The sequence below is a fragment of the Marinobacter lutaoensis genome, assembly GCF_001981305.1.
Lineage (GTDB): Bacteria > Pseudomonadota > Gammaproteobacteria > Pseudomonadales > Oleiphilaceae > Marinobacter > Marinobacter lutaoensis.
Genome location: NZ_MSCW01000006.1, coordinates 228,753 through 285,994 on the forward strand (window position 1 = coordinate 228,753; position 57,242 = coordinate 285,994).

Annotated in this window: 50 protein-coding genes and 1 tRNA gene (2 of these 51 cut by a window edge); 35 read left to right on the forward strand and 16 right to left on the reverse strand. The window is 64.5% G+C overall.

Features of this window, described 5'->3' with window-relative positions; translation table 11 throughout:
• The 3 genes in view from dapC to map are tightly spaced (each overlapping or abutting the next) and all read right to left on the reverse strand, a layout consistent with a single transcriptional unit that may run on beyond the window.
• On the reverse strand, positions 1–989 hold the 5' portion of the coding sequence (dapC, locus tag BTO32_RS09250; RefSeq protein ID WP_076724349.1) for a succinyldiaminopimelate transaminase. The gene continues 217 nt to the left of window position 1, outside the view; 989 of the gene's 1,206 nt are visible here — the first part of the coding sequence; it begins with the start codon at positions 987–989; its stop codon lies beyond the left edge, outside the window.
• Entirely contained in the window at positions 986–3,631 is a 2,646-nt protein-coding gene (locus BTO32_RS09255; RefSeq protein ID WP_076724350.1) for a [protein-PII] uridylyltransferase, read from the reverse strand. Before BTO32_RS09255 ends, dapC begins: the two co-directional genes overlap by 4 nt.
• The gene (gene map, locus BTO32_RS09260) at positions 3,632–4,402 is read right to left on the reverse strand and encodes a type I methionyl aminopeptidase (protein ID WP_076724351.1); all 771 of its coding nucleotides are present in this window, start codon (positions 4,400–4,402) and stop codon (positions 3,632–3,634) included. It lies immediately after the preceding gene.
• A gap of 251 nt (positions 4,403–4,653) precedes the next feature.
• Between map and rpsB the strand changes: the two genes are divergently transcribed.
• The 17 genes from rpsB (at position 4,654) to BTO32_RS09345 (ending at position 20,089) form a co-directional block, all read left to right on the forward strand.
• Positions 4,654–5,406 (forward strand): 30S ribosomal protein S2, encoded by a 753-nt coding sequence (rpsB, locus tag BTO32_RS09265; RefSeq protein ID WP_076724352.1) that lies wholly within the window; start codon positions 4,654–4,656, stop codon positions 5,404–5,406.
• A 91-nt stretch (positions 5,407–5,497) separates the two neighbouring features.
• Positions 5,498–6,367, forward strand: coding sequence for a translation elongation factor Ts (gene tsf / locus BTO32_RS09270; RefSeq protein WP_076724353.1), 870 nt, complete (start codon positions 5,498–5,500; stop codon positions 6,365–6,367).
• A gap of 178 nt (positions 6,368–6,545) precedes the next feature.
• Positions 6,546–7,274, forward strand: a complete 729-nt coding sequence (pyrH, locus tag BTO32_RS09275) for a UMP kinase (RefSeq protein ID WP_076724354.1) — start codon at positions 6,546–6,548, stop codon at positions 7,272–7,274.
• 27 nt (positions 7,275–7,301) lie between these two features.
• Entirely contained in the window at positions 7,302–7,859 is a 558-nt protein-coding gene (gene frr, locus BTO32_RS09280) for a ribosome recycling factor (RefSeq protein WP_076724355.1), read from the forward strand.
• Positions 7,860–7,922: 63 nt separating this feature from the next.
• The gene (uppS, locus tag BTO32_RS09285) at positions 7,923–8,693 is read left to right on the forward strand and encodes a polyprenyl diphosphate synthase (protein WP_076724356.1); all 771 of its coding nucleotides are present in this window, start codon (positions 7,923–7,925) and stop codon (positions 8,691–8,693) included.
• 20 nt (positions 8,694–8,713) lie between these two features.
• A complete protein-coding gene (locus BTO32_RS09290; protein WP_076724357.1) occupies positions 8,714–9,553 on the forward strand; it encodes a phosphatidate cytidylyltransferase in 840 nt (279 codons plus the stop codon).
• Between the two features lie 2 nt (positions 9,554–9,555).
• Positions 9,556–10,740, forward strand: a complete 1,185-nt coding sequence (ispC, locus tag BTO32_RS09295) for a 1-deoxy-D-xylulose-5-phosphate reductoisomerase (protein WP_076724358.1) — start codon at positions 9,556–9,558, stop codon at positions 10,738–10,740.
• Positions 10,741–10,791: 51 nt separating this feature from the next.
• Positions 10,792–12,141 (forward strand): RIP metalloprotease RseP, encoded by a 1,350-nt coding sequence (gene rseP, locus BTO32_RS09300; protein ID WP_076724359.1) that lies wholly within the window; start codon positions 10,792–10,794, stop codon positions 12,139–12,141.
• Between the two features lie 42 nt (positions 12,142–12,183).
• Positions 12,184–14,502, forward strand: coding sequence for an outer membrane protein assembly factor BamA (gene bamA, locus BTO32_RS09305; RefSeq protein WP_076724360.1), 2,319 nt, complete (start codon positions 12,184–12,186; stop codon positions 14,500–14,502).
• Between the two features lie 49 nt (positions 14,503–14,551).
• Positions 14,552–15,049, forward strand: coding sequence for an OmpH/Skp family outer membrane protein (locus tag BTO32_RS09310; RefSeq protein WP_076724361.1), 498 nt, complete (start codon positions 14,552–14,554; stop codon positions 15,047–15,049).
• Positions 15,050–15,095: 46 nt separating this feature from the next.
• Positions 15,096–16,121 carry a UDP-3-O-(3-hydroxymyristoyl)glucosamine N-acyltransferase gene (gene lpxD / locus BTO32_RS09315; RefSeq protein WP_076724362.1) on the forward strand — a complete coding sequence of 342 codons (1,026 nt, stop codon included), beginning with the start codon at positions 15,096–15,098 and terminating at the stop codon, positions 16,119–16,121.
• Positions 16,122–16,131: 10 nt separating this feature from the next.
• Positions 16,132–16,569, forward strand: coding sequence for a 3-hydroxyacyl-ACP dehydratase FabZ (fabZ, locus tag BTO32_RS09320; RefSeq protein ID WP_076724363.1), 438 nt, complete (start codon positions 16,132–16,134; stop codon positions 16,567–16,569).
• The gene (gene lpxA / locus BTO32_RS09325) at positions 16,569–17,360 is read left to right on the forward strand and encodes an acyl-ACP--UDP-N-acetylglucosamine O-acyltransferase (RefSeq protein WP_076724364.1); all 792 of its coding nucleotides are present in this window, start codon (positions 16,569–16,571) and stop codon (positions 17,358–17,360) included. The genes fabZ and lpxA overlap by 1 nt, the downstream gene beginning before the upstream one ends.
• Before the next feature lie 37 nt (positions 17,361–17,397).
• On the forward strand, positions 17,398–18,558 hold the full coding sequence (gene lpxB, locus BTO32_RS09330; protein ID WP_076724365.1) for a lipid-A-disaccharide synthase: 1,161 nt from the start codon (positions 17,398–17,400) through the stop codon (positions 18,556–18,558).
• Complete coding sequence (rnhB, locus tag BTO32_RS09335; RefSeq protein ID WP_076724366.1) at positions 18,558–19,229, forward strand: ribonuclease HII; 672 nt, start codon at positions 18,558–18,560, stop codon at positions 19,227–19,229. The genes lpxB and rnhB overlap by 1 nt, the downstream gene beginning before the upstream one ends.
• 79 nt (positions 19,230–19,308) lie before the next feature.
• A tRNA-Met gene (locus BTO32_RS09340) sits at positions 19,309–19,385 on the forward strand.
• 422 nt (positions 19,386–19,807) lie between these two features.
• On the forward strand, positions 19,808–20,089 hold the full coding sequence (locus tag BTO32_RS09345) for a fibronectin type III domain-containing protein (RefSeq protein ID WP_245820311.1): 282 nt from the start codon (positions 19,808–19,810) through the stop codon (positions 20,087–20,089).
• A 34-nt stretch (positions 20,090–20,123) separates the two neighbouring features.
• On the opposite strand, the gene BTO32_RS09350 is transcribed toward BTO32_RS09345, so the two are convergent.
• The 4 genes from BTO32_RS09350 to BTO32_RS09365 form a co-directional block, all read right to left on the reverse strand.
• Positions 20,124–22,694 (reverse strand): CHASE2 domain-containing protein, encoded by a 2,571-nt coding sequence (locus BTO32_RS09350; RefSeq protein ID WP_076724367.1) that lies wholly within the window; start codon positions 22,692–22,694, stop codon positions 20,124–20,126.
• A gap of 33 nt (positions 22,695–22,727) precedes the next feature.
• Positions 22,728–24,350, reverse strand: a complete 1,623-nt coding sequence (locus tag BTO32_RS09355; RefSeq protein ID WP_076724368.1) for a FecR family protein — start codon at positions 24,348–24,350, stop codon at positions 22,728–22,730.
• Positions 24,343–25,071 (reverse strand): response regulator transcription factor, encoded by a 729-nt coding sequence (locus BTO32_RS09360; protein ID WP_076724369.1) that lies wholly within the window; start codon positions 25,069–25,071, stop codon positions 24,343–24,345. The genes BTO32_RS09355 and BTO32_RS09360 overlap by 8 nt, the downstream gene beginning before the upstream one ends.
• A gap of 113 nt (positions 25,072–25,184) precedes the next feature.
• A complete protein-coding gene (locus tag BTO32_RS09365) occupies positions 25,185–27,353 on the reverse strand; it encodes a DNA topoisomerase III (protein ID WP_076724370.1) in 2,169 nt (722 codons plus the stop codon).
• Between the two features lie 124 nt (positions 27,354–27,477).
• Here BTO32_RS09365 and BTO32_RS09370 point away from each other — a divergent pair, with 124 nt between their 5' ends.
• On the forward strand, positions 27,478–27,831 hold the full coding sequence (locus BTO32_RS09370) for a BolA family protein (RefSeq protein ID WP_076724371.1): 354 nt from the start codon (positions 27,478–27,480) through the stop codon (positions 27,829–27,831).
• Positions 27,828–28,451 carry an L-threonylcarbamoyladenylate synthase gene (locus BTO32_RS09375; RefSeq protein ID WP_076724372.1) on the forward strand — a complete coding sequence of 208 codons (624 nt, stop codon included), beginning with the start codon at positions 27,828–27,830 and terminating at the stop codon, positions 28,449–28,451. The genes BTO32_RS09370 and BTO32_RS09375 overlap by 4 nt, the downstream gene beginning before the upstream one ends.
• 5 nt (positions 28,452–28,456) lie before the next feature.
• On the opposite strand, the gene BTO32_RS09380 is transcribed toward BTO32_RS09375, so the two are convergent.
• Positions 28,457–29,128: a hypothetical protein gene (locus BTO32_RS09380; RefSeq protein ID WP_076724373.1), complete on the reverse strand. Its 672-nt coding sequence runs from the start codon at positions 29,126–29,128 to the stop codon at positions 28,457–28,459.
• 219 nt (positions 29,129–29,347) lie between these two features.
• Here BTO32_RS09380 and BTO32_RS09385 point away from each other — a divergent pair, with 219 nt between their 5' ends.
• Complete coding sequence (locus tag BTO32_RS09385; RefSeq protein ID WP_076724374.1) at positions 29,348–30,967, forward strand: methyl-accepting chemotaxis protein; 1,620 nt, start codon at positions 29,348–29,350, stop codon at positions 30,965–30,967.
• A gap of 14 nt (positions 30,968–30,981) precedes the next feature.
• Here the strand turns inward: BTO32_RS09385 and BTO32_RS09390 are convergent, their stop codons facing one another.
• Positions 30,982–31,629, reverse strand: a complete 648-nt coding sequence (locus tag BTO32_RS09390) for an MBL fold metallo-hydrolase (RefSeq protein ID WP_076724375.1) — start codon at positions 31,627–31,629, stop codon at positions 30,982–30,984.
• A gap of 112 nt (positions 31,630–31,741) precedes the next feature.
• Between BTO32_RS09390 and BTO32_RS09395 the strand changes: the two genes are divergently transcribed.
• The 8 genes from BTO32_RS09395 (at position 31,742) to BTO32_RS09425 (ending at position 41,210) form a co-directional block, all read left to right on the forward strand.
• Positions 31,742–32,542: a Wadjet anti-phage system protein JetD domain-containing protein gene (locus tag BTO32_RS09395; RefSeq protein ID WP_076724376.1), complete on the forward strand. Its 801-nt coding sequence runs from the start codon at positions 31,742–31,744 to the stop codon at positions 32,540–32,542.
• Positions 32,517–35,459 carry a coiled-coil domain-containing protein gene (locus BTO32_RS18200; RefSeq protein WP_076724377.1) on the forward strand — a complete coding sequence of 981 codons (2,943 nt, stop codon included), beginning with the start codon at positions 32,517–32,519 and terminating at the stop codon, positions 35,457–35,459. Before BTO32_RS09395 ends, BTO32_RS18200 begins: the two co-directional genes overlap by 26 nt.
• Positions 35,452–36,531: a hypothetical protein gene (locus BTO32_RS09405; protein WP_245820312.1), complete on the forward strand. Its 1,080-nt coding sequence runs from the start codon at positions 35,452–35,454 to the stop codon at positions 36,529–36,531. The genes BTO32_RS18200 and BTO32_RS09405 overlap by 8 nt, the downstream gene beginning before the upstream one ends.
• On the forward strand, positions 36,532–36,876 hold the full coding sequence (locus BTO32_RS18080; protein WP_245820313.1) for a hypothetical protein: 345 nt from the start codon (positions 36,532–36,534) through the stop codon (positions 36,874–36,876).
• The gene (locus tag BTO32_RS09410; RefSeq protein WP_076724378.1) at positions 36,869–37,483 is read left to right on the forward strand and encodes a condensin complex protein MksE; all 615 of its coding nucleotides are present in this window, start codon (positions 36,869–36,871) and stop codon (positions 37,481–37,483) included. The genes BTO32_RS18080 and BTO32_RS09410 overlap by 8 nt, the downstream gene beginning before the upstream one ends.
• A gap of 209 nt (positions 37,484–37,692) precedes the next feature.
• Positions 37,693–38,760, forward strand: a complete 1,068-nt coding sequence (locus BTO32_RS09415; RefSeq protein WP_076724379.1) for a BMP family ABC transporter substrate-binding protein — start codon at positions 37,693–37,695, stop codon at positions 38,758–38,760.
• A gap of 432 nt (positions 38,761–39,192) precedes the next feature.
• Positions 39,193–40,215 (forward strand): isopenicillin N synthase family dioxygenase, encoded by a 1,023-nt coding sequence (locus BTO32_RS09420; RefSeq protein WP_076724380.1) that lies wholly within the window; start codon positions 39,193–39,195, stop codon positions 40,213–40,215.
• A gap of 317 nt (positions 40,216–40,532) precedes the next feature.
• Complete coding sequence (locus tag BTO32_RS09425; RefSeq protein WP_076724381.1) at positions 40,533–41,210, forward strand: ion transporter; 678 nt, start codon at positions 40,533–40,535, stop codon at positions 41,208–41,210.
• A gap of 163 nt (positions 41,211–41,373) precedes the next feature.
• On the opposite strand, the gene BTO32_RS09430 is transcribed toward BTO32_RS09425, so the two are convergent.
• Genes BTO32_RS09430 through xdhA form a run of 7 tightly spaced genes read right to left on the reverse strand, consistent with a single transcriptional unit; the run spans position 41,374 to position 50,539 of the window.
• The gene (locus tag BTO32_RS09430) at positions 41,374–42,384 is read right to left on the reverse strand and encodes an adenosine deaminase (RefSeq protein ID WP_076724382.1); all 1,011 of its coding nucleotides are present in this window, start codon (positions 42,382–42,384) and stop codon (positions 41,374–41,376) included.
• Positions 42,385–42,410: 26 nt separating this feature from the next.
• Complete coding sequence (locus BTO32_RS09435; RefSeq protein ID WP_076724383.1) at positions 42,411–43,607, reverse strand: urate hydroxylase PuuD; 1,197 nt, start codon at positions 43,605–43,607, stop codon at positions 42,411–42,413.
• Positions 43,608–43,611: 4 nt separating this feature from the next.
• On the reverse strand, positions 43,612–45,021 hold the full coding sequence (gene guaD / locus BTO32_RS09440) for a guanine deaminase (RefSeq protein WP_076724384.1): 1,410 nt from the start codon (positions 45,019–45,021) through the stop codon (positions 43,612–43,614).
• Positions 45,021–45,869 carry a 2-oxo-4-hydroxy-4-carboxy-5-ureidoimidazoline decarboxylase gene (gene uraD, locus BTO32_RS09445; RefSeq protein WP_084206824.1) on the reverse strand — a complete coding sequence of 283 codons (849 nt, stop codon included), beginning with the start codon at positions 45,867–45,869 and terminating at the stop codon, positions 45,021–45,023. Before uraD ends, guaD begins: the two co-directional genes overlap by 1 nt.
• Positions 45,866–46,726: a xanthine dehydrogenase accessory protein XdhC gene (gene xdhC, locus BTO32_RS09450; RefSeq protein WP_076724386.1), complete on the reverse strand. Its 861-nt coding sequence runs from the start codon at positions 46,724–46,726 to the stop codon at positions 45,866–45,868. Before xdhC ends, uraD begins: the two co-directional genes overlap by 4 nt.
• Positions 46,726–49,077, reverse strand: a complete 2,352-nt coding sequence (xdhB, locus tag BTO32_RS09455) for a xanthine dehydrogenase molybdopterin binding subunit (protein ID WP_076724387.1) — start codon at positions 49,075–49,077, stop codon at positions 46,726–46,728. Before xdhB ends, xdhC begins: the two co-directional genes overlap by 1 nt.
• The gene (gene xdhA / locus BTO32_RS09460) at positions 49,070–50,539 is read right to left on the reverse strand and encodes a xanthine dehydrogenase small subunit (RefSeq protein WP_076724421.1); all 1,470 of its coding nucleotides are present in this window, start codon (positions 50,537–50,539) and stop codon (positions 49,070–49,072) included. Before xdhA ends, xdhB begins: the two co-directional genes overlap by 8 nt.
• Positions 50,540–50,769: 230 nt before the next feature.
• Between xdhA and BTO32_RS09465 the strand changes: the two genes are divergently transcribed.
• The 7 genes from BTO32_RS09465 to alc form a co-directional block, all read left to right on the forward strand.
• Positions 50,770–52,302 (forward strand): ABC transporter ATP-binding protein, encoded by a 1,533-nt coding sequence (locus BTO32_RS09465; RefSeq protein WP_076724388.1) that lies wholly within the window; start codon positions 50,770–50,772, stop codon positions 52,300–52,302.
• Positions 52,289–53,389, forward strand: coding sequence for an ABC transporter permease (locus BTO32_RS09470; RefSeq protein WP_076724389.1), 1,101 nt, complete (start codon positions 52,289–52,291; stop codon positions 53,387–53,389). The genes BTO32_RS09465 and BTO32_RS09470 overlap by 14 nt, the downstream gene beginning before the upstream one ends.
• A gap of 1 nt (position 53,390) precedes the next feature.
• Positions 53,391–54,311: an ABC transporter permease gene (locus BTO32_RS09475; protein WP_076724390.1), complete on the forward strand. Its 921-nt coding sequence runs from the start codon at positions 53,391–53,393 to the stop codon at positions 54,309–54,311.
• Positions 54,312–54,374: 63 nt separating this feature from the next.
• Positions 54,375–55,148: an outer membrane protein OmpK gene (locus BTO32_RS09480; RefSeq protein WP_076724391.1), complete on the forward strand. Its 774-nt coding sequence runs from the start codon at positions 54,375–54,377 to the stop codon at positions 55,146–55,148.
• Positions 55,149–55,215: 67 nt separating this feature from the next.
• Positions 55,216–55,908: a TetR/AcrR family transcriptional regulator gene (locus BTO32_RS09485; RefSeq protein WP_076724392.1), complete on the forward strand. Its 693-nt coding sequence runs from the start codon at positions 55,216–55,218 to the stop codon at positions 55,906–55,908.
• Entirely contained in the window at positions 55,905–56,855 is a 951-nt protein-coding gene (gene puuE / locus BTO32_RS09490) for an allantoinase PuuE (RefSeq protein ID WP_076724393.1), read from the forward strand. Before BTO32_RS09485 ends, puuE begins: the two co-directional genes overlap by 4 nt.
• Positions 56,852–57,242: the 5' end (the start) of an allantoicase gene (alc, locus tag BTO32_RS09495; RefSeq protein WP_076724394.1), read on the forward strand. Its footprint extends 632 nt past the window's final position; only the first 391 of its 1,023 coding nucleotides appear in the window; its start codon is at positions 56,852–56,854; its stop codon lies off the right edge, out of view. The genes puuE and alc overlap by 4 nt, the downstream gene beginning before the upstream one ends.

The window sequence follows — 57,242 nt, forward strand, 5'->3', positions numbered from 1 at the left end:
TAGAAGCCGGCGTCCGGAATGTCGACGGGCATGACTTCGCGCAGAATCGGCACTACGGCCTCGAACTTGGCGCGGTAGGCCGCTCGGTTTTCCCGGACATGCTGTTCGTCCCGCCAAGCGGCGATGCTGGCCAGCTGGTTGTGCAGCGGCATGGCGCAGCCATGGTAGGTGCGGTACTTCAGATAGCGCTGGATGAGGTCGGCGTCGCCGGCCACGAAGCCGGAGCGCAGGCCGGGCAGGTTGCTGCGCTTGGACAGGCTGTGGAAGACGATGCAGCGGCGGAAGTCGTCTCGGCCCAGGGCAGCACAGGTCTGCAGCAGTCCCTCGGGCGGCCGGTGCTCGTCCGGATAGAGCTCGGAGTAGCACTCATCGGAGGCAATGATGAAATCGTACCGGTCCGCCAGGTCGATCACCTGCGCCAGGATTTCCCGGGGAATGACCGCGCCGCTGGGGTTGCCGGGGGAACACAGGAACAGCAGCTGACAGTCCCGCCAGATTCGCTCCGGTACCGAGTCGAAATCCGGAATGAACCCCCGGTCGGCCCGGCAGGCAAGGTAGACCGGCGTGGCACCGGCCAACAGCGCGGCGCCTTCGTAGATCTGGTAAAAGGGGTTCGGGCTGACCACGGTGGCCCCTGGGGCGCTGCCGTCCACCACCGCCTGCACCAGGGAGAAGATGGCCTCCCGGGTGCCGTTGACCGGGATCACGTGCCTGGCCGGATCGAGGCTGCCGGGAGCGAGCAGGAAGCGGCGGCTGGCCCAGTCGGCCATGGCTTCCCGCAAGGCGTCGGTACCCCGGGTGGTGGGGTAATTGGACAGCATCGCCAGATGGTCCGCGATGACCTGCTTGACGAAGGCCGGCGCCGGATGCTGGGGTTCGCCGATGCCCAGAGAGATCGGTGTCAGGTGATCGGGAGCCTGGATGTTGGCCTTGAGCCTGGCGAGTTTTTCAAAGGGGTAGGGGTGCAATCGGTCAAGATTGGGATTCATTGAGTCTCGTCCAGCATTTTGCAAAGGTCCTGTTGCAGGGCCAGGCACTTGGCCGCGTCACTCAGCGGCTCGCCGTGCTCGTCGGTGATGAAAAAGACGTCCTCCACCCGCTCGCCGAGGGTGGCGATCTTGGCGTTGGTCAGCCGCACCCGGTGTTCCAGCAGCACCTGCCCAATCCGGGCCAGCAGACCGGGCCGGTCCGGGGTGATCACTTCCATGACCGTGCGCTGGTTGCCGGTGTCGTTGGAGAAGGTGACTTCGGTGGGAAAGGCGAAGTGCTTGAGCTGCCGGGGTGTGCGTCGGTGGATGATGCTCGGGTAGTCCTCGGGGTCGTCCAGTTCCTCGATCAGTCGCTGGCGGACCCGTTCCTTGCGGGCAGGGTCCACGCCAAGGGGCTGGCCCTTCTCGTCCAGGACGACATAGGAACTGATGGAGTAGGGCCCGTCGCCGGAGCTGATGCGGGCATCCACGATGTTCAGGTTGAGCTGTTCCAGCACCGCGGTGGTGGCGGCGAACAGGGCGACCCGGTCCTTCATGTAAATAATGATCTGCGAGTAGCCGTCGGTGGGGCCGCCCCGGGTGTCGCGGATCAGCACCAGCGGGTCGGGGTTGTCGCCATGGCGAATGATGGCCGCCGTCTGCCAGGCAATGTCGACGGTGGAGTCCTGCAGAAAATAGTCCTCGTCCACAGTGTCCCAGACCCGGTCGATCTGTTCGTCCGTCATGTTCTGGGCGTGGAGGATCTCCCGGGCCTCGGACTGGGTGGCCCGGACCCACTCCAGCCGGTCAATCGGGGTCTCGGTGCCCCGGCGCAGCGCCCGCTTGGTCTCGATGTACAGTTGCCGCAGCAGGGAGGCGCGCCAGGTGTTCCAGAGCTTGGGGTTGGTGGCGCTGATGTCGCACACGGTCAGGATGTACAGGTAATCCAGGTGCGCCTGGCTGGGGATGGCCCGGGCGAAGGTGTGGATGATGTCCGGGTCCGATATGTCCTTGCGCTGGGCGGTCATGGACATCAGCAGGTGGTTTTCCACCAGCCAGGACACCAGCTGGGTATCCCGTTCGCTCAGGTGGTGACGGCGGCAAAAGGCTTCGGCGTCGATGGCTCCCAGTTCGGAATGGTCGCCGCCACGGCCCTTGGCGATATCGTGGTACAGGCCGGCGATGTAAAGGGTTTCCAGCTTGGGCAGGCGGTGGATCAGCCGCGAAGCCAGCGGGTACTCGGCCCGGTTCTCGCCGGTGTTCAGGCGGACCATGTTCTGGATCACCCGCATGGTGTGGGCGTCCACGGTATAGATGTGGAACAGATCGTGCTGCATCTGGCCGATGATCTGACCGAATTCCGGCAGGTACCGGCCCAGCACGTTGTACTTTTTCATGGCCGACAGGGTGCGGTCCAAGGCGTGCGGGGTGCGCAGCAGTTCCATGAACAGGGTGGTGACGGCCAGGTCGGAACGGAAAGCATCGTCGATCAGGTGCCGGTGCGCCCGCAGCGACCGGATGGTGGTGGCCCGGATGCCCTTGATCTCTGGATGCTGGGCCATCAGTACGAAGATTTCCATGATGGCGTAGGGGGCGTAGGCGAAGACCTGGTTGTTGACCGCCTCGATGTAGCGGTTGCGTATCTGGAACCGTTTGTTGAGCGGCTGGATCTCGTCCTCGCCGCCGGCTCCAAGAATGGCCTCGTCGTAATACTGCAGGATTACGTCGGTCAGCTCGGCCAGCGCCAGCACGGTGCGGTAGTAGGACTGCATCATCAGTTCCACGCCGAGACGCTTACCCTCGTCACGGTACCCCAACATTTCCGCGAGCGCCCGCTGGTGGTCGAACAGCAGACGATTTTCGTTGCGATCGGCGATCAGCTGCAGGCCGTAGCGGAGTTGCCACAGGAACGTCTCGCCCTGATACAGAATCTCGTGTTCTTCCTCGGTCAGGATGCTGAAGCGTGTCAGGTCGGCAATGGTCTGCAGGCCGAAGTGGCGTTTGGTGATCCAGCCGATGGTCTGGATGTCCCGCAGGGCGCCGGGTGCACCCTTGAGGTTGGGTTCCAGGTTGTACTCGGTATCGCCGTACTTCTCGTGGCGGGCTTGCTGCTCCCGGCGCTTGGCGAGAAAGTAATCCTGGTCGGTACTGACCTCGTCGGAGTAAACCTGCCGGCTCAGCTCCTGTCGCAGCGCATCCGGGCCGGCGATGGTTCGGGTCTCCAGCAGGTTGGTCAGGATGGTGACATCTTCCCGGGCGGCCTGCGTGCACTCCTCAAGACTGCGGACGCTGTGGCCGATGTCCAGCTTCAGATCCCAGAGCAGGGTGATGAAGGCTCCAAGGTCCTCGTGCCATTCCTCGCGGATGCCGGCCCGGGTCAGGATCAGCAGGTCGATGTCGGAGTGCGGGTGCAGCTCACCCCGGCCGTACCCGCCCACCGCAATCAGGGCGATGTCCTCGGAGCCGGAAAACGCATAGCGGTTCCAGATCAGACGCAGCACCGTGTCCACGGTGGAGGCCCTGGCGTGCACCAGAGCCCGGACATCCACGCCCTGGCGGAAGGCCTCGGCGTCGGCGCGGTAACGCGCCTTCAGCAGTTCCCGGGCCGCCGGCACCGGGGAAGGATCATGGCTGATGCGGGTTTCCAGCTCGCGAAGATCCACTTAGAACGACTCTTCGGACCGTTTCGTCAGCACCTCGTAGCCGTCGGCGGTCACGAGGATGGTGTGTTCCCACTGGGCGGACAGCTTGTGATCCTTGGTGACCACCGTCCAGCCGTCGGGCAGGAGCTTGGTGTGGTACTTGCCCTGGTTGATCATCGGCTCAATGGTGAAGGTCATGCCTTCTTTCAGCTCCATGCCGGTGCCCGGTTTGCCGTAGTGCATGACTTGGGGTTCCTCGTGGAATCCCTTGCCGATGCCATGGCCGCAGTAGTCCCGGACCACGGAGTAGTGGTGTTTCTCGGCATGTTTCTGGATGACGTGGCCGATGTCGCCCAGACGGGTGCCGGGTTTGACCAGCTCGATGCCCTTATACAGGCACTCCTGGGTGATGCGGACCAGGCGTTCGGTGCCTGGCTTGGGCTTGCCGACGATCCACATCTTGCTGGTGTCACCGTGATAGCCGTCCTTGATGATGGTGACGTCGATGTTCAGGATATCGCCATCCTTCAGGATTTTCTTTTCCGAGGGAATGCCGTGGCAGATGACGTGGTTGACCGAGGTGCAGATGGATTTCGGGAAGCCCTTGTAATTCAGGGGCGCGGGAATCGCCTGCTGCACGTTGACAATGTAGTCGTGGCAGAGGCGGTTCAGCTCCTCGGTGGAAACGCCGGGCTTGACGTGCTCGTCGATCATTTCCAGGACTTCCGCGGCCAGCCGGCCGGCCACCCGCATCTTTTCGATTTCTTCCGGTGTCTTGATCAGTGCCTGCATCGGGATTCCTGATTGGTTGGGGTCAAACGGGCATTTTAAGGGGGCGGGCAGTCCGGTACAAGGAATGGTCGGCGCAAAATAAATGGCGTCGAGGTTTGCTTTGTGGTATAAACGCGCCCGCCGAGAAACAAACCGGCAAATTCACACACGTGTCGGCACGTTGTCCCAGGGTGCCCGTTTCGCCATGGCGGAACCGGGTTGGGGCAATCGGACGCGTGGAGGACTAACCCGAAGCTGAAAGGTAAAGACTCATGGCTCAGGTAAATATGCGTGACCTGCTCAAGGCAGGTGCTCACTTTGGTCACCAGACCCGTTACTGGAACCCGAAAATGGCCAAGTACATTTTCGGCGCCCGCAACAAGATCCATATCATCAACCTCGAAAAGACCGTTCCTGCCATGGAAGAAGCGCTGAAGTTCGTTCAGCAGCTGGCAGAGAACAAGAACAAGATCCTGTTCGTGGGTACCAAGCGTGCCGCGGCCAAGATCATTAAGGAAGAGGCACTGCGTGCCGGTCAGCCGTACGTCAACCACCGCTGGCTGGGCGGTATGCTGACCAACTACAAGACCATCCGTCAGTCCATCCGTCGCTACCGTGACCTGGAAACCCAGAGCCAGGACGGTACCTTCGACAAGCTGACCAAGAAGGAAGCGCTGGAGCGTACCCGTGAGATGGAGAAACTGGAGCGCTCCATCGGCGGTATCAAGGACATGGGTGGCCTGCCGGACGCGCTGTTCGTGATCGACGTGGACCACGAGCGGATCGCCATCAAGGAAGCCAACAAACTGGGCATCCCGGTGATTGGTGTTGTCGATACCAACAGCGATCCGGACGGCGTTGACTACGTGATTCCGGGTAACGATGACGCCATCCGCGCCATCCAGATCTACGTGAAAGCCGTTGCCGACACCTGCATCGAAGCGGCCCAGTCCGCGGGTGCCGGTGCTGACGAGTTCGTTGAGGTCAGCGAAGACGCCGAAGGCGCCGCTCCGGCCGCCGAGTGACGCGTTAGTTTCACGTTTGAGTTGTAAGGTGTTGCCGTCCGAGGGGCGGCAACACCTCCCCACCGAATTCGACAAGTTAAGAGGGTTGAACATGGCTGCAATTACCGCTGCAATGGTCAAGGAGCTGCGCGAGCGTACCGGTCTCGGCATGATGGAGTGCAAGAAAGCACTGGTTGAGGCTGGTGGTGACGTTGAAGCCGCAATCGAGGAGCTGCGCAAATCCTCCGGTCTGAAGGCTGCCAAGAAAGCCGGTCGGACCGCCGCCGAGGGTGTGTCCCTGATCAAGATCTCCGACGACAACACCGTGGGCATCGTTCTGGAAGTCAACTCCGAAACCGACTTCGTTGCCCGTGACGACAACTTCCTCCAGTTTGCCAACGAAGTGCTGGACGTGGCCTTTGGCCAGGGCGAGACCGACGTGGCCAAGCTGATGGAAGGCGACCTGGAAGAGAAACGTAAGGCGCTGGTCCAGAAAATCGGCGAAAACATCACCGTGCGCCGCATCGTCAAGGTGGAAGGGCCGGTCGTGGGCGGCTACGTTCACAGCAACAACAAGATTGCGGCTCTGGTTGCGCTGAGCGCCGGTGACGCCGAAGTGGCCCGTGACGTGGCCATGCACGTGGCTGCCGTCAACCCGCGCGTCGGCAAGCCTGAAGACATGCCGGCCGAGGTGCTGGAGAAAGAGAAGGAAATCATCAAGGCTCAGCCGGATATGGAAGGCAAGCCCGCTGAAATCGTCGAGAAGATGATGGGTGGCCGCATCAAGAAGTTCCTCAAGGAAAACAGCCTGGTCGAGCAGCCGTTCGTCAAGAACCCGGATCAGACCGTGGGCGAGCTGATCAAGGCTGCCGGTGGTGACCTGGTCGGCTTCGTTCGCCTGGAAGTGGGTGAAGGCATCGAGAAAGAGCAGGTTGATTTTGCCGCCGAGGTTGCCGCTGCGGCGGGCACCGGAAAGGCCTGATCCTTTGCTGTCGATACCCGGACGTGTTCCGGGTATCTATCTGAGTCTGCCACGTTAGCTGGGGCACCCCGGCTCTCGTGGCGGGCTTGTATCTGAGATACCCCTTTTTCGAGGAGTATGTCAGATACAAGCCTGAAAGCGGTTTACGCGGAAGCCATCAGACGAGAAGGGGATCACCATGCCGACATCTTCCAAGACCCAGCCAAGATACAAGCGTGTTCTGCTCAAGCTCAGTGGTGAAGCCCTGATGGGCGACCACGATTTCGGTATCGATCCCAAGGTTCTCGACCGCATGGCGCTGGAAATCGGTGCCCTGGTGGGCATTGGCGTACAGGTGGGGCTGGTGATCGGCGGGGGTAACCTGTTCCGGGGGGCCGCTCTCAATGCCGCTGGCCTGGACCGTGTCACCGGCGACCACATGGGCATGCTGGCCACGGTCATGAACGGCCTGGCGATGCGTGATGCTCTGGAACGTTCCAACATCCGCACCCGGGTCATGTCCGCCATTCCCATGAGCGGCATCGTGGAACACTACGATCGTCGACGCGCGGTGCGCGACCTGAAAGAAGGCGATGTGGTCATCTTCAGCGCCGGTACCGGCAATCCCTTCTTCACCACCGACTCCGCGGCCTGTCTCCGGGGCATTGAAATCGAGGCCGACGCGGTGCTCAAGGCCACGAAGGTGGACGGTGTTTTCTCCGCGGACCCGGAACTGGATCCGGACGCGGTCATGTACGACCGTTTGACCTACGATGAAGTTCTGGACAAGAAACTGGGCGTGATGGACCTGACCGCCATCTGCCTGGCCCGGGATCATGGCATGCCGCTGCGGGTGTTCAATATGAACCGTCCCGGGGTGCTGACCCGGATCGTGACCGGCGAGAAAGAAGGTACACTGATCGAATAACCCTGTTAACGAATCGAGGATGCTGACGTGATCAACGACATCAAAGCAGAAGCCGAGAAGAAGATGAAAAAGAGTCTGGAGGCTCTGCACTCGGCCTTTAACAAGATCCGTACCGGCCGGGCTCACCCGGCCATTCTGGACAGCGTGATGGTCAACTACTACGGCCAGGAAACGCCGCTCAAGCAGGTGGCCAGCGTCAACGTCGAGGACAACCGGACTCTGACCGTGGCGCCCTGGGAAAAGAACCTGGTGCCGGCCATCGAAAAGGCGATCATGGCGTCCGATCTGGGCCTGAACCCCTCCACCAGCGGTGACGTGATCCGGGTGCCCATGCCGATGCTGACCGAGGAAACCCGCCGGGAAATGGTCAAGCAGGCCAAAGCAGATGCCGAACACGGTCGGGTTTCCATCCGTAACGCCCGCCGGGACGCCAACAACATGATCAAGGAACTGCTGAAGGAAAAGGAAATCAGCGAGGACGATCAGCGTCGCGCCGAGGATGAGATCCAGAAGCTGACCGACAAGTACATCGCCGAAGTCGAAAAGATGCTGAAAGCTAAAGAAGAGGACCTGATGGCGGTCTGAGTCGCCGGGCACTGGAACGTAGCAATCGGCCCGGGGACGGCCCTGGGCCAAGCAGGGGAATACATGACGGGAACTGTAACTGCGGATATCCCGGTGTCGGCTGACAGCCGGCCCCGGCACGTAGCCATTATCATGGACGGTAACAATCGCTGGGCCAAGGCTCGACGGTTGGGCGGGGTGGCTGGCCACAAGGCGGGAGTCGATGCGGTACGGGCGGTGGTGGAAACCTGTGCCCCGGCAGGCGTTGAAGTGCTCACCCTGTTTGCCTTCTCCAGTGAAAACTGGCGCCGCCCCAAGGATGAGGTGTCCGCGTTGATGAAACTGTTCCTGATGGCCCTGGAACGGGAAGTCCGCAAGCTGCACCGCAACAACATCCGCCTGCGTATCATCGGCGACCGATCCGCCTTCAGTCCGGCCCTTCAGGAGCACATGGCGAAGGCCGAGGCGCTGACCCGTGACAACACCCGCATGACCCTGGTCATTGCCGCCAACTACGGCGGGCACTGGGATATCACCCAGGCCACCCGTCGCATCGCGGCGAAGGTCCGCGATGGCGAGCTGGCACCCTCGGACATCACCGACGACCTGATCCAGCAGCACCTGTGCATCGGCGACCTGCCGATGCCGGATCTGATGATACGCACGGCCGGCGAACAGCGGATCAGCAACTTCCTGCTCTGGCATCTGGCCTACACCGAGTTCTATTTCTCCCCGGTGTTCTGGCCGGATTTCAAAGAAGAGGAAATGCAAAAGGCGCTCCAGGCCTACGCCGGTCGGCAGCGCCGGTTTGGCCAGACCGATGACCAGATTGCCGCCAGAGCCGCACAACAATAACGACGCAAAGCGATTCGACCGTGCTTAAGACCCGCATCATTACTGCACTGATTCTTGCCCCCATTGCCATTGGTGGCATTTTCTTCCTGCCCCCCCTGGGCTTTGCCATCTTCACCGGCGCGGTGATTACCCTGGGTGCCTGGGAATGGGCCAACATGGCCGGATTCCGTCACCAGAGCGGCCGGATTCTCTATGCCCTGATCACCGCGGTCATCCTGTATGGCCTGCTCAACGTGCCGGCGGTGACCGTGCTATGGCTCGCCTTGGCCTGGTGGTGCGTTTGCCTGTGGCTGGTCCGGAGCTATCCCGCCGGTACCGCCCGCTGGGGCAGTCTGCCGGTCCGGGCGGTGATGGGCCTGCTGGTGTTGGTGCCGGCCTGGGTGGGGTTGAACCACCTGCGCACCGGCAGCTTTCAATTTGGCCAGGTGGGCAACAACCTTTGGGTGATCCTGTACGTGCTCTGCGTGGTCTGGGTGGCGGACATCGGTGCCTACTTCGCCGGGCGCGCCTTCGGCAAGGCCAAGCTGGCGCCCCGGGTCAGCCCGGGCAAATCCTGGGCCGGGGTCTGGGGGGGACTGGCGGCGGTGGGCGCGTTTGCCGTGCTGGTCAGCCAGCTGGCCTCGGCCAGTCCCCGCGAAACGGTGCTGCTGGTGATCGCCAGCCTGGTTACCGGTTTGGTGTCGGTGCTGGGTGACTTGCTGGAAAGCATGCTCAAACGCTTCCGGGGGATCAAGGACAGCAGCCAGCTCCTGCCCGGGCACGGTGGCATCATGGACCGGATTGACAGCCTGACCGCCGCCATTCCCGTCTTTGCCCTGATCATTACCCAGCTGGGCTGGCTCACGGCCGGGCACTGGTGATCATGGCCCGGCGCAACGTCACCCTGTTGGGAGCCACCGGCTCCATCGGCCGCAGCACGCTGGACGTGATCCGACGGCACCCGGACCGGTTTCGGGTACACGCTCTGGCGGCAGGTACCCGGGCCCGCGAACTGGCGGCCCTGTGCCGCGAATTCCGGCCCCGGGTCGCGGTGATGGCGGACCCGTCGGCCGCGGCGCTGTTGCGGGAACTGCTGGCGGACTTGCCGGACATCCGGGTGCTGGCCGGCGATGACGGAGTGTGTGAGGTGGCCGCCGCCCCCGAGGCCTGCACCGTGGTCGCGGCCATCGTCGGCGCCGCTGGCCTGCGTCCGACCCTGGCGGCGGTGCGCGCGGGCAAGCGCGTTCTGCTGGCCAACAAGGAAGCACTGGTGATGTCCGGTCAGCTGTTTATGGATGCCGTGGCCGAGTCCGGTGCCGAGTTGCTGCCGATCGACTCGGAGCATAACGCCATTTTCCAGTGCCTACCGGCGGGCAAGACCCGGGACCCGGAGGCGGCCGGCATTACCCGTATCCTGCTGACGGCCTCAGGCGGCCCCTTCCGCGGCCACACGGCGGAACAGCTGCGTACGGTGTCTCCGGCCGAGGCCTGCGCCCACCCCAACTGGTCCATGGGTAAGAAGATTTCAGTGGATTCCGCCACCCTGATGAACAAGGGATTGGAGCTGATCGAGGCCTGCTGGCTGTTCGCCACCGATCCCTCCCGGATCGAGGTGCATGTTCACCCGGAAAGCATCATTCACTCCATGGTGGAGTACGCCGACGGTTCGGTGCTGGCGCAACTGGGCAGCCCGGACATGCGCACTCCCATCGCCAACGCGCTGGCCTGGCCCGAGCGGATCGATGCCGGGGTCGCACCTCTGGACCTGTTTGCCATCGGGCGCTTTCACTTCGAGCGTCCGGACCTGGCACGCTTCCCCTGCCTGCGTCTGGCGGCGGAGGCCTTCGAGGCGGGTGGCACCGCACCTGCGGTGCTGAACGCCGCCAATGAGGTGGCGGTGGCCCGCTTTCTGGAAGGAGCGCTGCGTTTTTCCGATATCCCCGTTATCATAGAGCGCACCTTGACCGCCACGGATGTGGTCGATGCGGACAGTTTTGAAACCATCTTTGCCAAGGACGCCGAGGCACGTCGGCGGGCTGGGGAACAGATCCGCTTGTTGACGGTCTGAACCGCTTGGCGGGTGTGCGCCGCCAGGCATCAGTGAGTAACCGGAAACGCTATGCAGATTATCGAGACCATTCTGGCCCTGGCGCTGACCTTGGGAATTCTCGTCACGCTTCACGAGTATGGCCATTTCTGGGTGGCCCGGCGTTGCGGCGTGAAGGTCCTGCGCTTTTCCGTCGGCTTCGGCAAGCCGCTCTTTTCCTGGCACGATCGCCACGGTACCGAATTTGCCGTGGCGGCGATCCCCCTGGGCGGCTACGTCAAAATGCTGGACGAGCGCGAAGGCCCAGTGCCCGAGGCGCTCCGGGACCAGGCCTTTACCTCCAAGCCGCCGGGCCAACGAATCGCCATCGCCGCGGCCGGGCCAGCGGCCAATTTCCTGTTCGCCATCGCCGCCTACTGGTTGATCAGCGTGCTCGGCGTGACCACGGTGGCGCCGGTGGTTGGCGAGGTGACCCCCGGCAGCGTCGCGGCGCAGGCCGGGCTGGAACCGGGCATGGAGATCCAGGCGGTGGACGGCCACGCGGTGCATTCCTGGCGGGATGTCAGCATGCGCCTGCTGGAGCGTGCCGGTGAGCAGGACACGATCGAGTTCCGGGTACGGAACGGCGACATCACGGGCACCGTGTCTGGTCCCCTGGGCGGCTGGACTTTGAGCGACGACACGCCGGATCCGCTTGCCGAGTTCGGCATGGCGCCCTGGCGCCCGGAGATCCCCCCGGTTATCGGCCAGATCACCGAGGACGGCCGTGCCGGGGCCGCCGGTCTGCGGGTCGGGGACCGGGTCGTGGCGGTGAATGGCGAGCCGATCGCCAGTTGGTATGATCTGGTCGAACATGTCCGGAGCTCGCCGGAACAGCCGCTGCGCCTGACCGTCGAACGGGGCGACGCCGAGCAGGTTCTGGTCGTCACACCCGCCCGCCGGACCCTGGAAAACGGCGAGGTGGTTGGCTTTGTTGGCGCGGGCGTGCAGCCGGTGACGTGGCCAGACGAGATGATTCAGAACGTTCGCTACGGCCCCCTGGCGGCCATTCCCCAGGCCATTGCAGAAACCTGGGCTGACACCCGGCTGACGCTGGTCGCCATCCAGAAAATGGTGACCGGGCTGCTGTCGCCCACCAATCTCAGTGGCCCGATCACCATCGCCCGGGTGGCGGAGGCGAGCGTGAGTTCCGGGTTGGAGGATTTCATCGGCTTTCTTGCCTACCTGAGCGTCAGTCTCGGGGTGTTGAACCTGTTGCCGGTGCCGGTTCTGGACGGTGGTCACATCCTCTACTATGCGATCGAGGCGATCCGGCGCAGGCCGTTGTCCGAACAGGCGCAGGCCATCGGCTTACGAATCGGTATGGCTTTGATTCTTACTTTAATGGTGTTTGCTCTTTACAACGACCTGATGCGGTTGTGAGAATTGCGGCTCCTTACGCGCATTAACCAGGCGAAATAGTTGATGAGACGTTCTCTTCTAGGAGTAGCCGTGGGCCTCGCTGTTGCCTCCATGGGCATGAAGCCGGCGCTTGCGGATCAGTTTACGGTTGCGGATATTGAAGTCGAAGGGCTCCAGCGGGTTTCTGCCGGTACGGTTTTCTCCGCGTTTCCGGTGGGGATCGGTGAGCAGGTGGACGAGACCGAGCTGTCCTCCGCCATCAAGGCACTGTTCAGGACCGGGCTGTTCACCGACATCGAGGCCAGTCGCGACGGCGATGTCCTGATCCTGAGCGTGCGGGAGCGCCCATCGATCAGCTCCATCGAAATCGAAGGCAACAAAGCCATCGAAACCGACATGCTGATGGAGGCGCTGGCCGGCGCCGGACTTCAGGAGGGGCAGGTGTTCCGGCGCGCCACCCTCGAGCGTCTGGAGCTGGAAATCCTGCGCTCCTACATCGCCCAGGGCCGTTACAACGCGCGGGTCAAGGCCACCGCCGAGGAGCTGCCCCGCAACCGGGTCGCCATCCGCCTGGACATCAACGAAGGCGACGTGGCCGCCATTCAGCACATCAACATCATCGGCAACCGGGACTTCAGCGAAGAAGAGTTGCTGGACCTGTTCGAACTGGAAACCACCAGCTGGTGGAATTCCATCACCAACGCCGACAAATATGCCCGGGAGCGTCTCAGCGGCGACCTGGAGAGCCTGCGCTCCTTCTATCTGGACCGCGGCTACCTGGACTTCTCGGTGGAGTCGAGCCAAGTGTCGATTTCCCCCGACAAGCGTCAGGTGTTCATCGCCATCGCCATCAACGAGGGAGAGCAGTACACCATTTCCGACATCAAGCTCCGGGGCAACCTGGTGGTCGGCGAGGAGGAATTGCGCAAGCTGATACCGGTCAAACCCGGCGACGTCTTTTCCCGGGCTCGCATGACGGCGATTTCCGAGGCCCTGGCGTTCCGCCTGGGTAAGGAGGGGTACGCCTTCGCCAACGTCAACGCGGTGCCGGAACCGGCGGATGACCACACCGCCTCGGTGACCTTCTTCGTGGATCCCGGCAAGCGTGCCTACGTGCGCCGCGTCAACTTCGAGGGCAACGTCTCCACCCGTGACGAGGTGCTGCGTCAGGAGATGACCCAGATGGAAGGCGGCGTGGCCTCCTCCGACCGGATCGAGTTCTCCAAGACCCGTCTGGAGCGCCTGGGCTTTTTCAAAAGCGTGAACGTGGAGACCGTGCCGGTTCCCGGCACCGATGACCTGGTGGACGTCAACTACACCGTGGAGGAGCAGCCCACGGGCAGCCTGTCCGCGTCCATCGGCTTCTCCCAGGATTCCGGGATCATCCTTGGTGCCAGTGTTTCCGAGAACAACTTTTTCGGCTCCGGCAAGCGGGTGTCCTTCGGGGTGAATGCCAGCGACTCGGTGAAGAGCGCCAACGTGTCCTACCTCAACCCGTACTACACCGTTGACGGTGTCAGCCGGGGCTTCAGCGTGTTCGCGCGTGAGACCGACTACGAGGAGGAGGACATCTCTTCCTACCTCCTGGACGAATACGGCGGGCGCCTGACCTTCGGCTACCCGACCGACAGCATCACCCGCCTGAGTTTCGGGCTGGGCTACACCCGGTCCAACATCAAGGCCGGCCTCTATACCGCTCAGGAAGTCCGCGAATTCATGGCGGAGGAAGGGAGCTCCTTCGACAACTACTTCCTGTTTGGTACCTGGCGTCGCAGCACCCTCAACCGCGGCGTGCTGCCGACCGACGGCTTCAGCCACTCCCTGTCTCTGGACGTGGCTGTGCCGGGCAGCGACCTGACCTTCTACAAGCTCACCCACAAGACCGATTTCTATTTCCCCATCAGCGACGACCAGCGTTGGGTCCTGCGGGCGCGTACGGAAATCGGCTATGGTGACGGTTACGGCGACCGTACCCAGATGCCGTTCTACGAGCACTTCTATTCCGGTGGCTACGGCTCCGTCCGGGGCTACGAGGCGAACTCGCTGGGCCTGCGGGCGACCAACAGCCAGTACGACCTCTCGGATCCCGACCCGTTCGGCGGCAACCTGCTGACCGAGGGCGGCCTGGAGCTGATCACACCGACGCCGTTTGCCGGCGATACCCGCTCGATGCGGACCTCTGTGTTCCTGGATGCCGGTCAGGTGTTCGATACCGAACGGGGATATGACCCGGAGCTGGGCGAAATTCGCCTGTCGGCCGGTATTGGCTTCCAATGGATCACGGCGGTGGGTCCGCTCGCCTTCAGCCTGGCGCAGCCGCTGAACGACAAACCGGGCGACAAAACCCAGGTGTTCCAGTTCTCTCTCGGCCAGACATTCTGACGGCCGGGCCCACAATCATAAGGAACGGATGAAACGAAGGAGAATCCCGATGTTGCGAATCAAACCCCTGCTGGCGGCCCTGTTGCTGCTGGCCAGCACCTCGGTGATGGCCGAGACCCGGATCGGCGTGGTGGACCTGCGCCAGGCCCTGTTTTCCTCCAACGATGCCAAGGCGTTCAGCGAAACCCTGCAAAAGGACTTCTCTGCGGACGAAGCCAAGGTACGGGACGTGCAGGAAGAAGCCCGCAAGCTCAAGGAGCGCCTGGAGAAGGACGGCGCCATGATGAACGAGAGCGAGCGCAACCAGCTGGCCGGTGAGTTCCAGGACAAGGTCAAGGAGTTCAATTTCCTCAAGCAACGCCTGGATACCGCAGTGGCGAAGCGGAAGCAGGCGTTTCTTGATGACGCCCGTCCGGAAGTGGATGCCGCCGTCAAGGAACTGCTGGAAGAGCACGACCTGGACCTGATCCTGCCAAGCGAGGCGGTGGTCTACGTCAAGCCGGAACTGAACCTGACCGCCGAGTTGCTGGAAAAACTGAACCGCTGACCGACGGGCGGGAGACTTCGCCCCGGTTGGTGCCCTGGAGCATGTCATGACAGAACGCGCATATCGGTTGGGTGAGATTGCCGAGGCCCTGGGGGCGGAGTTGCGGGGCGACAGCGAGCTGCGCATTACCGGGTTGGCCACCCTGCAGGCGGCCGGCCCCGGCCAGATCAGCTTTCTTGCCAATCCATCCTACGCCAAGTACCTGGCCCAGACCCGGGCGTCGGCTGTGATCCTGTCCCCGGCCGCCGCCAAGGACTGCCGCACCGACATGCTGGTGCTGGACAACCCCTATCTGGGGTATGCCCGGCTGAGCCACTGGTTCGACCCGGCACCGGTGGCCGAGCCGGGCACCCACCCCACGGCGGTGATCGACCCCTCGGCGTCCGTGGCCGATACGGCCTGCATCGGTCCCCACGTGGTGGTGGCGGCGCAGGCTCGGATCGAAGATAACGTCGTGATCGGCGCCGGCTCGGTGATCGGTGCCCGTTGTCGCATTGGCCGCGATACCCGGATTCACCCGCGGGTGACCCTGGCCCATGACGTGGTTGTCGGCCAGCGTTGTCATCTGCTCAGCGGCGCGGTCATCGGTTCCGACGGCTTCGGTTTCGCCAACGAGCGGGGCGTCTGGCACCGGATCGCCCAGCTGGGGCGGGTGGTGCTCGGGGACGACGTGGAAGTCGGCGCCAATACCACCATCGACCGGGGCGCGCTGGACGATACCGTGATCGGCAATGGCGTGAAGCTGGATAATCTCATCCAGATCGCCCATAACGTTCACATTGGCGATCACAGTGCCATGGCGGCCAAGGTTGGCATTGCGGGCAGCACCCGGATCGGCCGTCATTGTGTGTTTGGGGGCGCCTCCGGAGTGGCCGGCCACCTCGACATCGCCGACCATGTCCATCTGACCGGCATGACGCTGGTCACCGGTGACATTCGGGAACCGGGGGTCTACTCGTCGGGCACCGGTACCGACACCAACCGTCAGTGGCGCAAGAACGCCGTGCGATTCCGTCAGCTGGACGCGCTGGCGCGGCGGCTCAAGGAACTGGAAAAAAAATTAGAGGGCTGAGGCCAAAAACATGATGGATATCCATGAAATTCTGGAGTACCTGCCACACCGGTACCCGTTCCTGCTGGTGGATCGGGTGACCGAGCTGGAGCAGGGCAAATCGATCAAGGGCTATAAGAACGTTTCGTACAACGAGCCCTTCTTTCAGGGGCATTTCCCGAACAACCCCATCATGCCGGGAGTGCTGATCATCGAGGCCATGGCCCAGCTGTCGGGGATCCTCGGATTTGTGACCGTGGGCCGGAAACCCGCGGACGGCGTGGTACAATACCTCGCCGGTTCCAGCAAGGTCCGTTTCAAACGCCCGGTGTTGCCGGGGGACCGCCTGTGCATGGAGTCGGAGTTCGTCTCGGGAAAACGGGGTATCTGGAAATTTGATTGCCGCGCACTGGTTGACGGTGAGGTCGTGTGCGTGGCGGAAGTTTTGACCGCTGAGAGAGAAGTTTGATGGCGACAAATGACTGGTCGGGTGTCCATCCTCAGGCGATTGTGGACCCATCAGCCAAGCTTGCGGACAACGTCACCGTTGGCCCCTGGAGCTACATCGGTCCCGGCGTCGAAATCGGCGAGGGGACCGAAATCCTTTCCCACGTCGTGATCAAGGGGCCGACGGTCATCGGCCGCAACAACCGGATCTTCCAGTTCGCCAGCATCGGCGAGGAATGCCAGGATAAGAAGTACGCTGGCGAGCCGACCACCTTGATCATCGGCGACAACAACGTGATCCGCGAAAACTGCACCATCCACCGCGGCACGGTCCAGGACAAGGGCGAAACCCGCATCGGCAGCGGCAACCTGCTGATGGCCTACGTGCACGTCGCCCACGACTGCGTGGTGGGGGATAACACCATCCTGGCCAACTGCGCGACCCTGGCCGGCCATGTGTCCGTGGGTGACTACGCCATTCTGGGCGGAGGCACCATGGTGCACCAGTTCTGCCACATCGGGCCCCACAGCATGGCCGCCGGCGGCAGTATCGTGCTCAAGGACATTCCCGCGTACGTAATGGCCAGCGGGCAGTCCGCCCGTCCGCACGGCCTGAATGTCGAAGGCCTTCGGCGCCGGGGGTTCAGCAAGGACGTGCTGCTGACCCTGCGCCGGGCCTACAAGGTGATCTATCGGCAGGGCCTGACCACGGAGCAGGCGGTCGAGGAGCTGGAGCGCCAGTACGGCGACGTGCCCGAGGTCCGTCCGCTGATCGATTCCCTGCGCGGCGCCGACCGCGGCATCATCCGCTGACCTGCGGTCCGAGCGCCAGCCGAGTCCTTTTCCCCCGATGACCCCATCACGCCGTCTGACCATTGCCATGATTGCCGGCGAGGCATCGGGGGACATCCTCGGTGCTGGCCTGATCCGGGCCCTGCGCCGCCGTTATCCGGATGCCCGGTTCGTCGGCATCGGCGGCGATGAGATGATCGCCGAAGGCTTTCATTCGCTGGTCCCCATGGAGCGCCTGTCGGTGATGGGGCTGGTGGAAGTGCTGGGTCGCATCCGGGAGCTGTTCCAGATCCGCCGGCGTCTGTTGGATTACCTGCTGGACAATCGCCCAGACGTGGTGATCGGTATCGACTCGCCGGATTTCACCCTTGCGGTCGAACGGCGCTGCCGGGAGGCCGGCATCGCCACCGTCCATTACGTCAGCCCCTCCGTTTGGGCTTGGCGCCAGAGCCGCATCCATACCATCGCCCGGTCGGTCGATCTGATGCTGACGCTGTTCCCGTTTGAAGCCCGTTTCTATGAAGAGCACGATGTGCCGGTCGCGTTCGTCGGTCACCCCCTGGCGGACCGGGTTCCGATGATGCCCGATCCGGCCTCGGCCCGGTCGGCACTGGGGCTGGTACCCGACGCACCGGTGCTGGCGGTGTTGCCAGGCAGCCGGGCCGGCGAGGTGGCCCGGCTGGGTGGTCTGTTTCTTGATACCGCCCGCTGGCTGCAGGATCGCCAGTCGGACCTGCAGCTGGTCATTCCCTGCGTCAACCGCGAGCGGGAGCGGCAGATCCGGGCGCTGGTGGCCCAACGGGCGGTTCAGTTGCCGGTGACCATTGTCCGGGGGCAATCGCGGCGGGTGATGGCGGCTGCGGACGTCGTGCTGCTGGCCTCCGGTACCGCGACCCTCGAGGCCATGTTGCTGAAGAAGCCTATGGTGGTTGGATACCGCCTGAGCGCCATCAGCTACCGGTTGTTGTCCCGGCTGGTCAGCGTGCCCCACGTGGCGCTGCCCAATCTGCTGGCCGGCGAGTCCCTGGTCCCCGAGCGGCTCCAGGACGAAGCGACGCCCGAGACGCTGGGGGCGGACGTGCTGCACTGGTTGCGGGACGACGCCGGTCGCGAGCGCCTGGTGGCCCGCTTCACCGAGCTGCACCGGACCCTGCGCCGGGATGCCGACGAGCGCGCGGCGGAGGCCGTGGCCGGCTTGCTGAAGCGGAGGACGGGCTGATGGCGGGCAGGGCGCCGGCACCGTTTGTGTGTCGTTACCAGGGGCGGCTGCTGGCGGGGGTCGATGAGGTTGGGCGAGGACCCCTGATCGGTGCGGTGGTGACCGCCGCGGTCATTCTGGATCCGGAACGGCCGATCCCGGGCCTGGCCGATTCCAAAAAACTGACGGAACCCAAGCGCGAAGCCCTGTGTCAGGAAATCATGGACAAGGCGCTGGCCTGGAGCCTTGGCCGTTGCGACGCCGGGGAAATCGACCGCCTGAATATCTATCAGGCGACGCTGGTGGCGATGGAACGGGCCGTGGCGGGGCTGGCCATTGCCCCCGAGTATGTGCTGGTGGACGGCAACCGATGCCCGACATGGCGCTGGCCGTCCGAGGCGGTGGTCAAGGGCGACAGCCGGGTACCGGTGATCAGTGCCGCCTCGATCCTGGCCAAGGTGGCGCGGGATCGGGAAATGGCAGCGCTGGATGGCCGGTACCCGGGTTACGGTCTGGCCCGGCACAAGGGCTACCCGACCCCGGAGCATCTGGAGGCGCTCCGGCGCCTGGGTCCAACCCCGGAACACCGCCGTTCCTTCAGGCCCGTCCGGGACGCGCTTGAGCGGCTGGGGGGCCGGGAACGGGGCGGGGACGCGGCCGCGCCGTTCCCTACGGATTTGTTTGAACGCTAGGGTTTGACAGGGGCGCCATCAATCCGTAATATACGCGCCACGTTGACGGGGGGTGTTCCCCGAAAAACGCCAAGTTTGATGCGGGGTGGAGCAGTCTGGTAGCTCGTCGGGCTCATAACCCGAAGGTCGTTGGTTCGAATCCAGCCCCCGCTACCAATTCAAAAAGCCGGACATGCGTCCGGCTTTTTGCGTTTACGGACCCGAGTTGCCGTCCTGCCTCGGCGTCGATGTCCCTTCCTGGGCGGGGCTGGCAAAAAATTGCCCGAAAAATCAGCCGGTTCGTGTTTTTTGTTGCCAATATCTGTCGAAAAATTGACAAATTCTTAATTTGGTTGATGACCGCCTTCACATCCATAATGCTCCCCGTTTTATACAATTTCACAAAATTGACGAAAAAATGGTGAGTTCTGATCATGAATCGCGTCATTAAAATGTCAGGCACGTGGGTGGCGGTGGCTTTTGCCGGCGCATTGCTCACGGGTTGCGGCGGGGGCGGCAGCTCCGGCTCGACAGCCAGCACGGCACCCGTGGATTCGGGTGACACGAGTGGTTCGAATGGAAGCGATTCTCCGGCCGTTGTGGACAAGACGGCAACCCTGAGCTGGCTGGCGCCGGATCGCCGGGTCAATGGGGAGCAGATCAGTCCGAATGAGCTGATCAGCTATACCATCCGCTACGGCCAGGACCCGAACAATCTGGACCAGAGCGTGGTCCTGGACGATGTGAGTGGCCAGGTCAGCGTGTCCTACACCATCGAAGACCTGGATGTGGGCACTTGGTATTTCACCATTCAGGTCCAGGATGCCAGCGGCCTGATGAGCGAACCCTCGGAAGCCGTCAGCAAGACCATCCAGTCCTGATACCGGACCGTTTCCCAGCCTGAAGTCCGCAGTCTCAGGCCATGGGGTCGGCAACCGGCAGTTTCATGGTGAATGAGGTTCCCTGGCCGGGAACGGATGTCACCGAAATCTCCCCCCGATGTTTCTCCGTCACCGTCTTGACGAATGACAGGCCCAGCCCTGTGCCGTGGATGCCTGCCAGCTCGCTCCGTTTTTGCCGCTGGTAGCGGTCAAAGAGGTACGGCAGCTCTTCCGGGTCGATGCCCATGCCCTCGTCCGAGACGGTCAGGCAGGCCAGGTGGCCCGCCCGATAGACCTGAATGTTCACCGTGGTCCCTTCGGGGCTGTACTGCACGGCGTTGGTGAGCAGGTTGATCACGGCCCGTTCCAGCAATTCCGGGTTCCCCCGAAGCCAGAGATCCTCGAGGCCATGGAGCTTGAGCTGGATGTTCTTCTCAATCGCCTGCTCGCTGACGCTGTCTCTGGCGTTTTCCACGATGGCAAGAAACTCGCATTCGTAGAAGCGGGTCTCGGTCAGCTGTTCGGCGCGGGCGAGCTGGACGAACTCCTCCGCCAGGTGGTAGCTGCGGCGCGCCAGCCGGCCCAGCTGTTCGAGCTGCTCCGGTTCGATGTTGGCCGGGTCCCGCTTCAGCTGCTCAATCAGGGCCAGCTGGGAGACCAGCGGCGAGCGCACGTCGTGGGAGATGAAGTCGATCGCTTCCCGGTGCTGGCGCTGCTGCTCCCGCAGTTCGGAAATGTCGGAAATGTTGGCGATGATGCCGTGCTGTTCGGTGTCGGGCAGCCGGAACGGGGCGAAGTGGATCAGGAAATCCTTGTCCCGGATCCTCAGGTCCACCGTCCGGCTCTGGTGCAGGGTCAGGGTGTCCGACACGGTTTCGTGCCAGGGGGGCGTCTCCCGCGGGTCGTGGCCCTCCAGCAGGCGGGCCAAGGGCAGTCCGGTCAGGCTGGGCATCGGCTCGTGGAACCATTCCTCAATGTGGCCGTTGGCGAAGCGGATGACCCCCAGTTCATCGGTGACGATGATGCCATCCGGCATCCGTTCGAAACTCAGCCGGATGAACTGTTGCATGCGTTCCATGCGCTGGGTCGCCGCCTTCAGGCGCTCGATCCGCGCCGAGATGTTTTCCCGGGTGTCCGACCCCAGCGACGGATCCTGCCGTTCCTCCAGGCGCAGACGGCGGAGGTATTGCTGGATGGCTTCCCGGCTCAGGTCGTCCGGCAGGATCAGCCCAAGGGTGTAGGTTTTGTGTCCGCGCGTCAGCCGGATGAAACTCCGATTGTCCTGGTGTAGCCAGCGCCCGGGGCTCAGCGGCAGGCCCTCAATGTCCGCCGGACCCAGTACCCGGGCTGACACGACGCCGGTATCGTCCGTCAGCAGCCAGCCGGTCAGCGGTACCAGGGCCTGGATCTGTTCCAGCAACTGCCATGGGTGGCGGTGGGCGGGGGAGGGCAGGGTGACCTGTGGGGTCCGGGCCAGTTCGTCCAGCTGCCGGTTCAGGAAACGGTTGGTCTGGGCCAGGCGCAGGCCGCTGGACACGGGCAGGGCAAACAGGGGAATCAGCAGTGCGTTGGCTACCGGCAGCCAGAGCTGAAACAGCACCAGGGCCGCCAGGTAGAGCGCAAGCGCCAGGCCGCCGACGCCCAGGCACAGCGGGAAGGCGAGCGACGGCCGGATCCGGGGCAGGAGCAGGCTGAGTACCGCCAGACAGGCGGCATACAGCAGCGGCGGGGCCCAGGGGGGCGCCGGACGGATCAGCCGATCCTGGCTCAGGGCGGAATAGGCGTTGGCGTGGAACTCGACGCCGGACATCGGGCGCCTGAGACCGGAGAACGGGGTGGGCAGCACATCGCCGAAGCCCGCGGCGGTCGCCCCGACAAACACCGTTTTGCCCTGGAACCACTCCGGCATGGGGGGCTGGTTGAGGACCTGGACGTAGGACACGGTCGGCAGCGAGCCGGCGCCGCCGGCCAGGGGGACGGCCCGGTACTGCTCCCGGACATTGGTGTAGGGGGCCAGGCCGTCCCGGGACGGGTGTCGGGGCCGCTCTCCCCGGGCCGCCAAAGCCAAGCTGGGCCATTGGGTGTCGCCCAGGCCGTTGAACAGATAGATGCCCCGGGCCACGCCATCGGCGTCCAGCTCCACGTGCGCATGCCCGAGCCGGGCTGCCTGGGCCAGCAGCTGGGGCGCGGGCAGTTGCTCGGTCAGCAGCTGCCGTGGGCCGGGCTCGGCCAAGTGCACGGGCAGGACAACGTTGCCGTGGCGCGCCATAGCGCCGGCCAGTATCGGGTCCTGGGGCGAGGGTTCCGGGAACAGTACATCGAACACAATGGTTCTGGCGCCGGCGGCCTGGAGTTTGTCGATCAGCTGGGCGTGAATGGAGCGGGGCCAGGGCCAGCGCCCCAGGTGACCGAGGCTGATTTCGTCGATGGCGACCACGACCACGTCGTTGGCGGGGGTGGCGGGGTGGTTGACCAGATAGGCGTCAAACAGCCAGTTGTCGAGCCGGTCCGGGAGGGTCGAAGTTTGAACCAGCAGCAGGAGCACCAGAAGGACCAGGCCCAGGCTCCAGGGCGTTGTTCGAATGATTGGAAAATCCCGCTTCATTAGCCCTGCTGCGTTGCTTGATCGATGCCGTGCCTAGTCCAGGTATAGCTCCCTCCCCGGTCCCCACCGGCTGGTCAATGGTCCGTCCGAAAGGGCTTTCAGGCGCACAAAATACCTTCTTCCGGGAATAAGACGCAAGGCTGCGGTGGTATCGGTAACCGTTGCTTCCTTGATGATGTTGTGAAATTGCGGTTCTTCGGAGAGCTGCAGGTGGTAGCCGGTGGCGGTATCCACTTTTTCCCAGAAGATCCGTACCTGGTTGTCCAGGTAGTTGACGCTGATGATGCGGGTGGGCGGCAGGCTGCCGTTGACCACCAGCGTCCGGGGCTCGGACGCGGCCACCGAGGTGCCGCCCGCTTCGGTGACCACCCGCCAGTAGTATTGGCCCGGACTCAGCGGCCGGGAGGGCAGGGCGGACGTCTCCGGTGCCCACTCGCTGGTGGCGATGAGCTGGCGGAAGCTGTCGTCCTCGGATATCTCGACCCGTGCCACCTCGTTGTGACCGTTGAACTGCCACCGGAATTCCGGCATGTCGTCGTTAGCGGTGGCGCCGGGTTCCGGGGCCACCAGCGTTGCTTTGCGCGCCTGCAGCGCCACCGATACCGGAACCACCGCCGGGATGCCGGCCAGGCCGTGGCTGTCCAGAGCGGCCAGCTGGATTTCGTAGTGACCGTTATCCAGCAGTCCGAGCTCGAAACTGGAGCCGCTGACCTTGCGATTCTCGATCCAGCGTCCGGTGTCCTGCTCGAAGACATCCAGGCGGTACAGCGGCGCGCCGGCCGGTTTCCATGCCAGTTTCAGGGGCAGTTCGGCCACGGTTTCCGGAAGCGGCTCCAGCTCCGGTGCCGGTGGCAGCCGCCGGATGGCCAGCGCTCCGGCGCTGCCGGAGCCCACGGTGGCGCTGTAGCCCGCCGGAATCCGGCGGGTCCGGCCGGGCTTGCCGAAATCGACCACGCCTTCGGTCACTTGCAAGTGGGTGCCGGTTGCTTCGGTTTGCAGGGTGAAGGCGGTGCCGCGAACGGCCGCCACCGCCGAGGGGGTCTCGATCTCGAAGCGCGCGCCGTCCTCGGTGAGCGGCTGCACGCGGGTGTGGACTTCCCCCTTGTCCAGCCGGAGGCGGGTGTCCACCATGCCGGACTTGCCATACTGGGTCAGTCGGTTGAACAGCAGGCGCGAGTTCGGGGACAGTCGAACCACCGAACCGTCGGCCAGCACGATGGTGGCCGTTCCGGCGCCGGACAGGATTTCGTCGCCGACTCGAATCAGCGTGTCCGGCTTCAGGATGGATTTGCGCCGGTCGTATCCGGACACCCGTTGCACGGTTCCGGACACGGCGGTGACGCGGGCCGGTTCCGGCTGTCGCTTGAGCCAGGACAGGGGAATACGGATGGTGGCGCCGGCGTCCAGCACGGCGGCGTTGTCGATGCCGTTGTACTGGCGCAGCTGGGCCTCGCCGTGCCCGCCGGCCAGCAGCTGCTGGGCGACTTCGCCAAAGCTTTCGCCCGGTTTCAGGGTGTAGACCCATTCGGGCGTGCCGCCGGTTTGCGGCACAGGTTGGGCACCGGCTGAGCCCCGGGTGATGGACAGCTCGCCATGGCTGGGGGTCGCCAGCAGCGCCAGCAATACCAGAATCAGCCCGTGTCTCATGCTAGGCATCGGCGGTCCGGGAATGGTCGGCGGGGTGTTTCTGGGGCGCCTGAATGGCTTCCAGGCGGTAGCCCCGCTGATAAATGGTCTTGATGCGGAAACCGTTTTCCGGGTTAAGGCCCAGACGCCGGCGCAGCCGGCTCATGTGGGTGTCGACGGTGCGGGTGTTGATGTCCCGCGCCAGTCCCCAGACCCGTTCCAGCAGCAGTTCACGGGTGAGCAGGCGGCCCTGGTTCTGGAACAGGAACAGGGTCAGGTCGAAGTCCTTGTCGGTCAGGGTCAGCTCTTCACCGTGCAGGCGGATGGTGCGCTGTTGGGTGTTGATCTCGAACGGTCCGTAGGTCAGCACTTCCTTGTCTGCGTCCGGGTTGCTGCGACGGGCCAGGGCGTTGATGCGGGCGACCAGCTCGGCGGCCCGAGCCGGCTTGGCCAGATAGTCGTCGGCGCCGGCATCGAGGGCCTGGACAATGTCCGACTCACTGTCGCGCTGGGTCAGGAACACCACCGGAATCGGCCAGTTGAGATGGGCCCGGACGCTGCGCAGCACGTCGATGCCGGTCATGTCGGGAATCTGCCAGTCCAGGATCAGCAGGTCGTAGCTGCGGTGCAGGACGGCGCTCAGAAACGTCTGGCCGGTGGGGAAACTGTCACAATGATGCCCCCGGTCGGCGAGGATGGCTTGAATGTTCTGCGCCTGTTCGTGTTCGTCTTCAAGAAGAGCAATGCGCATCGGGAGTCTCCGGGAAAGGTCGCTGCCTGACATCGTACAGGAACAGGGTGATATACGGTCCGCCAATCCGTATCAAGTCATTGTCCCAGATCGACACAGGGGATTCCGTTTCGTTATGTAGCCTTGCGTAAACGAACATCGGGCACGCCCTCGAGGTCGTTGACCGTTTGTCGGCAGGCGGGGAAATTACTGCAGCCCCAGAACCAGCCTTTTTTACCCTGCCGGCGCACCAGGGGGGAAAAGCAGCGGGGGCAGGGGACCGGTTTCTGGCTGGTGCCGTCCTCGGGCGCGGTGTCTTCCAGCGGTCGCGTGCCGGTGCAGCGCGGGTATCGGCTGCAGGCGTAAAAGCGGCCGAACCGGCCTTCCCGTTCCACCATCGGTGCCCGGCACTTGGGGCAGTGGGGGCCGGCCGCGGGCTCGGCCGGATCCGGAACGGCGCTGTCCCGGGGGGTGGACAGAAATTCCCGGATTTCCTCCTGCAGCGCGGTCAGGAAGGCGCGTGGGTCGCCTTCGCCCCGCCGGATCGACTCCAGGGTGGCTTCCCAGACGGCGGTTCGGTCCGGCTTGCCGACGGATTCGGGCAGCGCTTCGATCAGGCGCTTGCCCTTGTCGGTGGCGCGGATGAAGCGGCCTTCCCGGAACAGGTAGTCGCGCTTGAACAGGGTTTCGATAATGGCCGCCCGGGTGGCTTCGGTGCCCAGGCCATCGGTTTCCCGCAGGGTTTTGCGCAGCTCCGGATCGGCGACGAAACGGGCGATGTTGGTCATCGCCGAGAGCAGCGTAGCGTCGGTGAAGTGCTGTGGCGGTTGCGTCTTGTGGTCACTGACCCCGGCCTGCTCGCACAGCACGGGGGCGCGGGTGTCCAGCCGGGGCAGGGGCGGTTTCTCGGGCGTGCTGCGGTCTTCCCGGCGTTTCAGCTCCAGGGTTTTCCAGCCCGGCTCGGCCACCGCGGACTCCGATGCCCGGAACCGGTGTTCCGCGACCCGCACCGTCAATCGTCCTTCCCGGTGGATGGCGTCGGCGGAAAACTGCATCAGGTAGTAGCGGCTGATCAGGTCGTAGAGCCGGGTTTCGGCCGGGGTCAGCGTGCCCCTGGCCGCGCTTCTGGTGGTCGGGATGATGGCGTGGTGCGCATCCACTTCCTTGTCGTTCCAGGCCGCGCTGCGTCGATCCAGGTCGGCATTCTGACAGGGTCCGGCGAGCTCGGGGGCGACCCGGGCGATGGCGTTGATCACCTGTTGCCGCTGTTGGAACTGCTCTTCCGGCAGATGGCGGCAGTCGGAGCGGGGGTAGGTGATCAGCTGGTGCCGTTCGTACAGGCTCTGGGCGGTGTCCAGAACCTCCTTGGCCCCCATACGGAACAGTCGCGCCGCTTCGATCTGCAGGGCCGACAGCGACAGCGGCAGGGGCGGTGCCTCGGCCCGGTCCCGGAAGCGGGATTCGACAATGGCGCCCGGCCGGCCCTGAACCTCGCCGGCAATCCGTTCGGCCAGTGCCCGGTCGAGCAGTCGGTTTTCCTCGTCCAGGTGGTCCTGGAACGCCTCGTCGGGCAGCCAGCGGGCGGTGAACGGCCGCGGGTCATCCTCCTCCTCGGTGGCCCGGAAGCTGGCCTCGATCCGGAAATAGGGTTTGGCCTGGAAGTTTTCGATGGTCTGGTCCCGCGCCACCACCAGACCGAGCACCGGGGTCTGCACCCGGCCCACTGAGTAGACGCCCTGTTCGCCCTGTTGCTGGTAGCTCAGGGTGTAGAAACGGGTCAGGTTGATGCCGTACAGCCAGTCGGCCCGCTGCCGGGCCAGTGCCGAATGGGACAGGCGCCGGAACTCCCGGTTGTCTCTCGGGGCTCGCAGGGCGCGGGCCACCGCCGCGGGTGTGAGGTCGCTGATCAGGACCCGCTGTACCGGAGCCTGGGTGCCGACGTGGCGCAGCACTTCGTCCACCAGCAGCTGGCCTTCCCGGTCCGGGTCGCCGGCGTGGATGATCAGGTCGGCCTGACGGATCAGGGATTCCAGCACCGCCAGCTGCTGGCGTACGCCTTCCTTGGGCACCAGTTCCCAGCGCTCGGGGAACAGCGGCAGGTCCTCGATCCGCCACTTTTTCCACCCCGGGTGGTAGTGGCCGGGCTCGGCCGGTTCCAGCAGGTGGCCGATGCACCAGCTGACGGTGGCGGCCTCGTCGCCGGAGCCACAGCGAATCCAGCCCTGTCCCTTCTGGTGGGGGCCGGGCAGCGCGGCGGCGATGGCTCGGGCAAGGCTGGGCTTCTCAGCGATGTAAAGGCGCATGACGTTCGGTGATTCGGGTTAGGCGGGGGAATGTGGCGCGTTGGCGGCTCGGTGTCAAGGCGGGGGCCGGGTGTAGTAGACTGTGCGGATCGTGACCGCGGTTGAGCAACGGGAGTTACAGCGGATGAAGGTACAACGTGCCATCGAGTCGAAATTGAGCGAGGCGTTTCAGGTGCATCGGCTGCAGGTGGAAAATGAGAGCCACATGCACAGCGTGCCCCCGGACTCGGAGACCCATTTCAAGGTGACCCTGGTGTCGCCGGATTTCGAAGGCTGCTCCAGGGTCAAGCGGCACCAGCAAATTTACCGGGTGCTGGCGCAGGAGCTGGCCGGGCCGGTGCACGCCCTGGCCCTGCACCTGTACACGCCGGAAGAATGGCAGGCCACCGGCGAGTCGGTGCCGGCGTCACCGGGGTGTCTGGGCGGTTCCCGCAAGGATCCGGCCATGGCGGCCCGTCAGCAGGGAGGCAAGTCGTGAGTCAGTTTTTCCAGATTCATCCCGAAACGCCCCAGAAGCGTCTGATCAACCAGGCGGTAGAAATCCTGCGCCAGGGTGGCGTCATCGTCTATCCCACCGATTCCGCCTACGCCATTGGCTGCCATCTGGGCGACAAGCCGGCGTCCGACCGTATCAAGCGCATCCGCAGGCTGGACGAAAAGCACAATTTCACCCTGGTGTGCCGGGACCTCTCGGACATCGGTGTGTACGCCAAGGTGGATAACACCCAGTACCGCCTGCTGAAAACGTTCACTCCGGGGCCCTACACCTTTATTCTCAATGCCACCACCGAAGTGCCGCGCCGGCTGTTGCATCCCAAGCGCCGGTCCATCGGCGTCCGGGTGCCGGACAACGCGATCGTGCAGGCGCTGCTGGGTGAGCTGGGGGAGCCGATCATGAGCAGTACCCTGATCCTGCCCGGCGACACCGAACCCATGACCGACCCTTACGACATCCGGGAAACGCTTGAGCACGAGCTGGACCTGATCATCGACGGCGGTTTCTGTGGCCTGGAGCCGACCACCGTGGTGGACTTCACCGGTGATGTGCCTCAGGTGGTCCGGGTGGGTAAGGGCGATCCGGCCCCCTTCCAAGGCTGACCGGATCAGGCCCGGACGTTCAGGCTAAAGGCATAGCGGGAGGCGGTGTCTGAGGCGCTGCCGGTGGTGCTTTCCACGTTGCGGCGCAGGGTCTGGTAGCGGTGCACCAGGTCCTGCAGGCCGTTGAACTGCTGGTCTTCGCTGACCAGGGTTTCCAGCAGGGTGTTGCCGACACCGTAGGCCTGACTGAGCTTGACGGCAGTGTCCACGAAGTGCAGCGTCGGTTCGCTGGCGCTCAGGCGCGTGATGGCCTCGCGAAACCCCTGGTTGTGGTTCAGGTCCGTCTCGATCTGCCGCCGGGTGCTGTCCGGCAGCTTCCCTTCCACCGCCAGCTCGCCTCCCGCCTGCCGGGTCACGCTCAGGGCGGTGGCCGGGTGCACGTTGTATTCGGCAAGTTTGTGCCGCAGCGTGTCCCGGACAAAGGCAACATCTTTCCCCAGGGTCTGCTTGTAGTCGGCCAGGGCCAGCCGCTGTACCTTCTGGCGGAATGGATCCGGTGCGCCCGCGCCGGTGGGCGTGAAACGGTCGTCGCCGGCGCTGGCCGGATCCGTCTCCACGGCGGCGTCGGCCGTGGCCTGGCGGGTGTCGGCGGGGGTGTCGGTCCGGGTGCTGCGTTTTTCCAGAGCCTGCTGGAATTGCGTGCCCGCCCGAATCAGGGAGGTCAGTAGTGAAGACATGGTGTCCTCCGGCGGCGCTCCGTTTGATGGCTGCTCATTCGTCGTCTATCTTCGGAAAAGCAAGTTTGGGGCCAGGTTGAATTTGCCGCTTGGACTGATCTGCGTCATGAAAAAAACCGACAGAATTCCTTAAAGTTCCACGTCGGTTTGCCGTCAACAACTACAGTCAGTTAACACGGTCCAAGCTGCCGGGAGTGGCGGCGTTGCTGTTGGGTAGCCATGAAAAAACATCACTCGATACAGTTTCTTCTGCTTGCGGCCCTGGCCGCGGCTTTCTCCCTGATCCTGGTCCTGACGGTACTGCACAGTGCCAGCTCCCAGCGCGAGCACCTGGAGGCGTTCACCCACAAGTACGTGGAGGGCCTCGCCAAATCCTATTTCGACGGCCTCAACACCATGATGGTGACCGGCACCATCGGGAACCGCGGGGTTCTGCGCGAGAAGTTCATGGCCCCCGAGGACATTCTGGATGTGCGGGTGATCCGTAGCGAGCACCTGAACCGGACCTTCGGGGCCGGCAACGACTACGAGCAAAAGCGGGATGCGCTGGACGAGCAGGCCCTGCGCGGCCAGCGGGTCGAGTCCTACAGCAGCAACGAGAAAGGGCGGGTTTACACCCTGGTGGAACCGGTGATCGCCCGGGAGAATTACCAGGGCGTGAACTGCCTGGGATGCCACCAGGCTGAGGAAGGCCAAGTCCTGGGGGCCATCCGGATCGATTACTCCCTGGCCGAGAGCGACGCCAAGCTGCGCCGCCAGCTGCTCACCAGCGGCGGCTTCCAGGTGGTGCTGTTCCTGGTGATCTTCGTGTTGACCTCCGTGGTGCTCAGCCGCCTGGTGTTTGCCCGGCTGCGGCGCCTGCATGATCGCATGGATGAGATCTCCCGGAATTCCGACCTGACCATCGAACTGGACGTGCGCCGCAACGATGAAATCGGCTCGGTGTCCCGCGCCTTCAACCGCATGATGGCGAAGATCCGCGAGAGCATGCACACCGTCATGGACAACGCCGAACGGGTGGAACAGGCGGCCCGCAGCATTGCCCGCAAGGCGGAAACCACCGAGCGTGAGGTTCTGGCCCAGCGCGACAACACCGATCAGGTGGCCAGTGCCACCACCGAAATGGCCGCCTCGGCGGTTCAGGTCCGGGAAAACGCCATCAATACCACTCGCAAGTCCATGGCCACCGCTGAGTCTGCCAGTACCGGTGAATCCCTGGCTCGCAACGCCGTCGAGGGCATCGAGGCCCTGAACACCGAGGTTCAGGACGGCGCTCGCCGCATCGAGCAGTTGGACCAGCGCACCAGTCAGATGTCCGACATGCTCAAGGTGATTTCCGACATCGCCGACCAGACCAACCTGCTGGCCCTGAACGCCGCCATCGAGGCGGCCCGGGCCGGTGAACAGGGGCGCGGCTTTGCCGTGGTGGCGGATGAGGTCCGGGCCCTGGCCCGCCGCACCCAGGATTCCACTGAGGACATCCGCAACACCATCAACGGCCTCAAGACCGAAGTGGTGGACTGTGTGGAGACCATGCGCCACGCTTCGGACATGGCGGAGCAGCAGGTGCAGGCCATTTTGAAAGTGGAAACTGAACTGCAGACCATCGCTGCGGCGGTGCGCGAGATCACCGATCTCAATCAGGAAATGGAAAGCGCCGCCAATGAACAGAGCGAGGTGTCCGAGTCGATCAACCACAACGTGATCGAAATCAGCCGTTCAGCGGAGCAGACCTCCAACGACGCTCAGGAAACCGCGCGCATCGCCGGTGACCTGCTGGCGATGGCGGAAACCCTGCGCGCGACCATCGCCCAGTTCCGGCTGAACCTGCCCAAGTAAAAGCGGGGCTGTGATCAGCCCCGGTGGTCGGAAACGAAGGGGTTGGTCGCCCGCTCCTGGCCCAGGGTCGACATGGGGCCATGGCCAGGGATGAAGGCGACCTCGTCGCCCAGCGGAAACAGTTTGCCCCGGATCGAGCGGATCAGCGTGTCGTAGTCACCCTTCGGAAAATCGGTACGCCCGATGGACCCCTGGAACAGCACATCCCCCACCAGGGCCAGGCCCGAGTCGCGGTGGAAGAACACCACGTGCCCCGGCGTGTGGCCCGGGCAGTGCAGCACGTCCAGCGTCTGGTTGCCAACGCGGACCTCCTCGCCATCTTCCAGCCAGTGGTCCGGTGTGAAGGCCTCCGCGGCCGGGAACCCGAACATCTGCGACTGCTGGGGCAGTCCCTGAATCCAGAAGGCGTCCTCCCGGTGCGGGCCGATCACCGGCAGCCCCTCGGTCCGGGCCAGTGTGCCCACGCCGCCGGCATGGTCGATGTGGCCGTGGGTGACCAGAATCTTTTCCAGGGTCACCCCCTCGGCCTCCACCGCGGCGCGGATACGTTCCAGGTCACCACCCGGGTCCACCACGGCCGCCCGCCGTGTATCCTCGCACCAGATCAGGGTGCAGTTCTGTTGGAACGGAGTTACGGGGATAATTCGGTACTTCAGCGACATGCCTGCCTCGATCGCGGTTCGCAGTGTTGGAATGGCCTATGGTAACGGGATCGAGGCCAAGGCACGAGGGGGCGAGGTCGTGTCAGACACCGGGCAGACGGAGGAGACTGGAGTGAGGGAGTATCTGGACAAGATCCGAGCGGGGCAGCCGATCAACTACGAGGCGTTCCTGAAGCGCTTGCCGGCCGCCGTCCGGGCCCGTCAGCGCCGGCTGTTTCGCAGCGAGCGGGTAGCACCGAACCGCTGGCGGGTGCAGGTCCTTGACGAGGGGGCCTTCGCTGAACTCGAAGCCTGGGCCGCACCGGCCCGGGACCGGACCGAGGCGGCCGCGAAAGGGGACTCCCATCGCAGCCGCACCCGGCACACCTTTCTTCTGGTCTACCATGAACAGCGGCCTTCGGGGCGGCCCGATACGCTGGTGCTGTCCGAGACTGCGGTGGATTGCGGTTTCGAGCCCAAGCGCCAGGTGCTGGTGGTGGAAAACGAGGATAATTTCTTCGCGTTCCGGACCATGCTGGCTTTTGCCGCCCGGGAAGCGGTGCCGGGGCTGGATCTGTCGAACTGCGACGTGGTGCTGGGGGGCGGCAAGCGGGTGACCCGGCGCAGCTGCCTGGACTGGCTGGACCGGTACGAGCGGGTGTACTGCGCACTGGATTACGATGCCGGTGGTCTGGAGATCTTTGCTACCATACGCACCCACCTGGGAGACAAGGCCGGGTACCTCCAGCCCCGGGACTGGAGCGCGTGGTACCACCGGTTCCGGCGGACGCCGGCGCGCACGGCGCGTTTCGCGCGGGCCATCCGCCTGGCGGAGGACCTGGGCTTTGACTCCCTCGCCCGAGCCTTTCGGGCAACCGGCAAGTTCATGGAACAGGAGATGATTCTGGATGAGCGACCAGCAGGCGACTCGTAACGCCTTTTTCTTTGGCATCCGGCGTCTGGTGCTGGTGGATTCCGCGGGCTTCTGCTACGTGGAGATCCCCGTCGACAACCACGCGCTGATTCTCGGGCCGGGCAACCTCGGAAAATCCAGCCTGCTGAACTCCCTGCGCCTGTTTCTGCTGCCGGAGAATAACTTCCGCAACAGCCGCCGCAAGTTCGCGTTCCGCAACGCCAGTGCCGGCAGTTTCTACAGCAATGAAGAGAGTTACCAGCACTACTTCCCCAGCCAGCATTCCTTCCTGATCATGGAGGTGGAAAACCCGGCGGGGGTCCATTGCCAGATCCTGTATCGCGAGCACAGCAGCCAGCTCAGCTACGGCCGGGCCTTCGTACCGGTGCCCTATGAGCAGTTGCGGCCGCTGTTCTGGAACGGGGACGATGACACCGGCATCGGGCAGGCGGTTCCGGAGCTGTCCTTCGGCCGCCTGTCCCAGGCCCTGAAAACGGTGTCCCGGGACACCCTGTTTACCAGCGATCCGGCCAAGCTCAAGTCGCTGCTGTACAGCAGCGAAATGATGAATGCGGACGCCGTGCGCTACTCGGTGCTGCCGCTGGGGGAGCTGGATGAGCGCCGGGTGCAGTCACTGCGTACCCTGATTCTGCTGTTGTTCGAGATGAAGGCGGATGATCAGGCCATGGCCAACGCCGTAGCCAGCATCATCGAGGCGGACAAGAAATTCGCCGATGACGCCTTTGACTTCAACATCGACCAGTTCCTGACCCGGCACGAGGAGCTCAAACAGCAGCAGATCCAGCTCAACCGCATTGACCGGGAACGCCCCCGGTTCGAGCGCCTGTGCCGGGACTACGAACGCTATCAGGCCTTGCTGGCCAGCCAGGTGGCCTTCGCCAACTTCCGGGCCGGCGTGGCGGCGGCCCGGAAGACGGTCGCGGAACAGCGCAGTCAGACCGTGCGTGCTCACAACGATGTCAGCGGATCACTCAAGCACGTGCTCGATACCCTCAAGCGCCTGGAGCGGGAAGCGGGCACCCTCGAGGGGGAAATTCGCTCCGCCGATCGCAACCTGAAACGGGCCGAGCAGGACCGCCGGGACGGTGAGCTGCTGGTGTCCCAATACGGCGACCTCAGCCTTGAGGACATCGGCGAGGCGCTGAGGGAGGAGTGCCAGCGTAAGGAGGCGCACCTGAGTGCCCTGAAAAGCGCGGCCCAGGCGGAAGTGCGCCTGGCCCGCCTGGCCGAGGACATCGCCGCGCTGGAGCAGAAGCTGGCCCGCCTGGACGAGGCCGAGCAGAGCCAGCACTGGCAACTGCTGAACCAGCTGGAGGACGATACCCTGGCGCCATTGCGGGCGCTGGACCCGGCGCTGGTCAGCGCCAGCCCGGGCCAAGCGCTGGATGAGGACACCCGGGCCCGCATCCAGGCCTTCGCCGGGTTGTTTCAGGCCCGGGACGGCGGCTTCGACTGGTTCGATGTGCACTACCCGGCCCGGGCGCCGCAGCGGCGGGACTTCGCCGCCGAGCGCCGGCGCCTGCAGGGGGAGCGGCAGGCGCTGGAGAAGGAGCGCCTGGAGCTGACCGGCAGCGCCGACGCCCATGAAGACCGTCCCCAGGTCATCGCCCGTACCGAGCGGGAACTCAAAGCACTGACGAAGGACCTGGAAACCCTCCGCCGTTACCCCGCGGCCGCCACCACCCTGCAGGACGCCGCTGAACAGAAGGCCGAGGCGGAACTGAAGGTGGCGGCGATCCAGGAGCAGGCTCGCCAGGAGCAGGAGAAACTGGACGCGCTGCGGGAGAAAGAAGCCCGGGTCCGGGCCGAGAAGGACCGGGTGGAAGAGCGGGAGCGGGAGCTGGCCCAACTGGAGCACAGCCTGGCGACCGTGGAACGTCGCTTCCCGCACCTCAGGGCAGTGGAGCCGGACGCGCCGGTACCGGCGGACCAGGTGTCGGTGGCCGCCTTTGACGACCTGCAGGATGCCCTGGACGAACTGGAATCCCTGCGTTGGCAGATCCTCGAACATCTGCGCCAGTTTGTCTCTCTGGGCATTCACGAGGACAAGGAGGGAACCCTGCAGAAGGACAGCCCCCAGGCCGGCGCTATCCGGGATGTGTTCAAGGCGCTGTCCGACCTGTTCGCGGCGCTGGCGGAGCAGCGCCGGGTCCTGGAAGAGCAGATCGCCGTCCACAACGAGGCCGTGGCCAGCTACCGCCAGGCACTCAAGGCCAACCACGATCACATTGCTCGGTTCGAGGCCCAGTTGAACCGGGAGCTGGACGGGGTCCGAATCAACGACCTGGTGGAAATCCGGGTCGATATTCACACCGACCCCAAATTCCGCAACCTGGTGGAAGAGGCGAACAACATTGACCCCTATGGCAACCAGTTGCAGTCGGATGCCTTCTACGACCGGTTGCGGGTGTTCGTGGCCGACTTTTTCGGCGAGCAGGGGGGCAGCAAGCGCCTGACCATGGACAAGGTGATCACCGGTATTTCCTACCGCACCCGCAAGGCCCACGCCACGGCGCTGGACCGCAAGGGGCAGTCCACCTCGACCACGGCGCTGATCAACCTGGAACTGGTGTACCGGCTGCTCAAGCGGGTCCTGTTCCCGGGGGTGCGCCTGTCCTTCCCGTTGGTTCTGGACGAACTGGCCAGCGTCGACATCAGCCAGATGCCCTCGTTGCTGGAGCGCCTGGGCAGCCAGGGCTTCAACCTCTTTTCCGCCGCCACCCACAGCGCCAGCGCCGAGATGATCTACCTGATCGGGCGGCATCTGGAGGTGGGGCAGATGCGCACCGCGCGCCCCTACAGCCCACAGCGCACCCTGGTGTTCTGGGGGGGCGCCGAGGGCTTCACCGGCGGCCAGCCCCTGAACCGCTGGCTTGACCAGAGCCAGGACTCGCTGCTGGAGCCGGCCGATGAGTAAGCGGTTCAGCACGCTGGACACCACGCGGCTGCTGTTCGAGCATCCGCGTATCCTGTTCCGGCTGATCGAACGCATGGACCGGCAGGAGACCCGCTACCTGCGTGAGGCGGACCTGATGGCCGAGGTGGTGGCCTACTCCCGGGGCCTGAGCCGGGCCGACCGCGAGCGCCTGCGGCTGGCGCTCAACACCGACAACCTGTTCCGCAGCGGCCTGGTGATCGACATCGTCAAGGTGGACGGCGAACGCCGGCTGGTGTTTCAGGATGCCCTGATCAACCTGATGCGGGCGTGCAATGCTTCCCTGTATCAGGAGCTGACCGACGCCCGGTTGCGGGGCCACCTGGTGACGTTGCGGGATGTGCGGGACCGGTTGGAGCGAAGTTCCTTCAGCAACGTCGACCCGGACTTCACCGAACTCTGCGATGATCTGAACGAACGGGTGAGCCTGCTGATCGGCCTGCTGCGCCAGAACGTGCTGCGGATGCAAACCATCAGCGCCCAGCTGGCCGACATGTCCGGCGACGCCAGCCGCAACCCCGACCGGTTTCAGCAGTTCCGCCAGAACCTGTTCGAGCAGATCGTGACCCTGTACGACCGCCACATCAAGCCGACGCTGGTGTTCCTCAACCCGGACAGTCGCCTGAACGATGGCACGAACCTGTTCGAGACCTTCGACGCCATGGTCCGGCTGTTGGATGACCATGGCCACCCGGCGCTGGCGGACCAACTGTTCCGTTCCTCCATCAGTCTCAATGCCCTGTACAAGCCGATCCAGGCGGTGGCGCAGGAGGTCGAACATTTCCTGCGCAAGACCCGTCGGGGCATGGTTCAGTACAACGCCATGGAACATTTCTACGGCCAGCTGCGGGCACTGAAGGGGGAAACGGAAACCCTGAGCCTGCGGCGCAAGTGGCTGGACGGCTCCGGCTTCTCCCGCAGTACCGGTTTCCTGGTCGGGCTGCGGGCCCAGCCGCGGCCCCGGCACTACGCCTTTGGCCAGTCCACCAGCTACTACCAGCTGCTGTTCAGTGAACTGGAGTTGCGCCTGGCGGACCTGCGCCGGCAGGCGTAGGTGCCGGCCCTGCCCGAAGTGGCCGGAGCCGGTCGCCACTCGCGGGTGGACGTGGAACGCATCAACCGCCTCTACCAGTGGCTGGAGCGCTTGGAATTGCGACCCACGGACGATCTGGTGCGAGCCTTGCACGGCCGCCTCGACGGCTTCATCGACGGCTACCGCTTCCCCGACCTGCTGGCAGCCCTCAACCGGATGCTGAACCGGCCCCCGGCGGGCTATCGGGTGTTCACCACCAACCGGTTCCGGACCCTGGCCCCACCGGCCGGGGACCATGCCCCCGATGAACGCTTTGTCTACCGAAAACGTCGCCTAGAGAAACGACCGGAAACCGAGCATGACTGATCTGACCAACGCCACCGCCGACACCACCGCCTCCCCGGCCTTCGATGCCATCCTGCCGGCGCAGAGTGCCGCCATCTACCGGGAATTCCTGTCCGGCCGGGTGATCGTGCGCGAGGTTTGGGACCCGAACCGTTCACAGCTGGTGGCCAACCCCCATTACCAGCTGCTGTACAACCACCTGTCCCACTTCCGAACCTTCTATGAGCACCTGGGCAGCGAGCTGGTGTTTCACGAATCGGGCGCCTTTTTTTACCTGCGTGATCCCGGTGATGACGAATCCGAGGAGCATGATGAACACGCCTTCCGGGTGCAGGTGGTGCTGCTGTTGCTGGGGCGCTACTTTGCCCGCAGCGGCCGGGACCTGGACTACCTCGCGCGTCCGGATGCCGGGCTCGATGAAAACGACCTGGCGGCGCTGGCCGCCGATGACGAATACAACGACATGCTGCGCGCCGCCCGTTTCGAAAAGGGCTGGTCCGAGGCGCTGGATTACCTGGCCCGGCGCCACCTGCTGTTCCGCTCCGGCGCGGGGCGCTGTTTTCTGAGTTCCGCGGGGCAGAGTTTCCTGATGGCCCTGGTGCGGGAGTATGAGGCGAGGGAGGGGTAAATCGGGCCGGCCTGCCCGGATGCGGGGCGTGCGTGCCGCCATGCCCGCTCCTGGTGCGGCTCCGGGCTGAAAGGGCTTGGGTGATTTTTTCCAGCCTTTAAAATCAGTAAGTTATAAAACCTGAACATTTGGCCAGCTTTTTGCTGGTGAAAACAGGGTTCGACGCACATCAACCCAAAGACAACCCTAAATGTTCAGGAGAAAGACCCATGAGCTTAAAACGCACGCTCGCGTTTGTGGCGGCACTTGCACTTCCGTTGTCCTCCCAGGCGGCCGATCCCATGAAAGTGGGCTTCGTGTACGTTGGACCCATCGGCGACCATGGCTGGAGCTACCAGCACGACCAAGGGCGCCTGGCGCTGGAAAAGCATTTCGGTGACCGGGTTGAAACCACCTACGTGGAAAACGTCAGTGAGGGCGCCGACGCCGAGCGGACCATCCGCCGTCTGGCTCAGGCTGGCAACGACGTGATTTTCACCACCTCCTTCGGATTCATGAATGCGACGGCGCGGGTCGCCGCGGAATATCCGGACATCACCTTCCTGCACGCCACTGGCTACAAGCGCTCGGACAACCTCGGCACCTACCTGTCCAAGACCTACGAGGGCCGCTACGTCACCGGTACCGCCGCCGGCCTGGTGACCGAGACCAACACCATCGGCTACATCGCCTCTTTCCCGATCCCGGAAGTTATCCGCGACATCAACTCGGTCTACCTGGGCGCCAAGGCCGTCAACCCGGACATCAAGATCAAGGTGGTCTGGGTGAACACCTGGTTTGATCCGGCGAAGGAAGCGGATGCCGCCAACACCCTCATGGACCAGGGCGCCGACGTGCTGGTACAGCACACCGACAGCCCGGCACCGCTGATGGCCGCGGAAAAACGTGGCATGTGGGGCGTGGGCCAGGCCTCCGACATGCGCCACTTTGGTGAACAGGCGCACCTGTTGTCCGTGGTCAACAACTGGGCGCCGTACTACATCAATACAGTCCAGGCGGTGATGGACGGCACCTGGACGTCCGAGGACTACTGGGGGGGCCTGGCGGACGACGTCATCCAGATCGTGGGCCTGAGCGACCGTCTGACGGAGGACCAGCGGGCCAAGGTGGAATCGGTGATCGACGCCATTCACAACGGCGAACTCCACCCCTTCACCGGTCCGCTCAAGGATCAGACCGGCACCCTGCGGGTCGCCGCCGGCGAAACCATGAGCAAGGAAGAACTGGCCGGCATGGACTGGTACGTCGAAGGCATCGACGCCACCCTGCCGAAGTAACCGCCGGCCCAAGCCGACACCGACCGGCCGCTTCCACAGGGGCCGCCGGTCGGCTGTTGGACCCGGGTCCGGAGTCGTTGGGTCTGGGCTTTCAGACGCCCGGGCGGGCGGCATGCACAACCTGGGTGCCGACACCGAACGTCTGCACCGTTTCGGGGGGCCCCAGGTCCGGTCGATCTAGGCTAACTGATTGATTTAGCGTCCGTTGCCGATTGGCATGAAAACTGTATCCAACCGTTTGGGGCCCCAGTGCCCCGTCCTGAGTAGAAGCAGTCAGAAGCCGCCCTGTCGGCGGTTTCGGGTCATTGCTCAGTCGTCGACCGGTGAATAGGCGCGGTGGGCGGCGGCAAGGCGTACCCGGACTGTCCTTCCTTCCGTCGTCACCCGTGTTTCTCCGGTCCTGAATCGCGTGTATGAGCCGAGGAGGCACAGATGACTTCGACTGCCCAGAAATACCAACTGAAAGAACTGAATCTGGAACGTACCCTGGGGGGCTTCGGCCGGGAAACGGAGCGGGAGATTCCCGTCATCGACCTGTCCGATTTCACTGCCCGCCGGGCCGAGATCACCGACCAGCTGTGGCGCGCCGCCACCGAGGTGGGGTTTTTCCAGATCGCCAACCACGGCCTGGAGCCGGCCCGGATCCGGCAGGCCTTTGCCCTGTCCGAACGGTTCTTCGCCCTGCCGGAAGCGCGGAAACAGGCGTACCCCCTGAAAGAGGGACTCAACGCCGGCTGGGAGTTCAAGTCCCAGGTGCGGCCGTCCACCGGCACGGCGGACGAGAAGGAGTCTTTTCAGATCACCCTGCCGCACATGGACGGCCTCTGGCCGAATCAGACCGTGGTACCGGAGTTCCAGCGGGTGATGCTGGATTTCGAATACCGGGCCTGGCGGCTGGGCATGGACATCCTGTCCTGCTTCGCCGACCGCCTGGGGTTCGACCGGGCGTTCTTCACCCGGGCGCATGACCGGGCCCGGCCGGACTATCAGAGCACCCTAAGGCTGTTGCACTATCTGCCGCTGCCGGAGGACCAGCCGCTGGATCCCTCGATCTGGCGCGCCGGCGCCCATACCGACTTCGACTGCCTGACCATGGTATTTCAGCAGGAAGGCCAGGGCGGCCTGCAGGTCAGCCCTGGCCGGGGCACCGAGGGCAAGGGCGAGGAACGGGCGTGGTATTCGGTGACACCGAAAGACGGCCTGATCACCTGCAACATCGGCGACATGCTCATGCGTTGGAGCGACGACCGCCTGAAGTCGACCCTGCACCGTGTCCGCATGCCCCGCCCGGGCGAGCCTCGGGGGGCGCGCTACAGCATGGCGTTCTTCTGCCAAGCCAACAAGGATGAAATCATCCAAGGTCCGGAGAAAAAATACCCGCCGATTTCCGCCCGGGATTATCTGCTGCAACGCATCCAGGCCAATTTCGAGGCCAGGGGGCCGGTTGCCTCCTGAGGTTGCTGGTATCCGAGCCCCGCAGCCTTCGCCATTGGGCAAGATCCGCAGGGAGCTCTGTGGGCTTATGAGGCCCCGGGCTCCTTGTTTTTCTGGTGGTGGGGGCTGGATTGCGGCGTACCTTCGTCGGGTAATTTCCGAAAACTCGACCATGATCTGCTAATCTGGACCAAGGCTATTCAGTGATATTCCCAGTTGGTCAGCCAGAAACATATGGATGTTCCGTAGTTAGACGCCAATGGCATACATGCGGCAAAGGCTGTCAGGTTCAGCAAAGTTGTGCTGGTTGTTGATGAGCGTATCAAGGAATTTCAAGAGTGAGAGATAAGGGAAGTGCAATCTATCAGCTATTTTTGCTGATCCTCAGTGTGTATGTTTTGATTGTCGTTTTTGTTGAAAGCTTTCTAGTCAGCGATCCAGAAGTATCTGAGGTTCTTCAACGTATCGACTTCTTTGTATGCCTTGTTTTTCTCGGCGACTTTTTTGTCAACTTGTATGCCGCAAAAAGTAAGCTTTCATACCTAAAATGGGGATGGATAGACTTGCTATCCTCTATCCCGCTCGTTGATCCGCTGCGTTGGGGAAGGCTTGCCAGAATTGTTCGAATATTGAGATTTTTTCGGACAATAAAATCTATGAAGTTAATAATTTCATCTATTCATGAAAGCAAGTTTAAGAGCCTTACCCTTGTCGTCCTTCTCGTTACCTTTGTGACATATACCGCGTGTGCAAGCCTGATACTGGAGTTTGAGAAAGGGTACGCTAGCGGAATAAGCACGGCGAATGAAGCACTATGGTGGGCTTTTTTAAATATTATGAACGCTAAGGTTTCAATTACACAGGCTCAATCCTTTGGTGGTACGGTTGCGACTATCGTGCTCAACAAGATTGGGCTGGTTCTTTTTGCATACTTCAATGCGATCATCATTGCCTGGCTGGTTCAAAAACGGGTGTCGGTTAAACAAAAAGATGATTTAAATAGCTGCTCATCATAGGGTTCACGCCAGCATGGCATATGTCATCAGCTTGGCGCAGGCGTGCAGTGAAAGAAAGAGGCCATGTACAAGTCCACTCCGTCCGTCTCGGCCCACCATAAGGCCGGTGAACCCTGTGTAGACAGGAAGGGTCTGTGCCAACAGTCCCCCCGGCAATGGCCACTTACCCGCCATTCTCCGCCAGAAAACGCCGCACCTTCTCGGCCATTGCCTGTTTGTGCTCTTCGCTGACAAAGCTTGCTTCGATGGCGTTGAGGGTGAACTGGGCCAGTTCCTGCCGGGTGACGGTGTGGGCCTCGGCGACGGCGAGGAAGTTGTCGGTCATGTAGCCGCCGAAATAGGCGGGATCGTCGGAGTTGATGGTGACGCACAGGCCCTGGCGCAGCAGCTCGACGATGTTGTGTGCCTGCATGTTCTCGAACACCTTCAGTTTGACGTTGGAGAGGGGGCAGACGGTCAGCGGCATGCGGGTCTGGGCCAGTTCCCGGACCAGGGCCGGGTCTTCCACGCAGCGCACACCGTGGTCGATGCGCTGGACGCCCAGAGCCTCCAGGGCGCCGCGGATGTTCCGGGCGGGGCCTTCCTCGCCGGCGTGGGCGACGGCCAGGAAGCCGGCGTCCCGGGCCCGGCGGAAGACCCGGGCGAATTTTTCCGGTGGATGGCCCCGTTCGGAGGAATCCAGCCCCACCCCGATGATGCGGTCCCGGTGGGGCAGGGCCTGCTCCAGAGTGGCCATCGCCTCTGCCTCACTGAGGTGACGCAGGAAGCACAGGATGAGGTGGCTGGAAATGCCCAGTTCCGCCTGGCCTTGGTCCAGTGCTCTGCGGATCCCCCCGACCACCGTGGCGAAGTCGATGCCCCGGGCGGTGTGGGTCTGGGGGTCGAAGAAGATCTCCGTGTGCATCACCCGATCGTCCCGGCAGCGCAGCAGATAGGCCCAGGTCAGGTCGAAGAAATCCTGCTCGTGAATCAGCACGTTCGCGCCCTGGTAGTAGATGTCCAGGAACGATTGCAGGTTGCTGAACCGGTAGGCTTCGCGCACTTCCCGGGGCGAGGCGAAGGGGATGTCGATCCGGTTGCGCTGCGCCAGTTCGAACATCAGTTCCGGTTCCAGGGTGCCTTCGATGTGCAGATGCAGCTCCACCTTGGGTAGCTGCCGAATGAAATCGTGCATGCCAATCTCCCGGGTTTGTCGGTGTATCAGTGTGTCTGGTTCAGCCATTGTCCCAGTTGTTGCCGTTCCTGTTCGGTCATGCCGGTGAGATTGCCCAGGGGCATGTACTGGGTGGCCACCGCCGCCTGCAGAATCTGGGCCTTGTGGCTGAGCCACTGGGCGGGCTGCTCCAGCACGATGCCGGCCGGCGGTGCCTGGAAGCCCGGCTGGCTCGGATGGCGGGCATGGCAGCCCAGGCAATGGGTCTGGACGATGCTCCGCACGGTGCTGTCGGACACCGGCGCCGAGGCCGCCGGAGCGTCGCTGGCCGGTGCGGGCGCCAGTACCCAGATCAGGGCCAGAGCCATCAGGGCCGAGGCCACCAAAATGGACGGTTTACGGATGCCCCGGTGGCGCAGGTTGAAATAGTGACGGGCAAAGGCCGTGATGAAGCCGATGGCCGCCAGGATCGCCCAGCCATGGGCGTGGCCGTATAGGGACGGGTAGTGGTTGCTGATCATGATGAACAGGATCGGCAGGGTCAAATAGTTGTTGTGAGTGGAGCGCAGCTTGGCCAGGTCCGCCAGGCGTTTGACCCGGGCGTCCGGCTCGCGGTTGGCGCGTACCGTGGCCACCAGGGCCTTCTGGGAGGGGATGATGCCCAGGAACACGTTGGCGACCATCACCGTGCCGATGGTGGCGCCCACGTGGATGAAGGCGCCGCGGCCGGAGAACCACTGGAAGTAGGTCCAGTCCGCCAGTACCAGGACCAGAAAGAACACCAAGCCGAACAGCCGGCCGTTGTTCGCCAGCGGGCTCCGGATCAGGGCTTCGTACAGGGCCAGCACCAGGGCAATGCCCCCCAGCCCGATGGCCATGGCGGTGCCGGTGGTCAGGTCAGCCTTGGCCGGGTCCACCAGGTAGCCGGGCGAGCCCAGGTAGTACACCACGAACAGCAGCGCCATGCCGCTGAGCAGGGTGGAGTAGGCTTCCCACTTGAACCAGTGCAGCTCTTCCGGCATGCGTTCCGGGCCGTAGCGGTACTTGGCGATTTCGTAGAAGCCACCGCCGTGGATGGCCCACAGATCCCCCTTGATGCCTTTCTGCTTCTTCCACTCCGGCGGTTCCCGGAGGTGGTTGTCCAGCCAGATGAAATAGAAGGATGCTCCGATCCAGGCGACGCCGGCGATCACGTGTATCCAGCGGACCAGCAGGGCCAGCCACTCGGTGAGGTAGGCCTCCATTGAATCAGGCTCCTTGTGTCGGGTGTGTGTGGTGAGCAGGGGCGACCGTCTGGATCTGTGACGGTGACGGGCCGGGCCGTTGATGCTGCAGCTCGCCCGCGACAAAGGTGGCGGCCACGGCGCGGTCGTCGCCCAGCATCATCAGGCTGAACAGCGTGTCCTGCAGCGACTGGCAAAACGGCCGCTTCATGTCGAGCAGGGGGGACCCGGTCATGTCCAGTACCAGGAAGTCGGCGTGGCGGCCGTCCCGGAAGCTGCCGACGCTGTGCTCCAGGTGCAGGACCCGGGCATTGCCCAGAGTGGCGAGGTAGAACGCCTGCCATGGGCTGAGGGTCTGCCCCCGCAGACGGCACACCTTGTAGGCTTCGGCCATGGTGGCCAGCATGGACAGGCTGGTACCACCGCCCACGTCGGTGGCCAGACCAACCGGAACGCCGGCGGCCCGGGCACCGGCGAAGTCGAACAAACCGCTGCCGAGAAAGGTGTTGGAGGTCGGGCAGAAGGCGATCCGGGTGCCGGTGGCCGCCAGCACCGCCCGGTCGTGGTCGTTGATGTGGATGCCGTGCGCCAGCACGGTGTGGTCGCCGAGCAGGCCGTAGTGTCGGTAGACGTCCAGATAGCTGGCCCGTTCCGGGAACAGTTCCCGGGTCCACTGGATCTCGGCCGGATTCTCGGCCCAGTGGGTCTGGACCAGGGCATCCGGGCAGTCCCGCGCCAGCCGGCCGGCGAGGGCCAGTTGTTCCGGCGTGGAGGTGGCGGCGAACCGCGGGGTGACGGCGTAACGCAGGCGGCCCCGCCCGTGCCAGCGCCGGAGCAGGTCGAGGCTGTCCCGGTAGCCACGTTCGGCGGTGTCGAGCAACGACTCAGGGGCGAAGCGGTCCATCAGCACCTTGCCCGCCGTCAGGGCCATGTTCCGGCTTTCCGCCGCCTCGAACAGGGCCTCCACAGACTGGGCGTGGGAGGTGCAGAACACCAACGCGGAGGTGGTGCCGTGGGCCAGCAGCAGCCGGGTGAAGCGCTCAGCCTCGGCGCGGGCCCAGTCGCCTTCGGCAAAGCGGGCCTCGTGGGGGAAGGTGTAGGTGTTCAGCCAGTCCAGAAGCTGGGTGCCGTAGCTGGCCATGACGCCGAGTTGCGGCATGTGCACATGGGTGTCGATGAACCCGGGCACCAGCAGGCCATGGTGCCAGTAGCGCACTTCGGTGCCCACCGGCAGGCGGGGGATCAGGTCCTCGGGGGTGCCGGTGGCCAGCACCCGGCCCCGGTGCAGTACCAGCAGGCCGTCATCGAGAAAGGCCAGGCTGTCGGGCCTGGGGTCGGTGTCGTTGCCGGGATCGTCGAGGAAATGCAGGATCGCGCCCCGGTGTACCTGAATGTCATCGGGAAACGGCGGTTCGGATGCGTGTGGCCTGGTCATCAGCTCCCCCGGTAGGTTGAGTAACCCCACTGGTTCAGCAGCAGTGGGACATGGTAATGGGCCTGGCTGTCGGTGACCTGAAAGTCCAGGTTCACCTCGGGGAAGAAGGTGTCCTGCCCCCGCGCCGCGAACCAGGCGCCGGTCTGGAAGCACAACCGGTAGCGGCCCGGTTTCAGCGGCCCCTCGAACCATTGGCCAATGCGGCCGTCGGTATCGGTGGTGCCCTGTGCCAATACCGCCGAGGGGGCGCCGGTGTCGTCCGGGCCGGTCAGGGTGACCCCCACGCCGGCGGCGGGGGTACCGTTGCCCAGGTCGAGGATGTGGGTGGTGATGGGGCTTCGTGGGGCCATGAATTGCTTCTCCAGCCGGAGTTCGGTGATCTTGATCTGCTCCCGGGCGGCGTTGCGGATTTCCTCCTCCCGGGGGGTGCCCAATCGTTGTTCCAGCAGCGCCAGCATGTCGGCGGCACTCTTACCGGTGGCGCAGACGATGAAAATGAAACCGTAGGTGTCGAAGTAACGGTCGTTGCCTTCCTTCAGGCGCCGCAGCACGGTCTCGTCCGCCTGGCGGGTGCCGGCTTGCTCGGCGCTGGCCAGGTCTTTGGTGCTGGCGTATTTCTCCCGCAGGCTGTCGACATCACCGATGCGCGGGTGGGCCTCGAACGCTTGCAGCCAGTCCGATTCGTCCAGAGTGGGCCAGAGTGCGCGGCTGCAGGCCAGAATCTCGGTCAGGTCCCGGTAGGGGCGGCCGGCCACCATGCCGGCAACCCAGGGCTCGGCGGCGCAGCAGTTCCGGAAGATCCGGGCCGCCGCTTCCGGCGGCAAATGGTTGAGTTCGTCCAGGGTCATGGGGTGGCGTCTCCCTCCGAGGGGTGTTCGATCAGCTGTCTGAGGTCTTTCCAGGCAACGCCGCGTCGGGGCGGCGTTGCCGGTACCTGGTGGGTCATGGCCAACAGTTCGGCGCAGATGGACACGGCCACCTCCATCGGGCGCTTGCCCGGAACCTGGGGCAGGCCGACCGGGCACCGGATCGTTCCGATCGCATCCGCGTCAAAGCCCCGGTGTGCCAGCCGTTGCCGGAACCGGCGAGCCTTGGTGCCGGAGCCGATCAGGCCGATGCTGTTGCAGGTGCCCCGGATCAGCAGGGTCCGGCACAGTTCGAAATCCAGCGCGTGGTTGTGGGTGAGGATCAGGACGTGCCGGCCGTCGCACAGGTCGGGAGCATCCCCGACCGGGTCGTCGGTGAGGTGAGGATGAACGTTGGTGGGTGCCTCTTTGGGAAACTGTGCCGCTCGGGAGTCGACCCAGGTCACCCGCCAGGGCAGGCCGGCCAGAATCTGTACCACGGCTTTGGCCACGTGGCCGGCGCCGAACAGCACCAGCTGCTGCTGGCAGCCGGGATGGGCCTCCAGCAGCACCGAAACACGGCCGCCGCAGCACTGGCCCAGGCTGGCGCCGAGGGGGAAATGGGCGAGCTCCGGTGTGTAGTCGCGTCGGGCCAGACGCTCCCGGGCCTGCTGGCAGACCCGGTATTCCAGGTGGCCACCGCCGATGGTGTCGAAGCTGTGGTCGCCGGTGACCACCATCTTGCTGGCCGGCTCCCGGGGCACCGAGCCGGTGACCCCGAGCACGGTGACCAGCACATAGGGCTCGCCCCGCTGTTCGCAGTCGGCCACTGCCTGATACCAGTTCATGCGCGTGTCCATCAGGCCCCCTCCTGCCGCGCCAGCCACTGCTGGCTGGCGGCCACCGCGTTCAGCACCGTTTCCGGCGTCGCGGGTGGGTCCAGCGGCGGGCTGAAACGGTACCCGGTGAGGCTGGAAACCGCGTCCCGCAAGGCCGACCAGACCGAGATGCCCAGCATCAGCGGCGGCTCGCCCACGGCCTTGGAATGGAACACCGTGGCCTCGTGGTTGGGGCTGTCGGCCAGCAGCTGTACCCGCAGGTCCGGCGGGCAGTCGGACACCGCCGGAATTTTGTAGGTGGCCGGGCCGGTGGTCAGCAGCCGGCCATCCTCATGGTAGACCAGCTCCTCGGTGGTCAGCCAGCCCATGCCCTGCACGAATCCCCCCTCGATCTGGCCGATGTCGATGGCGGGGTTCAGGGAGCGTCCCACGTCCTGGAGGATGTCGGTACGCAGGGCGCGGTACTCCCCGGTGAGGGTGTCGACAACCACCTCGGAGCAGGCGGCGCCGTTGGCGTAGTAGAGGAAAGGGCGGCCGGTGCCGGTGGTGGCATCGTAGTGGATCTTCGGGGTGGCGTAGAAGCCCGAGGACGACAGCGAGACCCGGTTCAGGTAGGCCGCCTGGATGAACTCCGGCCAGGGCATACGGCGATCGCCGATCCGGACCTGGTTGTCGTGGAACTGTACCTGGTCCTCGGGCACCGACCCGTGGTCGGCGGCAAAGGCGATCAGCCGTTCCCGGATCTTTTCGCAGGCGTCCAGTGCCGCCATGCCGTTCAGGTCGGAGCCGGAAGAGGCCGCGGTGGGCGAGGTGTTGGGTACCTTATCGGTGCGGGTGGCGGAGACCTTGATCCGGTCCAGGTCCACCTGAAAGGCCGTGGCCACCACCTGCGCCACTTTGATGTACAGGCCCTGACCCATTTCGGTGCCGCCGTGGTTCACGTGGATACTGCCGTCGGTGTAGATGTGCACCAGCGCGCCGGCCTGGTTCAGGTGCTTGGCGGTAAAGGAGATGCCGAACTTGACCGGTGTCAGCGCCAGCCCCCGCTTCAGCACTGGGCTGGTGCGATTGAAATCGGCGATTTCCCGGCGCCGCCGGCGGTACTCGGCGGACTCCGCCAGGGAGGCCATCAGGGTCGGCAGGACGTGCTGCTCAATCACCTGGCCATAGTGGGTGGTGTCCCGCCCCGGACGGTAGCAGTTGAGCAGGCGCACATCCAGTGGGTCCTTGCCCAAGTGGCGGGCGATGTCCTCGATGGCCTGTTCGATCACCATCATGCCCTGGGGGCCACCGAAGCCCCGGAAGGCGGTGTTGGAAACGGTGTGGGTCTTGCACCGGTGGCCGACCACCCGGGCGTTGTCCAGAAAGTAGGCGTTGTCGGCGTGGAACATGGCACGGTCGACGATGGCGTCGGACAGGTCGGGGGAGTAGCCGCAGCGCCCCGCCACCATGATGTCGGCGCCGTGGATGCGGCCGTCGTCGTCGAAGCCAATGTCGTAGGTGTTGTAGAAGTCGTGGCGCTTGCCGGTCTGGATCATGTCGTCGGCCCGGGCCAGGCGGTAGGACACCGGCCGGCCGGTGACGTGGGCCAGCAGGGCGGCGATGCAGGCCACCGGTGCGGCCTGGGTTTCCTTGCCGCCGAAGCCGCCGCCCATGCGCCGGACTTCCGCCTGCACTTCGTGGATGGGCAGGCCCAGCACCTCGGCCACCAGTTTCTGCACCTCGGACGGGTGCTGGCTGCTGGTGTGCACAAACATGCCGCCGTCCTCGGTGGGTTCCACCAGGCAGGCCTGGCTTTCCAGATAGAAGTGCTCCTGGCCGCCGACCCGCTGTTCGCCGCGCAGCCGGTGCGGGGCTTCCGCCAGGGCCCGGTCCGGGTCTCCCCGTTGCTGGCGCTGACTGGGGCGCACGAACCGTTGGCGCGCCAGGGCCTGCTCCACGGTGATCACCGCCTCCAGTGGCTGGTATTCCACCTTGGCCAGCCGGGCCGCCTTGCGGGCGGTGTCGTGGCTGGTGGCGGCGACGGCGAACAGTGGCTGGCCGACGTATTCCACGTGTTCGCCGGCCAGGAGCGGATCCCCCGGGAACACCGGGCCAATGTCCAGATGGCCCGGTACGTCCGCCGCTGTCACCACCGCGACCACCCCCGGATAGGCGGCCACGGCGGACAGGTCCATGGATAGGATGCGGGCGTGGGCCTGCGCGCTGTGGCCGACGGCGGCATACAGTAGGCCCTCCGGCCTGGGCAGGTCGTCGATGTAGCGGGCCTGGCCGCTGACGTGTTTCCAGGCGCTGTCGTGGTAACTGGCGGAGCCCGCCACGCCCCGGGCGGAGCGGGCCGGGGTGGGTGTGTTCAGGGGGAGCTTACGCATAGTCGGTCACCGTCAGGGGTTGGTTGCGCTCGTCCGGCCGGGACGCGGCCAGCGCCCGCCTGAGCAGGTTACCGGCCACCCTGCGCCGGTATTCGGCGGAGGCCCGTACGTCGCTGAGTGGCGAGAAATCCTGGTCCAGGGCGGCCACCGCGGCCGCCACCGTGGTTTCCGTCCACGCTTGGCCTCGCAGCGCCGACTCCGCCTGGCGGGCCCGGGCGGGGGTGGCGGCCATGCCGCCATAGGCCAGGCGGCAATCGCTCACCCGGCCGTCGCTGACGGTCAGGTGGAAGGCGCCGAGGACCGCGGAGATGTCGTCATCCAGCCGTTTCGAGACCTTATAGATGAACAGCCGGGTGTCCGCCGCTGGCAGGGGCAGGCGGACCGAATGGATGAATTCGCCGGGGCGCAGGTCGGTGTTCTTGTAGCCCAGGAAAAACGATTCCAGGGGCAACCGACGCTCGCCGTCCGGTCCGTTCAGGACCAGGGTGGCGCCGAGGGCGATCAGTGCCGGCGGCATGTCGCCAATGGGGGAGGCGTTGCCGATGTTGCCGCCCAGGGTGCCCCGGTTGCGGATCTGCAGTGAACCCAGGCGTTCCAGCAGGCCATCGAAGGCCGGCCAGTATTGGCTGAGCGGGGCGCGCAGTTCGGTAAAGGTGGTGGCGGCGCCGATCACCAGTGCCCCGTCCTCGACCTGGCAGCCCCGCAGCTCAGGCACCCGGCTGACGCTGATCAGGTGCTCGAAGCGCGCCAGGCCCTGGGTGATGTTCAGAGCGAGGTCGGTGCTCCCGGCCACCAGCTGGGCCCGGGGGTGGCGGCGGCGCAGCTCGATCAGTGCCGCCAGGCTGGCGGGGGCGTCGAAACGGGCTCCGGAAGGCGGCGCCAGGCAGGCGTCGCCGCTGCTGTCCACGGTCAGGATCGGATCCCGGGCCGGATCAGCCAGGCCCCGGGCAGGGTGCCCGGGGGTGTCCGGCTGCCACTGCTGGACCATCGCCTGCTGGCCGGCCGCCACGATCGGGCGGTATCCGGTGCAGCGGCAGAGGTTGCCGGACAGCGCCTCAAGTACCGCCGGTCGCGGCGCCGGCTGCCCAGCCTGATGGGCGTGCAGGGCAATCAGCGACATCACGATGCCGGGGGTGCAAAAGCCGCACTGGGAGGCGTGCTGTTCGATCATGGCCTGCTGCACGGGGTGGCACGGGGTCTGCTGGAACGCTTCCAGAGTGATCAGGTGACGGCCGTGCAGGCTGCCGATCAGGGCGATGCAGCTGTTGACGGCTTCGTAGCGCATGTCGCCCGAAGGGTCAGGCGTGCCCATGATGACGGTGCAGGCGCCGCAGTCGCCGGAACCGCAGCCCTCCTTGGTGGCGGTGAGCCGCATTTTGGTGCGCAGCCATGTCAGGATGCTCAGATTTGGGTCAGCCTGGTCAAGTTTTTGGAGCTGCCCGTTCAGCGCGAATTGAATCACTCCCGTCTCCATTACTGCCTGATTTCCGGTGGTCTACAAGACGGACGGTCCCGGTCCGGGCCCCGTTGCCGCCTGAATCTGATCCGGTCTCTGCAAAAATCTGACCAATTGGTTAAATCTGTGCGGTTTCCATGTCGGCTTTATAAGTTGGCAGGGTTATTGCTCGTCGAGAAATGCTGAATAAATGGTCAGATTCTCCTGGCCCGGGACACGAACGAGGCACGGTAACGATGAGCATGGCGACACGCCTGAGACTCGAGAACATCGTCAAGGAATACCCCGGCTGCCGCGCGAATGACGGCATCGACCTGGTGGTGGAGGCCGGCGAGATTCATGCCCTGTTGGGCGAGAACGGCGCGGGCAAGAGCACCCTGATGAAGGTGATCTACGGCGTGGTACAGCCGGACGAGGGCCGCATCATCTGGAATGGCCATCCGGTGACGGTGGACAGCCCCGCCCGGGCCCGTGAACTGGGCATCGGCATGGTGTTCCAGCACTTCTCACTGTTTGAAACCCTGACCGTGGCGGAGAACATCGCCCTGAACCTGCCGGCGGACGAGACCCGGGACCGGCGCCAGCTGGAGCAGCGGATTCGTGACGTGTCCGAGCGCTACGGCATGGCCCTGGATCCGCGCCGTTACGTCAGCACCCTGTCCATGGGCGAACGCCAGCGGGTGGAGATCGTGCGTTGCCTGATTCAGGAAAGCACCCTGCTGATCCTGGACGAGCCGACCTCGGTGCTCACGCCCCAGGAGGTCCGGGTGCTGTTCCAGACCCTGCGGCAGCTGGCAAAGGAAGGCTGCAGCATTCTGTTCATCAGCCACAAACTGGAAGAAGTCCGGGCCCTGTGCGACAACGCCACGGTGCTGCGCCAGGGGCGGGTGAGCGGCGACTGCCGGCCGGCGGAGGTCTCCGCCACGGAGATCGCCCGCCTGATGGTGGGCGACGACACCCCGATTTCCACTCAGGTGGGCGAGTCCGAGCCCGGGGCCTTGTTGCTGTCGGTGGAAGGGCTGAGCTGGCGGACCGACGATCCGTTCGGCACCAGCCTGAGCGACATCCGTTTTTCGTTGCGGGAAGGGGAAATCGTGGGCATCGCCGGCGTCGCCGGCAATGGTCAGGAAGAACTGCTGAAGGCGCTGTCCGGGGAGATCCGGCTCAGCGGTCACGCGATCCGCTTCGCCGGCACCGCCATCGACGGGCTGGCGCCCCAGGAGCGCCGCCGGTTGGGCATGGCGGTGGTGCCCGAGGAACGGCTGGGGCGGGGTGCAGTGCCGTCCATGTCGCTGGCCAGTAATGCCCTGCTGACGGCCTCCGGCCAGGGTCTGGTGGCCCACGGGCTGATCCGTTATCCGAAGGTGCGGGCCTTCTCCCGGGAGGTCATCCGCCGTTTCGGCGTGCGTTGTGTCAGCGAGGACAGCAGCGCCGCCAGCCTCTCTGGCGGCAACCTGCAGAAGTACATTCTGGGCCGCGAGGCGCTACAGAACCCCAAACTGCTGATCGCCTCGCACCCGACCTGGGGAGTGGATGTGGGCTCTGCGGTGGCGATCCACGAGGCGCTGGTGGCGCTGCGGGATCAGGGGGCCGCGATCCTGCTGATTTCCGAGGACCTGGACGAACTCTACCAGCTGTGCAACCGCATGGGGGCCTTGTGCCATGGTCGGCTGTCGCCGCTGGTGCCCACCGCGGGCCTGAGCATCGAACGCCTGGGGCAGTGGATGGCCGGGGACTTCCCGCAGGAGGTGTCCGATGCTGCTGCTTGAGCGTCGTCCGGTGGCGTCGCCGGTGATGCGCTGGGCATCGCCACTGCTGGCGTTGCTGCTGACGGTGGTGACTGGCTTCTTTTTGTTTCTGGCCATGGGCCGGGATCCGCTGGCGGGTCTGAAGTTTTTCTTCGTGACGCCGGTCAGCGACGTGCAGGGGCTGGCCGAGCTGGGGCTGAAAATGGCGCCGTTGCTGCTGTGCGCCGCCGGCCTGACCCTCTGTTACCGGGCCAAGCTCTGGAACATCGGGGCCGAGGGCCATTTTCTGATGGGGGCCCTGGGCGCCAGCATCATGGCGGTGCAGCTGGTGGATGCGCAGGGGCCCTGGGTGCTGCCGCTGGTGTTGCTGGCCGGAATGGCCGCCGCAGCCGCCTGGGCGGCCATCGCCGCAGCGCTGAAGACACACCTCAACTGCAACGAAATCCTGACCACCATCATGCTCAACTACATCGCCCTGAACCTGCTGCTGTACACGGTGCATGGCCCGCTCAAGGACCCCTACGGCTTTGGTTTTCCGCAGTCGGTGATGTTTGGCGACTCGGCGCTGCTGCCGGCGCTGGTGCCCGGCACCCGGCTGCACCTCGGACTGGCGTTCGGGCTGCTGGCGGCGCTGGCGGTCTGGGCCCTGTTTGCCCGCAGCTTTGTGGGGTTCCAGCTGAACGTGGTGGGGGAGGACCCGAGGGCCGCCGCCTTCGCCGGTTTTGGTGCCCGCCGGCTGACCTGGTTTGCGTTCCTGGTGGCGGGAGCCCTGGCGGGCTTGGCCGGGGCCTCGGAGGTGACCGGACCGATCGGCCAGCTGGTGCCTCAGGTCTCGCCCGGGTACGGCTACACCGCGATCATCGTGGTGTTTCTCGGGCGCATGCACGCGCTGGGCATCGTTGCCGCCAGCGCGTTGCTGGCCCTGACGTTTCTCGGCGGTGAAATGCTGCAGATCGCGATGAACCTGCCAAAGGCGGTCACCGGACTGTTTCAGGGGTTGCTGCTGTTCTTCCTGCTGACCTGCGACGCGTTCATCCATTACCGGCTCCGGTGGCGTGGCCCGGCCACCGCCGGCGTCCGCTCCGTGGCTCCGGCGGGGGAGGCCTGACATGGAATTGCTGACCAACGTGCTGGCGGCCACCGTGGTGGCCGGAACCCCGTTGCTGCTGGTGGCGCTCGGGGAGCTGGTGTGCGAGCGCTCCGGCGTGCTGAACCTGGGCCAGGAGGGCATGATGCTGATGGGCGCCGTGGCCGGTTTCATTGCGGCCCAGGCCAGTGGCAGTCTGGCCGTGGGCGTGTTCGCGGCCATCCTGACCGGTATCGCCATGTCCATGCTGTTTGCCTTGATGGCGGTGACACTGGCGGCGAACCAGTACGCCGCCGGGCTGGCCCTGACCATTTTTGGCACCGGTCTGAGCGCCTTCGTCGGTGCCGGATTCGTGGGCCACTCCATCGACGGTTTCGGCAAGCTGGCCATTCCCCTCCTCAGTGACCTGCCGGTGATCGGCAAGGTCCTGTTTACCCAGGATTTGCTGGTGTACCTCTCCCTGATCCTGTTCGTTTCCGTGCTGCTGTTCCTGAGCCGGACCCGGGGCGGGCTGCTGCTGCGGGCTGTGGGCGAGTCCCCCCACGCCGCCAACGCCAACGGCCTGAAGGTGATGACCGTGCGCTATCTGGCGGTGGCTTTTGGCGGCGGCATGGCCGGCCTGGCCGGGGCCTATCTGTCCCTGGCCTATACCCCGATGTGGACGGAAGGTATGACCGCCGGCCGGGGCTGGATTGCGCTGGCGCTGGTGGTGTTCGCCTCCTGGCGGCCGGAGCGGGTGCTGCTGGGCGCTTATCTGTTCGGCGCCGCCAGCATCCTGCATCTGGTGTTGCAGGGGCTGGGCTGGAAAAGCTCCACCGAGCTGCTGGCGATGCTGCCGTACGTGGTCACCATCCTGATGCTGGTCCTGCTGTCCTGGCATCCGGCGCGAACGCGACTGAACACCCCCCTTTCCCTCGGCCAGCCCTACCGGCCTGGCCGCTAACAATAATGACCATGGGTTTGCCAACCGATGACTAACCATAAAAGTAACCGACGAGGTTTGAACATGACCGCACTTCGTAAAACTCTGATTGCTGGCTGCGTTGCTGCTTCCCTTTCGCCGATGGCGCATGCCGAGAAGTTCTTCAGCAGCTCCAGCGTGACCCTCCTGCACAGTGCCGATTACCAGGGCGTCGAGTTCGATGCCGGTGGCAACGGCGGCCGTGAGTACGAGGCCACCTACTTCACGTTCGAGAACGTGACCGTGCATAACTGGGGCGGCACCTTCTTCTTTATCGACCGCGACCAGCCCCAGGGCGACCTGGATGGCACCGACGAGGTGTACGGCGAATTCGCCCCCAACCTCAGCCTGGGCTGGCTGACCGGCCAGGATCTGTCGTTCGGCCCGGTGAAGGACGTAACCCTGGCCGGCCAGTACGAATTCGGTGGCAGCACCGAAGTCAACAACTACCTGACCGGCTTCGGACTGGTGTGGGATGCCCCGGGCTTCAACTATCTGACCACCTCGTTCTACTACGTGACCAACAGCGAGATCTCCGATGACTGGCAGATGACCGTCACCTGGGGCGTGCCGTTCAGCGTGGGCCCGGCGCTGTTCCTGGTGGATGGGTATATCGACTGGTCCACCGCTGCCGGCGACCACGCCTCGGAGTTCCAGTTCACGCCGCAGATCAAGCTGGACGTCAGCAACTTCTGGGGCAACCCGGGTGTGCTCTATGCCGGTATCGAGTACCAGTACTGGAACAACAAGTACGGTCTGGACGACACCCTGATCGATACCCAGAGCTCCGTCAGCGCGCTGGTGAAATTCCACTTTTGATCCTACCCGGGGGCCGGCAGAATGGGTTGACCGGCCCCCGACCCCATGGACAACAAGTGAGAAGGTTATGACCGAGCCAACCGTTGCCGATACCGAGACCACACGCAAGGACGGCAAACCCGCCGGCCGCGGCCGCAAGTACCGGCCGGGGCGGATCCGCGAGCGAAACCGCGAGAAGATCCTGCAGGCGGCGGAGCAGGAATTCGCCCAGCACGGCTTCCGGGGTGCCACCATCCAGAGCATCGCCGAACGGGCCGGGCTGCCGAAATCCAACGTGCTGTATTACTTCAGCAACAAGAAACGTATTTACGCCGCCATGTTCGACGACATCCTGGCCCGCTGGAACCGGGTGTTCACCGACATCCGCCCGGAAGACGACCCGGCCAGGGCGCTGTCCTCGTTCATCCGTACCAAGGTGGAAATGTCCAGGCGCTACCCGTTGGCATCGCGGCTGTTCGCCATGGAGATCATCCAGGGCGCGCCCTTCCTGATGGAACACCTGCGAACCAGCATGCGCGAGTGGGTGCGGGGCCGGGCCGCGGTGATCCAGTCCTGGATCGACGACGGCCGCATGGCACCGGTGGACCCGGTCCAGCTGATTTTCCTGATCTGGTCCTCGACCCAGCACTACGCCGATTTCCAGGTCCAGATTCTGATGGTGGAAAACAAAGCGGAATACGAGAAACGCGATTTTGACCACGCCGCCGATTTCCTGACCGGAGTCATCCTGCGCGGCTGTGGCCTTGAGGTACCGACATGAGCCACCAGGACACCTACCCCCGGGACATGCGCGGATACGGCGCGCATCCGCCGCACCCCCAATGGCCTGGCGACGCCCGGGTTGCTGTGCAGTTCGTGCTGAACTACGAGGAAGGCGGTGAAAGCTGTGTGCTGCACGGCGACGAGCACTCCGAAACCTTCCTGTCCGACATCATCGGCGCGCAGCCTTACCCGGACCGCCACATGAGCATGGAGTCGCTGTACGAATACGGCTCCCGCGCCGGTGTCTGGCGGATCCTCCGGGAATTCCGCCGGCGTCGCCTGCCGCTGACCGTCTTTGGTGTCACCCAGGCCCTGGCCCGCAATCCCGAGGTGGTTCGCGCCATGCTTGACGACGGCCATGAGATCGCCTGCCACGGCCTGCGCTGGATTCACTACCAGAGCATGAGCGAATGGGAGGAACGGCGTCACATCCAGGCCGCCATCCAGCAGCACACCGAGCTGACCGGCGCGCCGCCGGCCGGTTGGTACACCGGCCGCGACAGTCCGAACACCCGTCGTCTGGTGGTGGAGCAGGGCGGTTTCGAATACGACAGCGACTACTACGGCGACGATCTGCCGTTCTGGACCTGCGTCGAAACCTTCAGCGGCGAGCGCCACCCGCACCTGGTGATTCCCTACACCCTGGAAGCCAACGACATGCGCTTCACCACGCCCCAGGGGTTCAACAGCGGTGAACAGTTCTTCCAGTACCTGCGGGACAGCTTCGATGTCCTGTACGAGGAAGGGGCGACGGCACCGAAGATGATGTCGGTCGGTCTGCACTGCCGCATCGTCGGGCGCCCCGGCCGCTTCCGGGCTCTGCAACGGTTTCTGGACCACATCCAGCAGCACGACCGGGTGTGGGTCTGCCGCCGGGTGGACATCGCCCGGCACTGGCGCACGGTGCACCCTGACACTTCACACCATCCGGAGCACGGACAATGAGCAACGCAGTGGTGGCCCCCGCCGTCGAGGGGCCGGAATTCACCCGGGCCGGTCTCAACCTGGCCGACGCCAGCCTTGGCGCCCGGGTGCTGTTCGTGACCGACGAATTCTTCGCGCCCCGGGAGCGGATGCTGGACCCGGCACCGCCGGTGTTCTACCCGGACCGCTATGACGACCACGGCAAGTGGATGGATGGCTGGGAAACCCGGCGCCGCCGCAGCACCGGCCATGACGAGTGCGTCATCCGGCTGGCCATGCCCGGACGCCTCATGGGCGTCGACTTCGACACCAGCTTCTTTACCGGCAACTATCCGCCCGCGGTGTCCCTCGATGCCTGCTACTGCCCCGGCGGCGATCCCGGTGACGACGCCGACTGGCAGACCCTGG

What these genes read in the sequence shown, in the direction of transcription:
- map (WP_076724351.1), bottom strand. Translation starts at nt 4,402, where the DNA reads ATGCAGGCACTGATCAAGACACCGGAAGAAATCGAAAAGATGCGGGTG.
- rpsB (WP_076724352.1), top strand. Translation starts at nt 4,654, where the DNA reads ATGGCTCAGGTAAATATGCGTGACCTGCTCAAGGCAGGTGCTCACTTT.
- tsf (WP_076724353.1), top strand. Translation starts at nt 5,498, where the DNA reads ATGGCTGCAATTACCGCTGCAATGGTCAAGGAGCTGCGCGAGCGTACC.
- pyrH (WP_076724354.1), top strand. Translation starts at nt 6,546, where the DNA reads ATGCCGACATCTTCCAAGACCCAGCCAAGATACAAGCGTGTTCTGCTC.
- uppS (WP_076724356.1), top strand. Translation starts at nt 7,923, where the DNA reads ATGACGGGAACTGTAACTGCGGATATCCCGGTGTCGGCTGACAGCCGG.
- ispC (WP_076724358.1), top strand. Translation starts at nt 9,556, where the DNA reads ATGGCCCGGCGCAACGTCACCCTGTTGGGAGCCACCGGCTCCATCGGC.
- rseP (WP_076724359.1), top strand. Translation starts at nt 10,792, where the DNA reads ATGCAGATTATCGAGACCATTCTGGCCCTGGCGCTGACCTTGGGAATT.
- bamA (WP_076724360.1), top strand. Translation starts at nt 12,184, where the DNA reads ATGAGACGTTCTCTTCTAGGAGTAGCCGTGGGCCTCGCTGTTGCCTCC.
- BTO32_RS09310 (WP_076724361.1), top strand. Translation starts at nt 14,552, where the DNA reads ATGTTGCGAATCAAACCCCTGCTGGCGGCCCTGTTGCTGCTGGCCAGC.
- lpxD (WP_076724362.1), top strand. Translation starts at nt 15,096, where the DNA reads ATGACAGAACGCGCATATCGGTTGGGTGAGATTGCCGAGGCCCTGGGG.
- fabZ (WP_076724363.1), top strand. Translation starts at nt 16,132, where the DNA reads ATGATGGATATCCATGAAATTCTGGAGTACCTGCCACACCGGTACCCG.
- lpxA (WP_076724364.1), top strand. Translation starts at nt 16,569, where the DNA reads ATGGCGACAAATGACTGGTCGGGTGTCCATCCTCAGGCGATTGTGGAC.
- lpxB (WP_076724365.1), top strand. Translation starts at nt 17,398, where the DNA reads ATGACCCCATCACGCCGTCTGACCATTGCCATGATTGCCGGCGAGGCA.
- rnhB (WP_076724366.1), top strand. Translation starts at nt 18,558, where the DNA reads ATGGCGGGCAGGGCGCCGGCACCGTTTGTGTGTCGTTACCAGGGGCGG.
- BTO32_RS09350 (WP_076724367.1), bottom strand. Translation starts at nt 22,694, where the DNA reads ATGAAGCGGGATTTTCCAATCATTCGAACAACGCCCTGGAGCCTGGGC.
- BTO32_RS09355 (WP_076724368.1), bottom strand. Translation starts at nt 24,350, where the DNA reads ATGCCTAGCATGAGACACGGGCTGATTCTGGTATTGCTGGCGCTGCTG.
- BTO32_RS09360 (WP_076724369.1), bottom strand. Translation starts at nt 25,071, where the DNA reads ATGCGCATTGCTCTTCTTGAAGACGAACACGAACAGGCGCAGAACATT.
- BTO32_RS09365 (WP_076724370.1), bottom strand. Translation starts at nt 27,353, where the DNA reads ATGCGCCTTTACATCGCTGAGAAGCCCAGCCTTGCCCGAGCCATCGCC.
- BTO32_RS09370 (WP_076724371.1), top strand. Translation starts at nt 27,478, where the DNA reads ATGAAGGTACAACGTGCCATCGAGTCGAAATTGAGCGAGGCGTTTCAG.
- BTO32_RS09380 (WP_076724373.1), bottom strand. Translation starts at nt 29,128, where the DNA reads ATGTCTTCACTACTGACCTCCCTGATTCGGGCGGGCACGCAATTCCAG.
- BTO32_RS09385 (WP_076724374.1), top strand. Translation starts at nt 29,348, where the DNA reads ATGAAAAAACATCACTCGATACAGTTTCTTCTGCTTGCGGCCCTGGCC.
- BTO32_RS09390 (WP_076724375.1), bottom strand. Translation starts at nt 31,629, where the DNA reads ATGTCGCTGAAGTACCGAATTATCCCCGTAACTCCGTTCCAACAGAAC.
- BTO32_RS18200 (WP_076724377.1), top strand. Translation starts at nt 32,517, where the DNA reads ATGAGCGACCAGCAGGCGACTCGTAACGCCTTTTTCTTTGGCATCCGG.
- BTO32_RS09405 (WP_245820312.1), top strand. Translation starts at nt 35,452, where the DNA reads ATGAGTAAGCGGTTCAGCACGCTGGACACCACGCGGCTGCTGTTCGAG.
- BTO32_RS09410 (WP_076724378.1), top strand. Translation starts at nt 36,869, where the DNA reads ATGACTGATCTGACCAACGCCACCGCCGACACCACCGCCTCCCCGGCC.
- BTO32_RS09415 (WP_076724379.1), top strand. Translation starts at nt 37,693, where the DNA reads ATGAGCTTAAAACGCACGCTCGCGTTTGTGGCGGCACTTGCACTTCCG.
- BTO32_RS09420 (WP_076724380.1), top strand. Translation starts at nt 39,193, where the DNA reads ATGACTTCGACTGCCCAGAAATACCAACTGAAAGAACTGAATCTGGAA.
- BTO32_RS09430 (WP_076724382.1), bottom strand. Translation starts at nt 42,384, where the DNA reads ATGCACGATTTCATTCGGCAGCTACCCAAGGTGGAGCTGCATCTGCAC.
- BTO32_RS09435 (WP_076724383.1), bottom strand. Translation starts at nt 43,607, where the DNA reads ATGGAGGCCTACCTCACCGAGTGGCTGGCCCTGCTGGTCCGCTGGATA.
- guaD (WP_076724384.1), bottom strand. Translation starts at nt 45,021, where the DNA reads ATGACCAGGCCACACGCATCCGAACCGCCGTTTCCCGATGACATTCAG.
- uraD (WP_084206824.1), bottom strand. Translation starts at nt 45,869, where the DNA reads ATGACCCTGGACGAACTCAACCATTTGCCGCCGGAAGCGGCGGCCCGG.
- xdhC (WP_076724386.1), bottom strand. Translation starts at nt 46,726, where the DNA reads ATGGACACGCGCATGAACTGGTATCAGGCAGTGGCCGACTGCGAACAG.
- xdhB (WP_076724387.1), bottom strand. Translation starts at nt 49,077, where the DNA reads ATGCGTAAGCTCCCCCTGAACACACCCACCCCGGCCCGCTCCGCCCGG.
- BTO32_RS09465 (WP_076724388.1), top strand. Translation starts at nt 50,770, where the DNA reads ATGAGCATGGCGACACGCCTGAGACTCGAGAACATCGTCAAGGAATAC.
- BTO32_RS09470 (WP_076724389.1), top strand. Translation starts at nt 52,289, where the DNA reads ATGCTGCTGCTTGAGCGTCGTCCGGTGGCGTCGCCGGTGATGCGCTGG.
- BTO32_RS09475 (WP_076724390.1), top strand. Translation starts at nt 53,391, where the DNA reads ATGGAATTGCTGACCAACGTGCTGGCGGCCACCGTGGTGGCCGGAACC.
- BTO32_RS09480 (WP_076724391.1), top strand. Translation starts at nt 54,375, where the DNA reads ATGACCGCACTTCGTAAAACTCTGATTGCTGGCTGCGTTGCTGCTTCC.
- BTO32_RS09485 (WP_076724392.1), top strand. Translation starts at nt 55,216, where the DNA reads ATGACCGAGCCAACCGTTGCCGATACCGAGACCACACGCAAGGACGGC.
- puuE (WP_076724393.1), top strand. Translation starts at nt 55,905, where the DNA reads ATGAGCCACCAGGACACCTACCCCCGGGACATGCGCGGATACGGCGCG.